Source organism: Isoptericola sp. NPDC055063 (genome assembly GCF_053608125.1).
In genome coordinates this window covers 249,032-305,576 of sequence record NZ_JBSGUW010000001.1, presented here as the reverse complement: position 1 = coordinate 305,576, position 56,545 = coordinate 249,032, and the positions used below count along the sequence as shown (strand labels likewise).

Here is a 56,545-nt window from a genome sequence, read left to right as displayed (position 1 = left end):
ACCCACCACGTCAGCGCGTCGAGCGTGCCGTCCTCCGGGTCGAGGCACGGCCGGAACGCGCGGAGCGTGCCGCGCAGCCGTCGCACGGCCACGCGCGCGTCGTGGACGGCCTCGGGAGCGTCGGGGCCCGACGCCGCGAGGCGCACGTCGTCGTGGCCGCGCAGGATCGTCTCCGCCTGGGTGCGGATCGCGTCCGTGAGCACCTCGCCGGCCGTGCGGGCCATGCTCGATCCTCGCCCGCGGGCCGGGCGCACGCCCGGGGCGGGGTCAGGCGCGGGCCGCCGTGAGCGCGAGGGTGAACCCCTGCTGCACGAAGCTGCCCCCGACGTCGTCGATCGCGGCCCCGAGCCCGTCCAGGACGGCGCGCAGCTGTTCCGCGGGCAGGCGCGTCGCGAGGCCGGTGGTGGGCACCCAGTCGAGCCACTCGTCGCGGGTGTACGTGCGCTGCCAGTCGAACCGGTGCTCGCGTGGGGCCTCGAACCGGCCGGTCGCCCGCACGCCGTCACCGGCGCGGGCCACCATGGGCGCGTAGCCGTCGATCGACGTCATCGTCCCCGCCGTCGCCATCGGCGACCCGGGCAGCACTCGCGCGTAGACGGCCGCGAATGCCGCCGCCAGGGCGGCCGGCGGGTCGCCGGCGTTCCAGAACACGCTCAGCTCCCCGCAGGGGCGCAGGACGTCGGCGGCGCGGTTCGCCCCCGCCTCCGGGTCCACCCAGTGCCACGTCTGGCCGGCGGTCACGGCGTCGAACGACCGTCCCGCCGGGTCCCACTCCTCGAACGGGGCGACCTCCACCTCCGTCCCGTCACGGCGCGCCACCTCGGCCATGCGGTCGTCGACGTCCACGCCGAGCACGTCGCACCCCGCGGCTCGCAGCTGCCGCGCGACGATCCCGGTGCCCACCCCGACGTCGAGCACGCGCGGCGTGCGCCCCGCCGGCGCGACCCGGGCCGCCGCCGAGGCCACCGCTGTGATCAGGGCGTCCGGATAGCGCGGGCGGGCTCGGTCGTAGCGGTCGGCGTCGACGCCGAACGACGAGGCGACCTGGCGGAGCTCCGCCGGGTCCGGGACACCGGGTGCTGTGGGGGTCATGCCGTCAGCCAAGACCCGGCCGTCGCGCGGGTCAACGATGTTCGCGCCCGGCGGACCCGCCGAGGTAGTCCGAAACCTGCCGAGGTAGTTCGAGATCCCGCGAGGTAGTTCGATTCCTGTCGAGGTAGTGGACTACCTCGGCGCGAACCGAACTACCTCGCGGGATCTCGAACTACCTCGGCGAGAGCTGGACTACTTCGCGGGGGTTCGGACTACCTCGCCGGGATGCGGACTACCTCGCGGGGAGGGCGGCCTTGGCGGCAAGGACGCGGCGCGCGGACGCGTCGACCTTCTTCGCGAACGCCGGGTCCTTGCGGGCCTTGGCCACGAGGGCGTCGGTCATCGCGGGCGCGACGGACGGGTCGGCGGACGCGAGCACCAGGTCCACGCCGGCGTCGACGGCCTCGACCGCGCGCCGGCCGGGCGACCAGCCCTGCACCTGGACCGCCGCGGACAGGTCGTCGGTCATGACGACGCCGTCGAAGCCGAGCCGGTCGCGCAGGAGGTCGCCGACGACGACGGGGGAGAACGCGGCGGGCGCGTCCGGGTCGATCTTGGTGTAGATGGCGGTGGACATCATCACGAACCGCGCGCCGGCGTCGATCCCCTGCGCGAAGACGCCGACGGACGGGTCGTCGTGGGTGGTGACGTCGTCGGTCACGTGGGTGGAGGTGTCCGTGTTCGACGTGACGCGCCCGAGACCCGGGAAGTGCTTGATCACGGTCTCGACGCCGGCCGCGCGCTGCCCCGCGCTGAACGCGTCCGCGGAGCGCACCACGCTCGTCGGCGTGAAGCCGTAGCTGCGGCCGAAGTAGCCGATGGGCGGGTTGTCCGCGGCGTCGGCCTCGTCGACCAGGTCCATCACGGGCGCGAGGTTGAGGTTCACGCCGGCGGCGGCGAGCTCGTCACCCCAGCCCCGCGCGCGCTTCTCGAGCGTGGCGGGCTTCCAGGTGGCCTGCTCCGTGGCCTTCGGCATCGTGGAGAACCCCGGCCCACGCAGCACCTGCACCAGGCCGCCCTCCTGGTCGGTCGCCACCAGCAGGGGGGTGCCGTGCGTGGAACGGGCCGAGACCAGCGCGGTGTACCGGTCGACGAGGTCGCGCGTGGCCTGGACGCCCGCGGTGCTGCGGCCGTGCAGGAAGAGGTTGCCCACGTGGTCGTCGCGGATCGCCTCGGCGCTCACCGCGGCCGGGTCGCTCACCGACACCCCCACCATGACCAGCTGGCCCACCTTCTGGCGCAGCGTCCAGCCGGCGAGCACGTCGTCCGGCTCCGCGGTGCCCTCCGTGGGCTTCGCCGACGACGAGGCGGTCGGCGTCGGACTCGGGGTGGCGGTCGGGGAAGGCGGCGGCGTCGGGGAGGGGGTGGGCGACGGGGCGCTGGTCGGGGACGCCGCGGACGACGACTCGGGAGCGGGCGCAGGCGACGGCTCGCCGACCGGGCCGGAGCAGCCGGCGGCGAGCGCTCCGGCGGCGAGCAGGGCGGCGACGGGCGCCGCCCCGCGCCGAGGGGTCACGCGCGTCGGGCAGGGGCACCGTCGCGGTGGGCGAGGGTGGCGAGCGCGTCCTGCCAGTGGGCCTGCGAGCTGCTCGCGTGCTGGGCCGTGTCGATGTTCTCCTGCCGCACGGACACCACCGTACCCGTCTCGTCCGGTTCGAGACCGATGCGAATCTCGTGGTAGTTGTCCGGGACGTCCGCAAGCTCCGCGAGCGGGGAGAAGTGCGTGAAGTGCAGCAGCCGCGGCCGGTCGACGGCGATCACCACGCCCTTGTCGGCGAACTGGCGCCCGAAGAAGTGCCCCTCGAAGGTCACCGGGCTGCCGGGCTGGAAGTCCGTCTCGATGTTCGCGCCCAGCATCCACCGCGCGCCCGGGTGCATGAGCTCCGCCCACACCCGCTCGGGCGGCTGGGTCACGTGGATCGACGCCTCCGCGACGTGCGGGTAGCGGTGCGAGGACGCGCTGCTGGGGCTGGTCGGGGTCGTCATCGTGGGGGGTTTCCTTCCGCCGGCTCCGGTAGGTCTCGACCCTATCCCCGAGGCTGAGCGGGTGCCCCGTCGCGGGCGAGCTCCCGCAGGAGACCGAGCACGTCGTCGACGGACTGCGCCGGGTCGGTCACGGGGGCCTGCACGTGCCGCACGACGCCCGCCGGGTCCACCAGGAGCGTGACCCGCTTGAGCCGGTCCGCGCCGCCCGCGCGGAACACGGGCAGCCGCAGGGCGGAGGCGGCGAGGCCGTCCTGGTCCGACGCGAGCAGGTAGGGCAGGTCCGCGTGCGCGGCGAACGCCGCCTGCTGCTCGGGGTGCTGGGTGCTCACGCCGAGCACCCGCGCGCCGGCGGCGTCGAGGTCGGCGTGCCGGCGGCCGTAGGTGACGCACTCGAGCGTGCAGCCGGCGGTGCCCGGGACGTCCCCCCAGCGTGGCGGGTACCCGTGGGTGCCGGGCGCGTACGCGCCGGGGAAGAAGAACAGCGCGGTCCAGCGGTCCGGGTCCACGAGGTGCACGGTGGAGCCGTCGTGGGCGGTGAGCGCGACGTCGGGCACCCGCGTGCCCTTCAGCGCCCGCGCCCGGGCGAGGTCGCCGTCGCCCAGGGCGCCGCTCAGCGTGCCGTCGCCCATGACGAACCGCGTGCCCCACTCCTGCAGGGCGAGCAGCACGGGCAGCAGGCCCTCGCCGCGCGCGGTGAGCCGGTAGTCGTGGCGGGGCGGGCGCTCGGAGTAGGGCACCTTCTCGAGCACGCCGTGCTCCACGAGCGACCCGAGCCGCTCCGTGAGCGCCCGGCGCGACAGGCCGAGCTCGCGGTCGAACCCCTCGAACCGGGCGACGCCGGCGGCGGCCTCGCGGACGATCAGCAGGCTCTGCCAGTCGCCGACGACGCCCAGGGACTGCGCGATGCCGCACGAGCTGTCGGCAAGGTCCTCGCGGCGCATGGTGGTCATCCTCTCGCCGGGCCGGGGTGCGCGTCCATCCCGCGTCGTGGTGTAAGTTCCAATTTGAAACTTACACCCGCACGGTGGTGTGAGCGGGCGTTTGGCCCTGTTCTCCCGGTGACCGAGGGCCAAACGCCCGCCCACAGCGGTCAGCCGGGACCCCGACGACGAGGAGGTGGCCGGTGGCCACGAGTGCACGGCCGTTCTGGACCTACTGGGCCGCGAGCACCACGAGCGGCGTCGGCACCGCCGTCACCGGCGTCGCGCTGCCGCTCACGGCGGTCACCGTGCTCGACGCCGGTCCCGTCGAGACCGGTGTGCTGGCCGCGTCGTCCTACCTCGCCTGGGGGGTGCTCGGGCTGCCCGCCGGCGCGATCGTGCACCGGCTCCCGCTGCGCGCCACGCAGGTCGTGGCCGACCTGGTCCGGGCCGCCGCGATCCTCGCCCTGCCGCTCGTGTGGTGGCTGGGCGAGCTCTCCCTGGTCCACCTCGTCCTCGCCGCGCTCGCCGTCAACGTGGCCGAGGTGTTCTTCTTCACCGCCAACACCACCTTCCTGCCCACGGTGGTGCCGCAGCACGAGCTGACCAGCCGCAACAGCCTCGTGTCCGGGACGCAGGCCGCCACGCAGCTCGGCGGCCCGTCGCTCGCGGGGCTCCTGGTGCAGGCCGTCGGCGCGGTGCCCGCGCTGCTGGTCGACGTCGCCTCCTACGTCGCGTCCGCGCTGCTGCTGCGGCGCCTGCCCGAGCGGCGCGAGCCCGCCCTCGGCGACGGCGAGACGCGCCCCGGCATGGGGCAGATGATCGCCGAGGGCTGGCGGTTCGTCGTGCGGCACCCCGTCATGGCGCCGGCCACCTGGTGGGCCTGCGCGGTGAACTTCGTGTGCGGCGTCCAGGCCGGCCTGTTCGCCCTCTACCTGGTGCGCGACCTCGACGCCCCGCCCGCGATGGTCGGTGTGCTGCTCGCCGCCGACGGCGTGGGCTCGCTGCTCGCCGCGGCCGCCACCCCATGGCTCGTGCGCCGGTTCGGGTCGGCGCGCGTGCTGCTGCTCGACGGGCTGGTCGGGTTCGCCGGCGCCCTGCTGATCCCGCTCGGCGCCGGGGCCCTCGGCTGGCTGTGCTTCGCCGTCGGGACGCTCGTGTTCGGCGCCTCCGTGGTGCCGGGCAGCGTCGTGACGCGCACCTACCGCCAGGTGGCGAGCCCGCCCGCGCTGCTGTCCCGCGTGATGGCGACCGTCCGGTTCGTGTCCTGGAGCATGATCCCGCTCGGTTCGCTCGCGGCCGGCGTGCTCGCCGCGCACGTGGGCAACCGGGCCGTGCTGCTCGGCTCCGCGTTCGTCATGCTGCTCGGCCCGCTCATCGTGGGCCTCAGCCCCGTGCGCCGGCTGCGGGACCTCGAGGACTTCGACGCCGCTCGGCCGGTCCCGTCGGAGGCCGCCCCGGCGTCGCGCTGACCGGTCAGGGCGGCAGGTTCCGGACTACCTTGCGGGGCTTCGGACTACCTGGCCGCGTCTCGGACTACCTCGCGGGGTTTCGGACTACCTCGGCGATCAGGGCAGGGCGTCGGCCGCTGCGGCGACGAAGGCGTCGACGGTCTCCGGCGCGGTGTCCCAGGCGCACATGAGCCGCACCTCGACGCGCCCGGGCGTCTCGCCGTCGGCCCAGTCGTAGAACCGGGCGACGGCGCGCAGGCGGTCGGCGGCGTCGCGGGGGAGGGTCGCGAAGACGGCGTTCGCCTCGGTGGGCCGCGTGACGCGCACGCCGTCGTCGTCCGACCCGGGCAGGGCCTCGAGCCCCGCCCGCAGCCGGGCCGCCATGGCGTTGGCCTGCGCGGCGTTGCGGTGCCACAGCGGCTCGTCGTCGCCCGCGTCACCGGGCTCCCCGAGCAGCGCGAGGAGCTGCGCGGAGACGAACCGCGTCTTGGACGCGAGCTGCATCGTCGCCTTGCGCAGGAACGGCACGGCGGCCTGCGCCGCCTCCCGGGCGCGGGCGGACGCGGCGTCCGGCGCGTCGTCGGGCCCGAGGACGAGGACGGCCTCGCCGAGCATGCCGCCGTTCTTCGCGGCGCCCAGGGACACGACGTCCACCCCGGCGTCGGTGGTCAGGGCCCGCAGCGAGCAGCCGAGCGCCGCCGCCGCGTTGGCCAGCCGGGAGCCGTCCACGTGCACGGCCATCCCCAGGTCGTGCGCGACGTGCGTCAGGGCGCGCAGGTCGTCGAGCGCGTACACGGTGCCCAGCTCGGTGGACTGCGTGAGGGACAGCACGGCGGGGTGCGCGCGGTGCACGTCGTCGCGCTGCCAGGCCCACCGGGCGACGTCGTCCGGCGTGATCCGGCCGTCCACGGACGGGCAGGCGAGCAGCTTGAGGCCGCCCACCCGCTCGGGCGCGCCGTTCTCGTCGGTGTTGACGTGCGCGACGTCGGACACGACGACGCCGCCCCAGCGCGGCGACAGCGCGGTGAGCGAGACGACGTTGGCCCCCGTGCCGTTGAGCACCGGGAACGCGAGCGCCCCCGCGCCGAACACCTCGCGCACGCGGGCGTCGAGGCGTGCCGTCCACGGGTCGTCGCCGTACGCGACGGCGTACCCGTCGTTCGCGGCCGCGACGGCGGCGAGGACATCCGGGTGCGCGGGCGCGTAGTTGTCGGAGGCGAACGGCGGCAGGGTGCGGGGGTCGGTCACGCGCCTCAGGGTACGACCGTCACCGGGGAGGCTCCCCGGCGTCGTCGGCCGGGAGGACGGGCACCGCGCCCGTCGACTCCCGCCACACGATCCGGTGGATCGGGGAGCCCGGGCCCGGGCGCGGCTCCCCGCGCACGGCGGCGACCAGCCGGCGCATCGCGGCGCGGCCGGCCTCCGGGAAGTCGACGTCGACGGTGGTGAGCGAGGGCATCATGAGGGCGCCCATCGCGAAGTTGTCCCAGCCCGTGACGACCAGGTCGCCCGGCACCGACCAACCGCGCTCCGCCGCGCCGCGCAGCACGCCCGCGGCGAGGACGTCGTTGGCCGCGACCACCGCGACGGGCGGCGTGTGCGCGGGGAGCTCGAGGATCGCGCGGCGGGCGGCGTCGCCGGACCACGTGCCACCGAGGACGCCGAGCGAGACCACGCCGGGGGTCGCGGGGTCCGCCGCCGCCCGCGCGACCGCGTCGAGGTAGACGTCCCGCCGCGCGCGGGCCGACGCGTACTGGTCGTTCCCCGCGACGTGCGCGAACCGGCGGTGGCCCGCGGCGACCAGCGTCTCGACGAGCACCCGGACGGTGCTGGCGTCGGCGAGGTCGCCGAGGGTGCGCATCTGCTCGTCGAACGTCGCCTCGGCGACGACGGGCGTGGCCCCCTCTCCGGGGGCGCCCGTCGCGTCGGACAGCACCTCCGGGAGCACGGGCACCAGCGTGAGGATCCCCTCGTACTGGCGGCTCGCGGCCAGGTCGCGCACGCGCTCCGAGCGGCGGGCCACCGTGTCGTCGTCGGTCTGCGTCTCCATGACGAAGCCCGCGGCCTCGGCCACCTCGCCCGCGCCGGCGAGGAGGCGGAGCTGGTTGTCGAGCGTCGCGCCGGTGATCACGGCGAGTCGGCCGGACCGACGCGTGCGCATCGAGCGGGCGGCGAGGTTGGGGCGGTAGCCGATCGACTCGGCCACCCGGAGCACGTGCTCGCGGGTGGCCGCCGAGATCGTGCCGCGACCGGTCAGCGCGTAGGAGACGGTCGCCTGCGACACCCCGGCGAGGCGCGCGACGTCGCGGCTGGTGGGTGGGGTCGGCACCGCCACAGTATGACCTCCCGGACCTTTCGCCCGTTCCTACCGCTTGACACGACCGCGGGTCGCGGCCACGCTGGGTGATCGATCACATGATACGTATCATGCACGACGTCAGCTCGTTCCATCGGAGGGACCATGCTCACCATCGGGATCGTCGGCACCGGCGGCATCGCCCGCGCCCACGTCGCCGGATATCAGCGTTTCGGCGACCAGTGCGAGATCGTCGCGCTGTGCGACCCGGCGCCCGGCCGGGCCGAGGCCATGCGTGCGGAGCTCGGGCTCGAGGGGGCCCGCGTCTACGAGGACGCCGCCCAGATGCTCGCCGCCGAGAACCTCGACCTCGTCAGCGTCGCGACGCCGCCGTCCACGCACGCCGAGCTGTCGATCGCGGCTCTCGAGGCCGGCGTCGACGTGCTCGTCGAGAAGCCCATGGCGCCGTCGCTCGAGGAGTGCGACGCCATGATCGCCGCCGCCGAGCGGAACGGGCGGCTGCTGTCCGTCGTCGCCCAGAACCGCTTCCGCGACGACATCGCCACCCTCAAGGAGGTGCTCGACTCCGGCCTCGCCGGGCCCGTGACGCATGCCCAGGTCAGCTCGGCCTGGTGGCGCGGCACCGAGTACTACGACCTGTGGTGGCGCGGCACGTGGGAGAGCGAGGGCGGCGGCTGCACGCTCAACCACGCCATCCACCACCTCGACATGACGCTGTGGATGCTGGGCTCGCCGCAGGCCGTCACGTCCGTGCTCACCAACGCGGCGCACGAGAACGCCGAGGTCGAGGACCTGTCCGTCAGCGTGCTGCAGTACGACCGGGCGCTCGCTGAGGTGACCGCGTCGGTGGTGAGCCACGGCGAGGAGCAGGCCATCGTCGTGCAGGGCCGGCACGCCCGCGTCTCGCAGCCGTGGAAGGTCGTGGCGGAGACCGCCAACCCCGCCGGCTTCCCCGACCGGCAGGGCGACCCCGAGCGGGTCGCCGCGATCGAGGCGGTGGCCGCGGCTCACCGCCCGCTGGAGCACACGGGCCATGCTGGGCAGATCGGCGACATGCTCGCCGCCGTGCGCGACCGTCGTCGCCCCGCCGTCACCGGCGAGGACGGCCGCCGCGCCATCGAGCTGGTGACCGCGATCTACGAGGCCGGCGTCGAGCGCCGCACCGTGGACCTGCCGCTGAGCGCCGACGACCCGTACTACCGCACCGGCACCCTCGTGGAGCGCGCCCCGCACTTCTTCTCCAAGACCGCGTCCGTGGGCGACCTGCCGGGCGAGATCATCGTGGGGGCCAAGGCATGAGCGCCGCCAGCGGTGCCGCCTACGCCCCGAACCCCGTGCCCGCCCCCGTCGTGGAGCCGGGCGAGTTCGTCTTCGCGGCGACCAGCCTCGACCACGGCCACGTGTACGGCATGTGCGACGGGCTGGCCGGCGCCGGCGGCACGCTCAAGTGGGTGTACGACCCCGACCCGGCCAAGGTCGACGTCATGCGCCGCAAGTTCCCCGACGTGCGGGTGGCGCGCAGCGAGGCGGAGATCCTCGACGACGCCGAGGTACGGCTCGTCGCGGGCGCCGCGGTGACGTCCGAGCGGGCGCCGCTCGGGCTGCGGGTCATGGAGGCGGGCAAGGACTACTTCACCGACAAGGCGCCCCTGACCACGCTGGACCAGCTCGCCGCCGCGCGCGAGGCCACGGCCCGCACCGGCCAGAAGTACGCCGTCTACTACTCCGAGCGGATCCACGTCGAGGCCGCCGTGCTGGCCGAGCAGCTCGTCGACCGCGGCGCCATCGGCCGGGTGCTGCAGGTCATCGGGCTGGGCCCGCACCGCCTGGGCACCGGACGCCCCGACTGGTTCTTCGAGAAGGAGAAGTACGGCGGCATCCTCTGCGACATCGGGAGCCACAACTTCGACCAGATGCTGCACTACGCGGGGGCGAAGGACGCCGAGGTCAGCCACGCGGCGATCGCGAACTACCACCACCCGGACCACCCCGAGCTGGACGACTTCGGCGAGGCCGGCATCGTCATGGACAACGGCGCCACCGGCTACCTGCGCGTCGACTGGTTCACGCCCGACGGGCTGAGCACCTGGGGCGACGGCCGCACGATCCTGCTCGGCACCGAGGGGTACATCGAGCTGCGCAAGTACGTGAACGTCGGCACCGGTGAGGGCGGCGGGCACGTGTTCCTCGTCGACGGCGAGGGCGAGCACCACCTCGTCGCGAACGGACAGGTCGGGTTCCCGTACTTCGGGCAGCTCATCCTCGACTGCCTCGAGCGCACCGAGAACGCGATGACGCAGGAGCACGCGTTCAAGGCCGCCGAGCTCAGCGTCCTCGCGCAGCAGCAGGCTCGGGTGCTCACGCCCTGATCCTGGGGAAGCGCCGGGGGCCGAGATCGGCTGGGGCTCGTGACCGAGCCCCAGCCGATCTCGTCACCCAGCGGCCGGATCAGTGTCAGTGGCCGTGACCGTGGCCGTACGACCTGGTCAGGTCGATCCGCACCAGGTGGCCGTCGGGCGGGGCGTCCTCGCCGGGCAGCGCGTTCGTGGTGGCCAGGAGGTCACCGTGGTCCCACTCGAGGCCGGCGGGCAGCGGCGTCTCGACGATGGTCCGGTGGCCGCCCCGGGTCACCTGCGTGACCTTCCCGCCGAACAGCTCCGCGACATAGACGTCCCCGGACGGCGAGACGGCGAGGTTCGTGGCGCTGAGGAGGTCGCCCGCGACCTTCCGCACCGAACCCGACCAGGGGTTCACGCGGTAGACCGCCGCCCGTGCGCCGAGGCTGTCGTCCTCCGGGCCGCCGGGCAAGGTGGTGACGTAGAGCTGACCCCACGGGCCGATCTCGACGTCGGTGGGGACGGGCTCGAACCAGTACGTCTCGCCGACGACGCAGTCCGGCAGGCCGAACATCGCCGCGGCCTCCGCGGTCACGACGGCCGGCTGGGCGGGCAGCACCGCCACGGTCCGGACCCGGCCCCGGTCGCTCACGGACAGGATCGCGTTCATGCCCGCGTCGGCGACGAACGTGGTGCCCCGGACCTGGGTGGTCGCGTACGGGTGGGAGTCCTGGATGCCCTCGTACCGGACCGGGATGCCGTCCGGCGGCGCCTGGTCCAGACAGGCCTGGTCGACGTCGCGGAACCCGTAGGTGACGTCGCCGTCCGGGTTGTTCGCGTTCTCGTAGGCGCGGATGTCGGCGAGCGTGCGCGCCGGGCCGGTCGGGTTGCCCTTCGCGTCGAGGCGCAGCGTCTTGATGCTCGACGCGACCGGGCCCGTCTCGTCGTCGATGAGGGTCTCGGTAAACGCGAGGCGACGGTCGCGGTAGGAGACCCCGCCGACCTCCTCGCCGTTCGCGGACCCGTAGAGGACGGTGGTGTCGCCGTGCTTGTCCACCTCGGTGAGCAGGCCGGCGAAGTTCTGGGTGACGTACGAGGTGCCCTTGGCGCCGACCGCGGCGCTGAGCGGGGTGACCAGGCCGGAGGCGATCTCCGTGACGGTCGGGGGCTTCGGTGCGGGCTTGCCGCCGTGGGCGGCGGCGGGGCTCGCGGCGAGCAACAGGGCCGTCGCTGCTGCGGCGGCCGCGGTGAGGGCGCGTCTCATGGGTGGCTCCAGGGCTCGACGGTGAGGTGGCACAGCACCTTCGAGCCTGCGATCGCCCCCGGGCGCTCGCAGCGTCAGCCGAGGGTGATATCGACCCAGACGAGCCGGTGGTCGCTCGACGGGAACGGGTACACGCCCGTGAGCCGCGACAGCGGGTCGGCCTGCGTGGGCCAGAACACCCCGGCGTCGCGCACCCGCAGGCCCTTCGAGGGCAGCACGTAGTCGGCCCGCAGGTTGCCGGGCGCGGAGTCGGAGAAGTCGGCGGTGTCGAGGGCCGGGTCGCCCCAGTGGGTCGCGTTGGCGCCGCCCTGCAGCGCGGCCGCCTCGACCGCGCCGGCCGACGTCGGCCGCGGGTCCGTGATGCGCGGGTGGTCGAGCAGCTGGTCGACGGCCGTGTTCACGGAGTCGCCGTCGAGCGGGTCGGCGTTCTGGTCGCCCACGATGACGAAGCGCTCGCCCGGCTTCAGGCCGCCGCGCCGGCCCTGGTCGTCGTCGATGTACCGGGACGTGACACCGGGCGTCACGTAGTCGGCCCAGAAGCGGATCTCGTCGTGGTTGCGGCGGCCGTTACGGTCCTCCGGGCCGTCGAACGTGGGCGGCGTCGGGTGCGCGGCGAGCACGTGCACCGTCCGCTTGCCGACGCGCACCGGCACGTCCCAGTGCGACTTGCTCGACAGCCGCACGACGTCCAGCTCGGCGGGGGAGTACCAGTCGTCCGGCTCCGGCGTCGCCGGGTCGTCGGGCAGGAGCGCGCCCGGCATGTCCTTCCACAGGAACTTCTGGAACGTGCGCACGTGCGACGTGTCGATCGGGTACTTCGACAGCACGACCATCCCGTACTGGCCCTCGAACTCCCCGAAGCCGAACGCGTCGTCGCCGCCGCCCACCCGGCCGTCGTTGTTGAGGTCGAAGCCGCTCGCGACCCCGGTGTTCGACGGCGCGGTGTACGCGTAGCGGTAGCGCACCGGGTCGGCGCCGCCCTGCGGCACCTCCAGGTAGTTCTCGCGGAACAGGTCCACGCTCGCGTGCGCGGCGTCGTAGTCGAACTCGTTGAGCAGCACCACGTCCGGGTCCGCGCGCTGGATGACCTCCGCGACCGTGCGCGCCTGCGCGTCGTCGCCCGTGGACAGGTCGGCCTGCAGCTCGCCCTCCGTCGCGCGGTTCAGCGACAGGTTGTAGGTCGCGACGCGCAGCGGCGTGCCCCCGTTCCCACCACCCCCGCCGTGCCCGTGGCCGGTGCCGCCGGCGCTCGCGGCCAGCGGCGTGACGGCGAGGCCCGCGCCGAGGGCGAGGGCGGCGGCCGCGGTGACGGTGCTGCGCGCGGGGGTGCGACGGCGAGAGGTCATGGGGCCACGGTAGGGAGTGGGGGGCGCCGGGGGAAGGGCGGCGCGGCGACCTGTGGATGAACGGCGGGTGCCGCCCTGGCTAGGGTCGGGAGCATGGGAGTCCTCTCCGCCCGCGGGCCCGCCGTCGTGCTCGAGACGGACCGGCTGCGGCTGCGCCCTTGGCGGGTCGAGGAGGCGCCGGTCCAGCGGCAGCTGTGGGCGGAGCGCGACCCCCGCGTCCCCGCGCACCGCCGGATCGACATCGCCGGGCGGCCCACCCTCGAGGACGTCGAGGCCTGGGTCCGCGACGGCGTACGGCCGCCCGGGCGCGGGCTGCTGGCCGTGGAGGTCGTGGCCACCGCGGAGGTCGTCGGGTACTGCGGCCTGATCGACGGCGACGCCGGCCCCGAGGACGAGCCGGAGCTCGCGTTCGAGCTGCTGCGCCGCACGTGGGGGCGCGGGTACGCGACCGAGGCGGCGCGGGCCGTCCTCGGCTGGGCGCGGGAGTCGGGCTGCCCCCGCGTGTGGGCCACGGTGCGGGACTGGAACGCCGCCTCGCTCCGGGTGCTGGCGAAGGTGGGCTTCGTCGAGAGCGGCCGCGTCGAGGCGGACGCCGCGCACGGCGACTCGCTGTACCTCGTGACCGACCTGGCGACCGGCCTTGGCGCGGACACGGACGGGTCGGCCTGACGCTGCCGGTGCGGCGGCGGGGAGCAGGGTGGGGGCATGACGCACACCTACCCGCACGGCGTCCCGAGCTGGATCGACCTGGAGGTGGCCGACGTCGACGCGGCACTCGCGTTCTACGGCGCGCTGTTCGGCTGGTCGTTCACCGAGAAGCTGCCGCCCGGCGCGCCGGGCCGCTACGTCGTCGCGTCGCTCGACGGCACGGACGCCACCGCCGTTGCCGCGTTCGCGACGCCGGACCCGGGGGCCCCCGCCGGCGGCCCCGTGGCCTGGAACACCTACCTCGCCGTGGACGACGCCGCCGCGGCGGCGGCGCGGATCACGGAGCTCGGCGGGCAGGTCGTGACGCCGCCCGAGCCCGTGGGGCCGCCGGGGTCGGTGGCCGGCACGATGGTCCGCTTCCGCGACCCGCAGGGCGCGCCCGGCCGGCTCTGGCAGGCGGGCACCCGCCCCGGCGCGCAGGTGGTGAACGCGCCCGGCACCTGGAACTTCAGCAACCTGCGCACGCCTGACGCCGACGCGGCGCTCGCGTTCTACGGCCCGCTGCTCGGCTGGGCGGTGGACCCGGAGCTCGCGATCGGCATGGCCCGCGTGCCCGGGTACGGCGACCACCTCGCCGCGACGTCCGACCCCGACATCTACGACCGGCAGGCCGGGTTCGCCCCGCCCGGGTTCGCCGACGCCGTCGCCGGGCTGGAACCCACGGACGGGCCCGCGCACTGGTCCATCGTGTTCGCCGTCGCCGACCGGGACGCCGCCGCCGAGGCCGCGCGGGCCGCCGGCGGCACCGTGGTCTCCACCGACGACAACGCGTGGGTCCGCGCGGTCACCGTGCGCGACCCGTTCGGCGCCGAGCTGGTGCTGTCCCAGTTCGCGCCGCAGGGGGCCTGACCGGGCCCCGGTGTCACGGGCGCGGCCTCAGGGACGGCGCGCCTGCACCCACATGACCGGCGTGTCCATGAACGTGGCGCGGTCCACCTCGCGCGCGTCGGCCAGCCCTGCGTCGGTCAGCAGCCGCTGGATGCCGCCGTCGGCGTTGTCCTCGCGGTGCTGGTTCACGCCGATCTCGTGGTGCCGGTGGCCGCCGCGCCCGTGCCCGCCGCCGTGGTCGTGCCCGCCGTGGTCGTGCCCGCCGTGGTCGTGGTCGGGCGCGTCGAGGTCGGCGATCGTGACGGTCCCGCCGGGGCGTAGCACGCGCACGAGCTCGGCGGCGAACTTCCGCTTCTCGTCGAGCGGCACGTGGTGCAGCGCGAGCGAGGACACGACGTGGTCGACGCTCCCGTCCGCGGCGGGAAGGCGGTCGGCGAACCCGCGCACCAGCGTGAGGGAGCCGCGCCGTCCGCCCCCGCGTCGTCCGATCCCGCGTCGTCCGATCCCGCGACGCCGCGCCTTGCGGGCCGCGCGTCGCAGCGCGGAGCCGTCCGGGTCGACGCCGGTCACGGCCGCGTCCGGCACCTCCCGCAGCACCGTGAGCGCCAGGTTGCCGGTGCCGCAGCCGACGTCGAGCACGTGCTGCCCGGGGGTGACGCCCGCCAGCGCGACCGTGCGGCGGTGCAGGCGCCCGGCGTGGCGCCACCAGCTCTGCATGTCGTACCAGGGCATCTTCCACGCGCTGCTCATGCCCGGCAGGTAGGCGCGGTCCGCCTCGTCCGGGCGCACGTCGTCGAACAGGCGGACGCCGTGCGCGTCCTCGGGGTGCTGGGTCACCTCGCCCACGCTAGTCGCGACGCCGGGACGCCGGGCCCCGAGGGGCGTGACACCACTCGGCGACATTCATGACACCAAACCCCTTGCGATGACACCACAGTGGTGTCATAGTGGAGTCATGGACCTGACCCGATACGCCGACGAGCTGCAGCGGCAGCTCGCCACCGCAGCCGCAGCAGGCGGAGACGAGGCGCGCGACCTCGCCGGCCGTCTCACCGCCCCGCTCGACGTCGCCGCGCGGCTCGTGCTCCTCGAGGCGCTGTCGGACGCGGCCGGGGAGATCTCCGCGGAGCTCGCCCCGGGCTCCGTCGACATCCGCCTCCGCGGCGGGTCGCCGGAGTTCGTCGTGACCGTCCCTCGCGCGCCGGCCGAGGCCGCCGCCCCGGCGCCCGCCGCCGAGGAGACGCCGCTCCCCGCCCCGGACGTCGAGGGCGGCGCCACCACCCGCACCACCCTCCGCCTGCCCGACCACCTGAAGTCCCAGGCCGAGGTCGCCGCCGCCCGCGACGGCGTCTCCGTCAACACGTGGCTCGTCCGCGCGGTCGCCGCCGCGCTCGAGCAGTCCACCGGACGTCCGGCCGCCCAGGCCCGTCCGCAGCAGCGCGGCTCCGGCCGCGTCACCGGCTGGGTGCGCTGACTCCACGCGACATCGCGCCGCACCGCCACCCGCCCCACCGACCAGCCTGACACCACACCGACACCACTGTTGGAGCTCCGTCATGCCCACTTACCCCGCCCCCCAGCCCGTCCCGGTCCTCGTGGACGTGCCCTTCGCCAACGTGCACGTCGTCGCCGGCGATCGTGACGACGTCGTCGTCACCGTGCTGCCCACCAACGCGAAGTCCGGCAGCACCCGCGCCGCCGAGCAGGTCCGCGTCGACCGGGACGGCGACGCCGTCTCGATCACCTACCCCGGCTCGTGGAAGCAGTACGTGCTCCCGTTCGCCGCCGGCACCGCCGACATCACCGTCGAGCTCCCCGAGGGGTCCTCGCTGAGCGGCAAGGCCGGCTCCCTCTACGCCGAGGGCGCGCTCGCCGTCGTCGACATGACGCTGTCCGCCGGGAACGCCCGCGTCGACGACGTCGAGCGACTCGACGTCAAGGTCTCCGCCGGCTCCGTGACCGCGGGCCGCGTCACCGGTTCGCTCGACGTCAAGGTGAGCGCCGGGTCCGTGTTCGTCGACGAGATCTCCGGCGACGGCGCGATCCGCGCGACCAACGGCACCACCACCGTCGGATCCGTCACCGGCACCCTCCAGGTGCTCGGGGCGCACGGCGACATCGCGGTGAGCCGCGTGCGCGGCACCCTCACCGCGAAGTCCGCGCACGCCGGCATCCGGGTGAACAACCTCGAGACCGGCGCCGTCACGCTCACCACCTCGTACGGCTCGATCGAGGTCGGGGTGCCCGAGGGCACCGCCGCCTTCCTCGACCTGGCGTCGGACAGCGGCTCCGTCCGCAACCAGCTGACCCCCACCGAGGGCCCGGTCGAGGACGAGGCCACCGCAGAGATCCACGCCAGCACCGGCTACGGCGACGTCGTCGTCCGCCGGCCGTGAACGACACAGGAAACGGAGCTCCGGACATGACCACTGCACAGACCCCCGATCCCGCCATCCGCGTGCGGGGCATCGAGAAGTCCTTCGGCGACCTGCACGTGCTGCGGGGGGTGGACCTCGACGTCGCGTCGGGCAGCATCTTCGCGCTGCTGGGCTCGAACGGCGCCGGCAAGACCACCCTCGTGCGGATCCTGTCGACCCTCCTCAAGGCCGACGCGGGCACCGCCGTCGTGCACGGGTTCGACGTCGCGGCCAAGCCCGGCGACGTGCGCGAGTCGATCAGCCTCACCGGCCAGTTCGCGGCCGTCGACGAGGTGCTCACCGGGCGCGAGAACCTCGTGCTCGTGGCCCGCCTGCGGCACCTGCCGCACCCGGGCGCGATCGCCGACGACCTGCTCGCGCGGTTCTCGCTCACCGAGGCGGGCGCCCGCCGGGCCGGCACGTACTCGGGCGGCATGCGCCGCCGCCTCGACATCGCGATGAGCCTCATCGGGAACCCGCCGATCATCTTCCTCGACGAGCCGACCACGGGCCTGGACCCACAGGCCCGCATCGAGGTGTGGCAGACCGTCAAGCAGCTCGCCAGCGGCGGCACCACAGTGCTGCTCACCACCCAGTACCTGGACGAGGCCGAGCAGCTCGCGGACCGGATCGCGATCCTCCACCAGGGCACGATCATCCAGAACGGCACGCTCGCCGAGCTCAAGCAGCTCCTCCCGCCCGCCGAGGTCGAGTACGTCGAGAAGCAGCCGTCCCTCGAGGACGTGTTCCTCACCCTCGTCGGCGCCACCCCCGCAGACCAGAGCACCGGAAAGGAATCCTGATGACCACCGCCGTCCTCAGCGACACCCGCGTCCTCACGGGCCGCTCGCTGCGCCACATCCTGCGCAGCCCCGACACGATCATCACCACCGCGGTGACGCCGATCGCGCTGATGCTGCTGTTCGTCTACGTCCTCGGCGGCGCCATCGACACGGGCTCCGACGAGTCGTACATCAACTACATGCTGCCCGGCATCCTGCTGATCACGATCGCGTCGGGCGTGGCCTACACGTCCTACCGGCTGTTCCTCGACATGCAGGGCGGCATCGTGGACCGCTTCCAGTCCATGCCGATCGCCCGGTCGAGCGTCCTGTGGGCGCACGTGCTCACGTCGGTCGTGGCGAACATCGTCTCCGTCGCGATCGTGGTGGGGGTGGCCCTGATCATGGGCTTCCGCACCGGGGCGTCGGTGGGGGCCTGGCTCGCCGTGGCCGGGATCCTCGTCATGTTCACCCTCGCCCTGACCTGGCTCGCCGTCCTCGCCGGCCTCTCGGCCAAGACCGTCGACGGCGCGAGCGCCTTCAGCTACCCGCTGATCTTCCTGCCGTTCATCAGCTCGGCCTTCGTGCCCACCGACACGATGCCGGCCCCGGTCGCCTGGTTCGCCGAGAACCAGCCGGTGACGTCGATCGTCGACACCGTGCGGGCCCTGTTCGCCGAGCAGCCCGTCGGCAGCGACATCTGGGTGGCGCTGGCCTGGCTCGTCGGCATCCTCGTCATCGGCTACGCCCTCGCCGTCGCCGCCTACCGGCGGCGCGTCGGCTGACCGTCCCGCCCACGACGTCGCACGGCCGAGCCCCGGTGGACCGCCACCGAGGCTCGGCCGTGCTCGTCGCTGCCGCCCTCGTCGCGCTCCGGCGGGACTACACCGAGGCCGCGGGGACGACGTCGGGCGCGGTGGTCCCTTGCGTGCTCTCCGGCATGGTCTCCTGCCCCCGGTCGCGCAGGGCGGCCGGGCGGTGCGGGTCGCCGACGAAGGCGGGGTACCGCACGAGGCCGGGCCGCTTCGCCTCCCAGGCCAGCTGCAGCACGGTGCTGCGGCAGACGAGCTCCTTGAGCCATGCTCCGGCGCGGGATCCCCGCCGGCCGCCCAGGACCGCGCGGACCGGGACGTCGCCGCGCCCGGCGAACTGGAAGAGCCCGTCGGCGCGGCCGAGGCTCAGGCACTGCCCGACGAAGCCGACGGTGGCCGGCCGCGGCTCCCGCCCGGCGATCCGGGCGAGCACCGTCTCGCCTGCCGCCGCGCCGAGCTGGCCCGCGGCCTGGCAGCTCATCCGGTAGGGCAGGCCCGACGGCGCGGCGGCGTCGCCGGCGGCGACGATGCGGTCGTCGTCCAGGCTGGTGAGCGACTCGTCGGTGCGCAGGCGGCCGGCGTCGTCGGTGCTCAGGCCGCTGCGGGCGGCGAGGCCCGCCGCGCGGAACCCCACGGTCCAGACGGTGACGTCGCTCGGCAGGTCGCGGCCGTCGGCGAGCCGCACGGCGCCCTCCGTCACCTCCGTCACCGTGGCGCCCACCCCCGCGACCACCTGCACTCCGAGTCGCGTGAGCGCGGCCGCGACCACCCGGCGGCCGTTCGGGTGCAGGTACGGGCCGAGGAGGTCGCCGCAGACCAGCGTCACCGCGCGGCCCTGCTCGGCCAGCTCCGACGCCGTCTCGATCCCCGACGGGCCCGCGCCCACCACCGTCACCCGCGCGGCTGGCCCGGCCGCCGCGAGGGCGGGGACCAGCCGGTCGGCCTCCTCCAGGCTCGTCAGGGGGTGGGCGTGCTCCGCGGCGCCCGGCACCGTCGGCGTCGCGCCGGTGCTGCCCGCCGCGTAGACCAGGTAGTCGTAGGCGAGCGTGCTGCCGTCAGCCAGCACGAGGCGGCGCCCGGGCGCGTCGATCCGGTCGACGGTGGCGACCTCCAACCGCACCCCGCCCGCCAGCACGTCCGCGTAGTCCACGACGGCGCCGTGGGTGCCCGCGGCCCGCTGGTGCAGGCGGATCCGCTCCACGAACTGCGGGCGTCGGTTGACCAGCGTCACCGTCACGTCGTCGCGCTTCGTCAGGCGGTTGGCCGCCGTCACGCCGGCGTACCCGCCGCCCACCACCACGATCTGCGTCCTGTGCGACATCTCGTCTCCTCGGTCGTCGTTCCTCATCCGTTCCTCACGGTGACGACGAGGCGAGGGGTGGAGGTGTGACTGCTCCGAGGGTGCGAGGGCGGGACGCGCGACGGCGTCCGGTCGCGGGTGCGACCGGACGCCGTCGGGTGATGCCTGAGCGGGTCAGGCGGTGGTGACCTCGATGCGCTGCGGCGTCGTGCCGGCGAAGACGCCGGCGACGGTGACCGTCAGGACGCCCGCGTCGTAGGACGCGCGGACGGCGTCGCCGTCCACGGCCTTCGGCAGGGTCACGACGCGGCGGAACTCGCCGAACCGGACCTCCGAGATGCGGCGGCCCTCGGACTCCTCCGAGCGCTGGTCCTTGCGCTCGCCGCGCACGACGAGCTTGCGCCCCTCGACCTCGACGGTGACGTCCTCGGCCGGGTCGACGCCCGGCAGGTCGAGGCGGGCGACGAGGTCCTCGCCGTCGCGGTACACGTCGGCCGCGGGCACGGGCCGCTCGGTCCGGGCGAGGTCGGTGGCGCGCGGGGTCCACAGGTCGCGGAGCCACGCGTCGGCGAACGGGGTGCGGGTCAGGGTGGTGGTCATGCTGTCCTCCTCCAGGTGGGTTGCTGCTGACCGGTTCAACTTGAGCGCCTCCGACTCAATTTCCGGGTTCGCCGACGGCGGACGGCGCCGACGCGGACCCCTTGCCCGGCGCTGCGGCCTTCGCCATGATCGTGCTGTCGCCTCGGCCTGCAATCGATTGCAGAGCGTGGCGCTGCCCCGGACCATCCATCACGACGACGACGAAGAGGTCACGACGTGCGACGAGAACCAGGTCAGAACTCCGCGAACCACTCCCCTCTGAGCCGGCGGCTCTTCCTCGGCGGCGTGGCCGCCGCCGGCGCCGGGGCGATCGCGTCACCCGCAGCGGTCGCCACGGCCGCCCCCGTGCCGGCGACCGCCGTGTCCGACGCCATGCCGACCGGCGCCGACGCGGCCGTCGTCGACGACTCCACCCGGCTCGTCGCCGAGTGGGCCGCCGCGCCGGGGGCGCACCCGCTCGTGCCGTTCGTCGCGCAGGCCGGGTATCGGCTCGGCGCGCGCCCGCGCCCGCTGCCCGTCGTCGCCAAGGTGACTGACTTCGGCGCGGTGGCCGACGGCGTCACCGACTGCGCGCCGGCCTTCGAGGCCGCGCTCCGCGCGGCCCACGAGCGCGGCGGCGGCACCGTCCTCGTCCCCGCGGGGACGTACCTGCTCGCCGCGCCCGTCTTCATGCACTGGTCCGGCGTGGTGCTGCGCGGGGACGGCCCCGCGGACACTGTGCTCCACTTCTCCCGCCCGCTCGACGACGGCTACCGGCGCGCGCGACAGTCGAACGGCAACAGCCGCTGGTCGTGGACCGGCGGGCAGGTGTGGTTCGTGGCGCCCGAGCGCAAGGCGCAGTCCGAGGCCGACGACTACGCAGGGCAGGAGGGCTGGCTGCCGGGCGAGACGCTCGCCACCGTGGCGTCGGCCGCGCGCGGCCAGCGGACGCTGCTCGTCTCCGACACGGGCGGTCTGCGTGCCGGGGACATGGTGCTGCTCGAGGTGGAGAACCGGCCCGACGCCCACTTCCTGCAGCACCTCGCCGGAGACGGTCCCGGCGCCCAGGTGTACGACTGGGCCACGAAGGCGCCCCAGCTGACCGCCGGCTCGGGCGGGCAGTACGTGCAGTACGCGGTCCCGTCCTGGCCGGTGCGGGTCGAGGCGGTGCTGGGGCCGCGCCTCGTGCAGCTCGCGCAACCGCTGCGGTACGACCTGCGGCCGGAGTGGCCCGCGCGGATCCGCGCGCTCGGGCCCACCGTGCACGACTCCGGCGTCGAGGCGCTCACCATCCGCAACGAGCTGCTGCCCATGACGCCGCACAACCAGCACCCCGGCTCGAACGGCGTGTGCTTCCAGGCGGTGCACGACTGCTGGGCCCGCGACGTCCGCGTGGAGAACTGCGACCTCGGCTTCGGGTTCACCGGCGCGAAGTCGAACACCGTCACGGGTGCCGTCGTGGCAGGTCGGACCACGCACCACGACGTCGCCTGCCGGATGCAGTCGCACGACAACCTGGTGGAGGACTTCGAGATCGAGAAGTTCACCGTGCCGCTGCCGTCCGGCTCCCAGCACCACGGGCTCAACGTCGAGGGGCTCTCGTCCGGCAACGTGTACCGGCGCGGCACGATGGCGCAGGGCACCTTCGACACCCACCGCGCCCTGCCGTACGAGAACGTCCGCACCGACATCTCGCTCGTGAACACCAACGCCGTCGGCGGTTCGCAGGCGTCCGGGCCGCTCTTCGGCGCGCGGTTCGCACACTGGAACGTGCGGATCGGCAACGACCGGTCGTACGCCGTCGCGATCGCCGACGTCGCGCCGCGCAGCATCAGCCTCGGCATCCAGGGCGTGCAGGGCACGGGCAGCGGGCTCGCGCGCGACTTCTCCGGCGACCTCGAGTCCCTGCTCCTGCAGCACGGCGAGGCGCCCGCGGTCACCGACCTCTACGCCGAGCAGCGGCGGCAGCTGAAGATCGGCGGCTGACCCTGCCGGCTGTCGCGTCGGCCCGGTGACGTAGTACCTGGTGACGGTTCCGGCGACGGAACCGTCGCCGGGTACTACGTCGCTGTGGTCTTGGGGGTCAGCAGGTGCTGTGGCCGTCGAGGTCGTCGCACACGAGGCGGGTGCGGGCTTCGGTGACGGTGGTGGGGGTGGTGGTGCTGGTGGTGGTGAGGGTGTCGGGGATGTCGGTCCAGGTGCTGGAGCCTTGGACGCGGAAGCCGCCTTGCCAGGTGGTGGTGAGGGTGACGGTGACGTCGGTGCGGTAGGCGTTGCCGTGTTCGTCCTCGTGGGTGCCGGGGTCGGTGCCGGGGGTGCCGAGGCGGGTGTAGGTGTGGCCGACCCAGGAGGTGTCCGGTAGCGGGTCGCCGGTGTGCCAGGGGTGTCCGGGGTCGGTGGTGACCAGGGTGGTGCCGTCGGCGGAGTGGGGGTCGTCGAAGTCCCAGGTGAACTCCGTGGGCTCGGCGCGGATGATCACGGGGACCGTGAGCAGGGTGACCTGGCTTTCCTGGGGTGCCGCGCTGGTGTAGGCGGGGTAGTGCACGTTGACGACCATGGGTGGGTTGCCCTGGAGCGTGGCCTTCGGGGTGGGGATCTTCATGGTGCGGAACTCGCGGCGGGCGGCGGCGGCGATGTCGGCGGGGGTGATGCATTGGCCGTCGTCGATCTTCTCGGGCTTGTCGTAGGTGCCGTCGTTCCGGACGCGTTGCACCCACAGCGGGGCGAGGGGGAATGTGTCGGGCGGGCAGTCGAGTTCCTGCCGGATGGCTCTGCGGTTCGCCGGGCACGCGCCGGGGGTGTGCGTGACGTCGTGGACGTACTCCGTGTTCGCGATGAGGAAGCAGGTCGTCTCGTCTGCGCGGATGTACTTGTCCCGTGGAGCGTCGGCATCGGCTTCATGCTTGCCGTTCGTGGGGTGCCGCAACCCATTGCCGACGGCGGCCGCGCCCATCGTGTCGGACTCGTCGCTATTGAAGCCGTGGATCTCCGGAGGCGGGAGAGGCGGATCGGTCTCTGTCGTCGGTGTGACGGTTGTCAGTGCGATGGCGAACGCCGCGACCGCGGCCGACGGGAACACGTCAGGACCCGGGGATGTCGCCGACACCGAGAACGACCCATCGGTTGTCCTGTCGTGTCATCTCGATGCGCGACTTCGCTCGGTTTGCACCTTCGCTGAAGACGACCTTGCCGTCCTTGTCGGTGAGTTCGACCGGCGCGACCTTGACTTCGACGTCGACGGGCCACACTCCCGTGGCAAGGTCCTGCTCGTATGTGTGAAGGACTTGGGCTCGAATCTCGCCGCCCTTCCATGCTTCTCCGCGATTTGCGATGCCTTGAGCCTGCTCGAGTCGGGCCGAGCAGCGATCGCAGCTCTTGAGTGACATCGCCTCCCACTCGGCGGTGTCGCCGGTCTTCATGATGTAGTCGTCGAGCTCGAGGAAGTACACCGCCGCAGCTTCGGCGCCGGCGGGGCCGTCGTCGTCCATCGCCTTGGGGCGTTCGGGGGCCTTGACGGTCGGCGTCGGGCTGGGCGTGGGGGACGCGGGCGTCTCCGGGCTGGCGCTCGTCTGCGTGGGTTCGGGCGACGGGTCGGCGGGCTGGTCCGAGTCGCAGCCGGCGACGAGGAGCGCGGCGGCCGCGGCGATGGAGGTGGCGGCGAGGATGGCCCGGTTGCGGGTCATGGGGGCTCCCTGTCGGCGGTGACGTCGCGCGTCACTGTAGGGCAAGACGACAGATGGTTGCCCGGGTGTCTGTGGATAACTCCGTCGCCGCAGGTGGCGGGCAGCGTCACGCCTCGGGCGGGCGCCAGCTCATCACCGGGCGCAGGGCTCGGGCGCTCAGCGACTCCGTCCAGCGGCCCAAGGCGCGGATCCCGGCGTCGCGGACGGCGGTCCCCACCGGCGAGGTCCACAGGGTGGGGGCGGCCATGCGCGCCGACATCCGCATCACCTGCCGGACGCGGGGCCGCCGCTCCGCGGACCAACGCTGCAGAGCCGTCGCGACGTCGTCCTCCTCCGACCGGACCCGCACCCCCAGCACGACGGCGTCCTCGAGCGCCTGGCAGCCGCCCTGACCGAGGTTGGGCAGCATGGCGTGGGCGGCGTCGCCGACGAGCGCGACCCGGCCGGTCGTGAGCGACGCGGGCGGCTCGGGCAGGTGGCGCAGCTCGTGCCGCAGCACGGAGGCGTCGTCGACGGACGCCAGGAGCGCGGGGATCGGCTCGTGCCAGCCGGCCAGGCGGTCGCGCAGCTCGCCCAGGTCGCGGGGGACGCCGACGGCGTCCGCCACCGACACGTACACGTAGACCCGGCCGTCGGCCAGCGGCATGACGCCCGCGACGATCCCGCGGCCCCAGACCTCCGACCCGACCACGCCGGGCAGCGGCGGCGTGACGAACCGCCACGCCGTCGACCCGCCCGACACGGGTGCCGGGGCGCTCGCCCACCAGCGCGTCCGCGTCGCCGAGCCGATGCCGTCGGCGGCGACGACGAGGTCGGCGTCGACGTCCAACGCTCCAGCGGGGCCGGACAGTGCGACCCGCGCGGGCCGCGACGTCGTGCCCGGGTCGACGACCTCGGCGCTCGTGCCGAGCCGCAGCGCGCCCGCGGGGAGGGCGTCCGCGAGCAGCCCGACCACCTGGGCCCGGTGCAGCATGAGGGTGCGGTCGCCGAACAGCGACGTCGGGGCCTCCGCCCGGCCGCGCATGAGCCAGCGTCCGTCGGGCCGCCGCAGGCCGAACTCTCCCTGCAGCGCGGCCAGGTCGCGCGTCGCGTCCCCGACGCCCAGCGCGTCCAGGGACCGCACCGCGTTGGGCGCGACGACGATCCCCGCGCCCACGGGGTCCAGCGACGTCGCGCGCTCCACGACGGTCACGTCCCATCCGCCGCGCGCCAGCGCCACGCCCGACGCGAGCCCGCCGATCCCGCCACCGACGACGACGGCCGTGCGCCCCACGTCAGCCCCGCAGCGGCGAGCCGACGACGGTGAAGTCGAAGCCCCCGAACTCGCCGGAGAGCAGCGGGCGCGCCGCCGCGATCGACGCCTGCACCTGCGGCAGCTGCAGCGACGCGCGGTGCGCCTCCGCCGACGTCCACAGCTCGGCGACGAACACGGTGTCCGGCTGGTCGTCACGCACCCCGACCTCGTAGAGCAGGCAGCCCGCGTCCGCGAGCTCCGCGCTGCGCTGCGTGAGGTGCGCGACCAGCTCGTCGCGCCTCCCGGGGGCCGTGCCGAGCGTCCCAACGTTCGCGTAGGTCATGGGTCGCGACGCTAGTCCCCGCCGCGGACACGGTTCTGGACGGACATCGGCCCACGGGTGCGCGACGCCACACGCCCACGCCGGAAGCCCGCCGTCGCCCGCGGCGTTGCCGCAGGCATGACGACGATCGAGGCGATGCCGGGTGCAGCCGACGCCGTCGTGGTCGGCGCGGGTCAGGCGGGCCTGTCCGCCGCCTACCACCTGCGGCGGCGCGGGTTCGTCCCCGCCGACGCGCCGGCGCCCGGGGTGCGTACCTTCCTGGTGCTCGACGCCGAGGACGGGCCCGGCGGGGCGTGGCGGCACCGGTGGCGGTCGCTGCGGATGAGCACGGTGAACGGCATCCACGACCTGCCCGGCATCGAGCAGCCCGACGTCGAGCCCGAGGCGGCGAGCGTGGACGTGCTGCCCGCCTACTTCGGGGACTACGAGCGCGAGCTCGACCTGCCCGTCGTGCGGCCGGTGCGCGTGCGCCGCGTCGAGGAGGCGGGCGACGGCGGCCTGCTCGTCCGCTGGGATGACGGACGGGAGGGCGGCGGTCGGGGCGGCACCGTCGTCGCGCGGGCGCTCATCAACGCGACGGGCACGTGGTCCAAGCCATTCTGGCCCGCCTACCCCGGGCAGGAGACGTTCCGCGGCCGCCAGCTCCACACCGCCGACTACGTCCGCGCGGAGGACTTCGCCGGGCAGCGCGTCGCCGTCGTCGGAGGCGGGATCTCTGCCGTCCAGCTGCTCGAGGAGGTCTCGCACGTCGCGCAGACCTTCTGGTTCACGCGGCGCGAGCCCGTGTGGCGCGACTCCTTCGAGCCCGAGGACGGCTCGCGCGCCGTGGCGATGGTCGCCGACCGCGTGCGCGAGGGGCTGCCGCCCCTGAGCGTCGTGTCCGTCACCGGCCTCATCAAGACGCCCACGCTGCTCGCCGCCGAGGCGCGCGGCGTGCTGCACCGCCGGCCGATGTTCACGCGCATCGCGCCCGACGGCGTCGTCCTGCCCGACGGCGAGCTGCTCCCCGTCGACGTCATCTTCTGGAACACCGGCTTCCGCGCCGCCCTCGACCACCTGCGCCCGCTGCACCTGCGCACCGCCGGCGGCGGCATCCGCATGGACGGCACGCAGGTGGACGGCGAACCGCGCGTGCACCTCATCGGCTACGGGCCGTCCGCGTCCACCGTCGGCGCCAACCGCGCCGGGCGCGACGCCGTGGTGCGGATCGTGCGCTACCTCGACGACGCCGCTTCGCCTGCGGCGCCGAACCTCTCGTAGCGCCACGCCAGGTGGTCGCGGTCGGGCCGGTCGGGGTGCCGCCGCGGCAGGGACAGCTGGCGCCCGTGCATCTCCTGCAGCCCGTGCTTGAGCATCGGCCCGTCGATCTCCTCCAGCAGTCGGAACGCGATGCGCACCTCGTAGTCCGGCGTCACGCCCAGCATGTTCTGGTCGTACGCGGCGTGGTGGATCTTGCAGAGCGCGAGGCCGTTGGTCACCGTCGGTGCGCCGAGCTCGTGCCCGTCCGGGACGATGTGCGCGGCGTCGAGCAGTGCGCCGTGCTTGAGCTCGCAGATCGCGCAACGGGTGTCGTACGCGACGAGCACGCGGGTGCGGAACGCCGGCTGGTGCAGGCGCTGCTTCGCGAGGCGGAGGGCGTACTCGCGCTGCGGCTGGGTGAGGTGGCGCGGGTCGCGCAGGAAGGTGAACGACTCGTCGAGCGCGATGAGGAACTGCCGGTTCTGTGGTTCGTCGTCCACCACGTACACCGGGAAGACCGGCGTGTAGATGTTCGGCATCTCCTTGCGGAAGAGGATCAGCGGCATCCCCGTCTCCATGGCATGGCGCAGCTTGGAGTTGTCGCCGGACCACGGGTCGCCCTTGCGGTAGGCGTAGTGCAGCAGGCCGTCGTCCGACTCCGTGTCGTCGTAGGGCCCGTTCGCGGCGCTCACGATCGAGAGCGTCGAGGCGAACGACGCCGGGTTGCGGATGCCCCGCGAGTAGTCGATGACGGGCAGCCTCTCGCCGTCGACATGGAAGTCGCGCAGCAGCTCCTCGCGGCGCAGGAAGCCGCCGTTGGCCTCCGCCCGCTCGCCGACCCACGCCATGATCTGCTTGCGCAGCGCCGCCTCCACCGCAGACTCCACCGGAGGAGCTCACCACCGGCGAGACGGGGCCGCAAGAGTTCGTCGGGGCACTCGCCCAGAAATCACCCGCGCGCCGGTCGTCAGTTCGTCCGCCGGCTGGGGAGATGCGGGCCGAGGTACCCGACGTAGATCTTCTCGTCCACAGCGATCGCGTCGTGGTAATGCAGTCGCGGCGACGTCATCCCCGATTGGGCGATGCGGAAGTGGGCGCCCATGAACACCTTGCGCCCCGGGCTGATCGTCGCGGGAACTGGCAACGTTCGGGGTTCCGAGTACTTGGCGGTCGACCGCACGCTGTCGGTTTCGTCCGGCGCATGACGCCCGGCAGGGAATCCGGGTGCTCCCTGTGGGGTGTTCCGCAGGTAGTGGTCGACCGAGCCACCGTTCCCATCAAGCCGCCAGGCTACGTAGCCGTCGAGGGCCTGCAGGGCCTTCCACGCCTGCTTCGCCCACCGGCCCAGGGGGTCCTGGGTGTCCAGGCCCGCCGCGGTGTCGCCATCACCGGTCCAGCAGACATGGCTGAGGCCGTCGATCATGTCCAGCAGGTCGACGAACGAATCGGGCGCCGTCTCCGGCTTCTCCTCGACCCGAAGTGGCTCCCATGCCTCCTTCGCCTGGTCGTGTGCCTGCATCCGCACACGTAGCGCCTGCACGAGCGCCAGCGACTCGTCGAGCGCCTCCGTGGTGGCCGCATGCTCTGCCTGCTCGTCCTCGAGCCGTCGCCCGGACTCGCGAACCTCATCTCGCAGCTCGGAGATCCGCGCTTGGAGGGCGTCGCTCTCGGCCCGCATCCGCTGCCGAAGCTCACGCAGTGAGGCGACCTCCTGGGCGGCCCTTCCGAGGTCGAGCACCGCGTCCACCGTGATCGACGTGGACCCGAAGACTTCCTCGAGCACGACGGAAAGCGCGGCGGCGACCCCGGCGTCCTGGACCTCGGACGGGGCCGCCGGCGCGGTGGACGGCTCAACGTCTACCGGGAGCTCCGCCCGGAGCATGTCTGCAGAGGGTGTCCGCGTGGGTACTTCGTCGACGGCCGGTCCGGCGGGTGCCACGGCCCGCTTCGGGCGCTCACGACGGACCCTGGCCTGCTCCAGGAAGTCGTCCTCGGCCTGGTGCAGGAGACGCTCCTCGACCCGCAGCGCCTGCGTGGGAAGTGGTTGCGCCAAGGTGACGTCCCGCGCGCGCTGCCCGAGGATGCGCACGACGCGAGGGCCCGCGTCGTTGACGATGCGAGAGGTCGTCAGCGTCCTGTGCCGGCGGGCATCGATCTCATCGCCGAAGTCCACTCCCCTGGCGAAGGTCCGAAGGGTGCCCGGGTGTACGGCGTGGGTCTCACCGACCCGACGAGAGAACTCAGCGGTCGCCTCTGGATCGAGAAGGTAGCCGGCCGCGATGCCCGTGGTTTCCTTGAGTAGATCGCTCGCCAGTCGATGCCACGGTTGCAGGGGCAGGCTCTCGTCACTGCCGGCCACGAACACCGGTCCGCGGCGGTCGTCGTCCTCGATCGCCGCGACGAGAGCCGGGACGTCATCGGCTCCGATCGTGTGGGCGCGGGGCGAGAGCCGCGCACCGCCGTCGCGTGCTTCCAGCACCCCCAGCAGATCGCGCGCCAGGCGTGGAACCTTGGCGTTCCTGCCGTCAGGGCTGTCGATGTCGACCCAGAGCCAGGCGGCGTGCTTGCGCGACCCGGGTTGGTGCGCGATCACCTGGGTGAGCCAGGTGCCTCCACTCCCGTTCTTCTCACGAAGTTGGAAGAGAGTGGACTGTGAGCCGTCTTGCTCAGTGATCTCGGTGAGCACGGCCTCGACGCCCGCACCGATGGTCGACACCGTCCCGGGCAGGACCTGATCGGCGTCGTACTTCTTGCTCTTCAGCCATGCGAAGAGCTGGGACCGCGTCGCGTCCAGGACATCCTGCCCGTCGACCGTGAAGTAGGAGCGGTAGCTCAGCAATGCATCCTCCGTGTCCGCGTCGACCTGCGGGCAGTTCACCACGAGGCGCCGACACGAGCATGTCGGATGTGAACGTCGGAGCGTCGACATTCCTCAGATTCACCCGGTGTCACGCCCCGTGCTGTCACTGCCCTCTGGGATGCTTCGCCGGAGCACGGGTGATGGGGTGGGCGTGGCACCCGGACCGGTGCCGACGGCACGAGGAGAACGCAGCATGGGACAGGTCGACACGGCGACGGGCGCGCGTACGGACGCAAGCAAGGACGGACCCACCGACAAGGAGCGGCAGGTCCGCGGGCTGGACGCCCTGGGGCGGGCGCTGCGACCGGTGGTCGACGAGCGGATGTCGGCGGCGGCGCACGGCCGCCCGTGGGTGGAGCTGTACGAGGCGAAGGAGTCGGCGCGCCTGGGCCGCCCGTACCGCGCGGACGCGGGCGACCCGCGGCTGCTGCTGCGCGTGCTGCGGTACGAGCGCGGCGTCTTCACCGAGGTCGACGCGTCGCAGCGCGCCTGGATCGACGAGCTCATCCAGGCGTCCAACCGGGCCGCCCACTCCACCACCGTGACCGGCGCGCAGGTGGATCGCGCCCTCGACACGACGGCGCTCCTCGCGGAGTCGCTCGGCCTGGACGACGTCGTCGAGCAGGTCACCGCGCTCGCCGCGCTCGGCGCCGCGCCCGACACCTCGCCCGTCGCTCCGCCCGTCAACTCCCCGGACGCCGCCGCCGCGCCGCCCGCGGCCGCCCCCGCGGACGACGTCGTCCCCGCGGCCGACGCCGCGGTCCCGTCCCCGGCACCCGCGGTCCGGGTGCCGCTCGAGACGCCGCCGCCGCGGGGCATCCGCGTGCTGACCGCGCGGGTGGGAGACCTCGACGTCGTGGTGCAGTTCCGCGAGGCGGTCAACTACGCCCTGGTGCACAACCGCGTGTCGGTGGTCGCGGGCGTCACCGTGACGCACCGGGGCACGACGGCGGTGCCCGGCGTCGTCCTCACGCTGACGATCGACCCGGTGGCCCCGCTCGGCGACCTCGCGGTGGCGGCCCCGCTGGTCATCGACGTCGGCGCGGTGGCGCCCGGCGCGCGGGTCGACGTCCCCGCCCAGCAGCGGGCGTGGCGGCTGAGCCCCGAGCCGTTCGTCGCGCTCGACGAGGCGGTGACGGTTGGCCTGCACCTCACGGTCGCGACCCCGGGCACCGTGCCGGTCCGCGACTCCGCCGACGTGCGCCTGCTCACCGCCGACGAATGGTGGGCCGTCAGCATCCCGGAGAGCCTGGCGGCGTTCGTGCGCCCCAACGACCCCGCCGTCGTCACGCTGCTCGGCGAGGCGAGCGAGTTGCTCGCGGCGCGCACGGGGTCGCCTTCGCTCGAGGGCTACCAGTCGGGCGCCGACCGGGTGCACCAGATCGCCGAGGCCGTCTACGACGCGCTCGCCGCTCGCCGCATCACGTACGTGGAGGCGCCGTCGTCGTTCGAGGGCACCGGGCAGCGCATCCGCACGCACGCCGCCGTCCTCGAGGAGCGGCGCGGCACCTGCCTCGACCTGGCCTGCACGTACGCGGCCGCGCTGGAGCAGGCGGGGTTGCACCCGGTGCTCGTCGTCGTCGACGGCCACGCGTTCACCGGCTACCTCACGGAGGAGAGCGAGCTGCCGTCGGTCACGGTGACGGAGCCGGCCGCGATCGTCACGGTGGCGGACTCCGACCTGTTCGACGCCGTCGAGACGACGGCGGTGTGCGCCTCCGAGGCGCCCCGCGGCTTCGACGAGGCGCGCGGCGCCGTACGGCACTGGTGGCGGGCGGACCTCGACCAGGTGTCCCACCTGTTCGACGTGCACGCCGCGCACCGGTATGTGCGGCCGCTGCCCGCGATCCGCACTGAGGGCGGCGTGCGGATCGTCGAGGTGGTCAGGGAGACGGTGGCCGCGCCGCTGCGCCGCGTCCCCGCGACGGCGGCGCACCCGGACCACGCCACCGGCACGCCCGTGCCGCCGCGCGTGGAGCGCTGGCAGCGGTCGCTGCTCGACATGACGTACGTGAACCCGCTCCTCAAGCTCAAGGATGCCTCCAGCCTGCCCGTGCACGTGCCCGCTGGCGGGCTGGCCCGGCTCGAGGACACCGTGTCTGCCGACCAGGACCTCACCCTCGCTCCGCACGACGAGCTCGCCGAGATCCACCGCGCCCAGGGCGCCCGCACCGCCGCCGACGTCGACCCCAGGGCGCTGCTGCGCATCCTCGACGAGGAACGCACGCTGTTCGTCGCGATCGGGCAGAAGCAGTACACGAACCGGCTGCGCACGCTCCAGCGCAAGGCGCGCGCGAGCCTCGAGGAGACCGGCACCGACACCCTCTACCTCACCCTCGGCACCCTGGAGTGGCAGGAGCCGAACGGCAAGGAGGGCCGCGCGCCCCTGTTCCTGCTGCCCGTCCGCCTCGTCGGCGGCCGGGGTGGCACGTCCTTCTCCCTCGAGCGCGACGACACCCGCACGATGGAGCCCAACTACTGCCTCGTGGAGAAGCTGCGCGTCGCGTGGGGGCTCGAGCTCCCCGAGCTGACCGACCCGGGCGAGGACGAGTCCGGCATCGACGTCGCCGGCGCGCTCGCGTCCGTGCGCACCACCCTGCTGCGCGCGAAGGCGACCACCTTCCACGTCGAGGAGACGGCGCGGCTCGCGCTGCTGCAGTTCTCCACCCTGGAGATGTGGCGCGACCTGCGGCAGAACTGGTCCCGCTTCGTCACGCGCCCCGCCGTCGAGCACCTGGTGCACACCCCCGGCCGGCCGTACGTCGACGGCATCGAGCCGCCCGAGGCCGAGCCGTCCACCGAGGCCAGCACCTACCTGCCGATCCCCGCCGACGGGTCCCAGATCGAGGCCGTGCGCTGGGCCGCCGCGGGCAAGTCGTTCATCCTCGAGGGCCCTCCCGGCACCGGGAAGTCGCAGACCATCACCAACCTGATCGCCCACTGCCTGGCCGAGGGCAAGAAGGTGCTCTTCGTCGCCGAGAAGCAGGCGGCGCTCGAAGTGGTGAAGAAGCGGCTCGACGGCGTCGGGCTCGGCGAGCTCAGCCTCGACCTGCACGGGAGGAACCAGACCGTCACGGCGGTGCGCCAGCGGATCGGCGCGGCCCTCGACCTGCAGTCCGCCGGGTCGCCCACCTGGGATGCGCTGCGCGCGAGCTACCGCACCCTCACGGAGTCCCTCGCCCGCTACCCGGGCCAGCTGCACGAGGTGGGTCCCGTCGACATGTCGGCGTGGCAGGCCCGCCAGATCCTCCTCGAGCACGAGGAGGCCACCGCCGGCACCGCCGCACGCGAGGTCGACGTGCCGCAGTCCGTCGTCATGGGGCAGGTGGCGCTCGCGGACGTGTACGACGGCGCGCGCGACCTCGGCACGGCCCTCCTCGACCTGGGTGTGGTCCCCGACCGCGCGCCCTGGCGGCTCGCCGGTCCGCCCGGGCCCGGTGCGCTCGACCGAGCCGCCGTCGGGCGCGCGCTCGCCGAGCTCACGGCGGCCGACGACGCCGTCGCGGACCCTCGGGTCCGCGCCATCACGATGCACGCCGCGACCGCACCCGAGATCGACGCCGTCGCCGCGTGGCTCGACACTGCCCGGCAGGGCACGGGCCGCGCCACTGCGGAGGCCGCGCGGCTCGTGACGCCGGCGTGGCGGGAGCAGGCGGCACGGCTGCGGGCCGACGTCGAGGCGTTCCGCGCCGCGCAGACGCCCCGGCTGCGGGGGTTCCTGCCCGGAGTCCTGGCCGCCGACCTGGACGGCGCGCTCGCCCTCGCGCGGGAGGCCGACGGGCGTCTGTTCGGCCGCAAGAAGCGGCGCCTCGCCGTCCTCGGGGGGCTCACGGCGGTGCTCCCGCCGGGAGTCGATGTGCGGTCCGCGCCGCCGTTCCCGGTCAAGGAGCTCACCGCCATCCTGCAGGACCTGGCGGCGCTGCGCTCCGAGGTCCGGGACATCGCGCAGCGCGCCGCGGCGGTGCCCGGCACGGGCGTCCCGCCCGCGTGGAACCCGCTCGACGACGCGCAGGCCGCGGCCCTGCTCCGGGTGCTGTACGGGCTGGAGGTCGCGGCGCACCTGCGCGCCATGCTCGGCGCGGCGGGTGGGGACCCCACCGCCGCGCGCGACGCCGCCGACGCCGCCACGGGCGAGCTGCTGCGCGACGCCGCGGCCGGGGGAGTCCCCGACGGGGCGGCCGTGCGCCGGCTGGGCGCGGCGTGGGCGACGTTCGTCGGCGTCCTCGGTGCCGCCCCCGACGACCTCGCCCGCTGGTTCGCGGGCCGCCCGCGCGGCGAGGCGATGGCGCAGGACCTGCCGCGCTGGACCGCCGACGCCGCGGGCGGCGCGTTCATCGCGCTGCAGCGCTGGGTCCGGGTGCGTTCCGCGCTCGCTCGGCTCGAGGGCCTCGGCGTGAGCCTCACCGACCACGTGCGCGGCGGGGCGCTGCGCGGGCCCGACGTCGAGAACCAGGTGCGCCTCGGCGTGGCGCACGCCGTCCTCGACGAACGGTTCGACTCCACCGGACTGTCAGGGTTCGACGACGCCGAACGCGACCGGCTCGTGGACCGCTTCCTGGCGACGGGCGACGACGTCCGGGAGCGGATGGCGGCCGAGCTGTCGGCCCGGATCGTGCGCGCCCGCACGTTCGACCCGAACGCGCGGGTCGGCTCGGTCGCCGAGCTGCGGCAACAGCTCGGTCGGCGCCGTGGCGGGCTCACGGTGCGCCAGTTGATGCACCGGTACGGCTCCCTGATCACCGAGATCACGCCCTGCTTCCTCATGAGCCCCACCTCGGTGGCCCGGTTCCTGCCCGCCGACGCGATCGACTTCGACGTCGTCGTCTTCGACGAGGCGTCCCAGATCCGCGTCCCGGAGGCGATCGGGGCGATGGGCCGCGGACGGTCCGTCGTCATCGTCGGCGACTCCAAGCAGATGCCGCCCACGTCGATGTTCGGCCCCGCCGCCCCGGACGATGACGACGACCTCCCGTCGGACGACGGACTGCCCGTGCCGACCGACCTCGAGTCGATCCTGTCCGAGGGAGTGGAGTCGCGACTGCCGCGCCTGCTGCTCAGCTGGCACTACCGCTCCCGGGACGAGGCGCTAATCGCGTTCTCCAACAGCCACTACTACGAGGGCCGGCTCTCCAGCTTCCCGGCGCCGCCGCCCCGTCCGGACCGTGTCCCCGCCCTCGCGCTGCGCCGCGTCGACGGTGTGTGGGAGGGCGGCGGTCGTGGGGCGGCCCGGGTCAACCGGGCCGAGGCGTCCGCCGTCGTCGCCGAGGTGCACGACCTCCTCGCCGCCGACCACGACCGCAGCCTCGGGGTCGTCACGTTCAACACGCAGCAGCGCGAGCTGATCCTCAACCTGCTCGAGGACGTGCGCACCACCGACCCGCTGGTCGAGGCCGCCCTCACCCGCGAGGAGGAGCCGCTGTTCGTCAAGAACCTCGAGAACGTGCAGGGCGACGAGCGGGACGTCGTGCTGTTCACCCTCGCGTTCGCCGCCGACGCGCGCGGCCAGGTGCCGCTCAACTGGGGGCCGCTCAGCCGGGCCGGCGGCGAGCGGCGGCTCAACGTCGCGGTCACGCGCGCCAAGGAGAAGGTCGTCGTGTTCTGCTCGTTCGAGCCGCACCAGCTCGACCTCACGGCGTCGACCTCCACCGGCCTCGCGGACCTCAAGGACTACCTCCTCGCCGCGCGCGACGGCGTCGAGTCGGCCGGCCTGCGGCGCGCCGGCGCCCGGGACCGCCACCTCGACGACGTCGCCGCCACGCTCCGCGCCGCCGGGCTCGAGGTGCGCACCGGCGTCGGGCTGTCCGACTTCACCGTCGACCTCGCGGTGCGCGCCGAGCCGGGGCTGGCCTGGGTGGCGGTCATGCTCGACGGGCCCGTGTGGGCGGCCCGGAGCAGCGTCGGGGACCGGGAGGGCCTGCCGACCGCCGTGCTCACCGGCCGCATGGGCTGGTCGCGCGTGGAGCGGATCTGGCTGCCCACGTGGGCGCGCGACCGCGAACCGGTGGTCGCCGCCGTCGTCGCCGCGGCCGCCGGGGCGCCGCCCGCCGGGCAGGAACCGACGCGCCCCGGGGCCAGTGGCGTGCACGCCCACGGCGCGCATCTCGCGCCGCCTGTCGGACCGCCGGCCGGGGCCTCGCCGCCCGCCGCCACCGCGGCCGTTCCCCCCGCGCTCGTCGATCCCGCGTCTGCCGATCCTGCGCTCGTCGCTCCTGCGGGGAGTGCGAGAGAGCCGGTGCCCGTGCGGTCGGTGCCCACGGCGCCGGTCGCCACGCCGGTCGCGAGGCCGGTCGCTGCGCCGTCCGAGGGGCCGTCAGCGACACCGTCGGCCACGTTCCGCCCCGCAGACGCGAAGGCGCGGCACGACGCCCTGCTGCTGGACGACGACGGCGCCCGAGCCCGCGCCCGGGTCCGGGCGGAGATCGCCGACGTCGTGCGGGTCGAGGGGCCGGTCCTGGCGGACCGGCTCGCGCGGGTCGTCGCGGCGCGGTTCGGGCTGACCCGGCTGCGGGAGTCGCGGCGCGTGCAGCTCGTCGGGCTGGTGCCGCGCGGGCTGGCGCGCGAGGCCGCCAACGGGGACGTCGTGGTCTGGCCCGACGGCGTGGATCCGGCCGCCTATGACATGGTCCGCGCGCCGGAGCAGGGCGCGAAGCGCGACATCGCCGACGTCCCCTACCCGGAGCTGCGGAACGCGATGGTCGCGGTGGTGCGGGCCGCGCACGGCGTGTCCGCCGCCGACGCGTTGCGCGAGACCGCGCGCACGTTCGGCGTCGTCCGCCTCGGTGCGCAGGTGCGCGACCGGCTGGAGGGGGTTCTCGCCGCCGCCGTCCGCGAGGGCGTGCTCGCCGAGCGCGGCGGGCGGGTCGTCGCGGTGTGACCGTCCCCGCCGCGCCACGGGGCGTGGGTCAGCGGCTGGGCTCTTGGGCGAGGAGGTCGGCCACGCGTCGCGCGACCTCCGGGATGTTGACGGACAGGATCGCCCACAGCAGCTCGGTGTCGACGACGTCGTACCCGTGCGCGATGACGTTGCGCGCGTCCTTGATCCGGCGCAGCTCGAGGTCGGGGTGGGCGTCGACGAACGCGCGGTCGTCGCGGTCGATGCGGCTCACGCACTCGCCGAGCCGGATGAGGAGGTCCTCGGCGGCGTAGCGCAGCATCTCGTCGGCGTCGTAGGCGTCCTTGCCGCGGTCGACCAGGCGCTCCACCGTGGCGGCATGGTCGACGAGGTCGCCCAGCCACCGTCGTGTGCGGGCGTTCACAGGGGGACGGCCTCGGCGAGGACGTCCTGGTGCTTGGCGCGCAGGCCGCGCTCGGTGACGACGTCGACGTGGACGCCGAGCAGCTCGGACAACTCCCGCGGGGTGGACACGAAGCGCCAGGCGTTCCGAGGGTCGACGTCGACGAGGAGGTCGATGTCGCTCGCGGGGGTGTCGTCGCCGCGCGCCACCGAGCCGAACACCCGCGGGTTCACGCCGCCGTTGCGGCTGATGATCGTCAGCACCTCGTCTCGCTTCTCGCGAAGCCGGTCGGACGGTCGGACCATCGCGCCGCGAATGCGCTCGATCATCGCCGGGGACACCGGCCGTTTGCCGGACTCGTACGCAGACAGGTTGGACGGCGCGATGCCGGCGAGCTCCGCCAGGCGTGCCTGCGTGAGCCCGGCCCGCTCTCGTTCGGCGCGGAGGTTCGTCATGTCCACAAGTTATCAGTGATATGCCGGCCGGGGCGGAGATGCCACGGCTCGACGTCGTCGTGCGGCGACCCTGCCGGCGTGGCCCGACACGGGCGGCGCGATACTGACGTGATGGCGACGACGGCGAACCCGGTGGAGCGGCTACGGCTGCGGCTGGGTGAGGCTCTGTTCCAGAAGGTCGCGGGCGACGACGCGCATGCGTCGCGCGACCGGATCCACCTGACGCCGGGGCCGCGGTGGTTCGCGCCGGACAGCCCGATCGGGAGGGTGCACGCGGACGCGTCGATGTTCGTGGGCGGGCTACGGGCGCTGCTGCTGCAGTCGCTGCACCCGCTGGCGATGGCGGGCGTGGCGGGCCACTCGGGCTACCGCGGCGACCCGTGGGGACGGCTGGAGCGGACGGCCACGTTCATCGCGACCACGACGTTCGGCACGGCCGACGACGCGCAGTCGACGATCGACAGGATCCGGTCGGTGCACGACCGGGTGCGGGGCAAGGCGCCCGACGGCCGCCCGTACCGCGCGGGCGACCCGCACCTGCTGACCTGGGTGCACGCCGCGGAGGCGGACTCGTTCCTCACCGCGCACCAGCGCTTCGGGGAGCGGCCGCTCACCGGCAGTGAAGCCGACGAGTACGTGGCGCAGGCGGCGCGGGTCGCGCGGGCGCTGGGCGCCGTCGTCGTGCCGGAGACGGTGGCCGACCTGCGCGCGACCATCGAGGCGTACCGACCGGAGCTGGAGGCGTCGCCCGCCGCGGTGGACACGGTGCGGTTCCTGCTGAGCGAGCCGCCCCTGCCGCGCGCCGCGCGGCCGCCGTATGCGCTGCTGGCGGCGGGCGCGGTCTCGACCCTGCCCGGCTGGGTGCGCGACGAGCTCGGCGTCGACTCCTGGTTCCGGCGCGCCCTCGGCGGGCCGGCGGGCTCGCTCGCCACCCGTGCGGTGCGGTGGGGGATGGGCACCTCCGAGCGGACCCGCGCCTACCCGCGGGCGGGCCTCCCGGCGACCGCGCCCGGCTGACGCGACGGATAGGCTGGATCGAAGCGCTTCGACACTTCGGGGGAACAGGTATGACGACAGGCCTCGCACGGCTCACGGACGAGCTGGGGCTGCTGTACGGAGGCGACTACAACCCGGAGCAGTGGGACCCCGCGGTGTGGCGGGAGGACGTCGCGCTGATGCGGCAGGCGGGGGTCAACCTCGTCACCGTCGGGGTCTTCAGCTGGTCGCACCTCGAGCCGCGGCCGGGGGAGTACCGCTTCGGCTGGCTGGACGAGGTGCTCGACCTCCTGCGCGACGCCGGCATCGCCGTCGACCTCGCCACCCCGGTCGCGTCGCCGCCGCCGTGGCTGGGCCTCCGGCACCCGGAGTCGCTCCCGACGACGGCCGACGGCACCGTGCTGAGCTACGGGTCGCGCAACCAGTTCTGCCCGTCGTCCGACGCCTACCGGTCCGCGGCGACCGCGATCGCCGAGCAGGTGGCCGCCCGCTACGCCGGGCACCCCGCCGTCCGGATGTGGCACGCGGGCAACGAGTACGGCCAGGTCTGCTTCTGCGACCGCTGCGCCGACCGGTTCCGCGACTGGCTGCGCGCCCGGTACGGCACGCTCGACGCGCTCAACGCGGCCTGGGCCACCACCGTCTGGTCGCAGGAGTACGGCGACTGGGCCGAGGTCCTGCCGCCGCGGGTCGCGCCGTACCACCGCAACCCGTCGCAGGAGCTCGACTTCCGCCGCTTCTCCTCCGACCTGCTGCTCGACCTCTACCGCGAGCAGAAGGCGGCGGTGCGGCGGCACGACCCGGACCGCCCCGTGACGACCAACCTCATGGGCTTCTTCGGCGGCGTCGACCCGCACGCCTGGCGCGGCGACCTCGACGTGATCGCCGACGACGCGTACCCCGACCCGGCGTCGCCCGACGCCCCGGCCGACGCGGCGCTCGTCAACCACCTGGCCCGCGGCCTCGCGGGCGGGGCACCGTGGCTGCGCATGGAGCAGGCGGCGAGTGCCGTGAGCTGGCGCGAGCACAACCTCACGAAGTCGCCCGCCCGGCTCCGGGCCGAGGTGCTGCAGGCGGCCGCGCACGGCTGCGACGGCGCCCTGTTCTTCCAGTGGCGCCAGGCGCGCTCCGGCCCCGAGCGCTTCCACTCGGCGATGCTGCCCCTCGCCGGGCCGGACACCGCGGTGCACGACGGCGTGCGGCGCCTCGGCGCCGAGCTGCGCGCGCTGCGCAGCCTCGCCGGGCAGCCCGTCCACCGCCGGGTCGCGCTCCTGTGGGACTGGCCGTCGTGGTGGGCGGCCACGCAGGTCGCACTGCCGACCGCGCGGCTCGACCCGCTCGCCACCCTGCAGGCGTGGCACCGCGCGCTGTGGCGGCTCGGGGTGGTCGCGGACGTCGTCGCGCCCGGCGACCCGCTGGAGGACTACGACGTGGTGCTCGCGCCGGCGCTCGCGGTGCTGGAGCAGGACGCCGCGGACCGGCTCGACGCCTACGTCACAGCGGGCGGCCACCTCGTGTGGGGGCCTTTCGGCGGGATCGCGGACGGTCTCGGCCACCTGCACGCCGGGCGGACGCCCGCGCCGCTGCGGCACGTGCTCGGCGTCTCGGCTGAGGAGTGGGTGCCGCTGCCCGACGGCGGCAGCGCCGTCGCGTGGTCCGAGGAGCGCTTCGGCGGCCTGCGCGGCACCGCCGCGGTGCTCGGCGAGCGCACCCGCTCCGACGGCGCCGCCGTGCTCGCCACCTACGACGACGGTCCGCTGGCCGGGAGCGTCGCCGTCGCGCAGCACGCCCACGGCGCGGGCGGGGCCTGGTACGTCGGGGCGGACCTCACCGGCGAGCACGGCGGCCTCGACACCGTGCTGCGGGCGGCGCTCGACGCCGCCGGCGTCCCGTACGGGGGCCAGGAGCCCGACGTCGAGACGGTGTGGCGGGGCGGCACCCTGGTCGCGATCAACCGCGCGGCCCGCTCCGCGGAGCTCGACCTCGCCGCGGCGCTCGCCGCCGGCCCGGAGCACGTGCGCGACGCGACCACCCTCGTCGACCTGCTCACCGGCGCCCGGCACGAGCTCGTGGCCGGCCCCGCCGACACGCCCGGCGCCGGGGCCACCCTGCCGCTCGCGCCCGACGACGTGGTGGTCCTGGCAGCGACCTGACCGCTGTCGTCCTGGACGCCGTGCCGGACGTGCAGGACCGGCTCGTGGCGCGGACGTCGTGACCGGGCGGGCGGGTCAGGCCCCGACGTCGCCGTCGACGTAGGACCAGCGCCCGCCCTCGCGGACGAAGCGGCTCACCTCGTGCAGGCGGCCGCGCGCGCCGGTGGCGGCGGACCGGTACTGGGCGACGAACTCGACCTCGCCGCCGTCGTCGAACGGCCCGCCCGCGTGGGTGGCGAGCACCACCAGGCGCCGCCACTCCTGGTCGTCGTCGAGCTCCAGCGACGACGGCCGGGTGCGCGGGTGCCACGTGGCGCGCAGGTACGCGGCGTCGCCGACGGCGAACGCGCTGTACCGCGAGCGCATCAGCGCCTCCGCGGTGGGGGCGGGGCGCTCGCCGCGGTGCAGCGGGCCGCAGCACGCGCCGTAGGTGTCGCCGGAGCCGCAGGGGCAGCGGTCGTCGTCGTGCACGGGACCTCCTCAGTGCGCGCCGGGCAGGCGCGGGTTGAAGCGTTCCTCGGCGAGCGCGACGAGCAGGGCGAGCGCGACGACGACGGCGCTCGCGAGCGGCACGACGCGCACGTCCACGGCCGCGACGAGCGCCGCGCCCAGGCCGGAGCCGGCCGCGATGCCCACGTTGAACATGGACGACGAGATCGCCACCCCCATGTTGGTGGAGCCGGGGGACACCAGCATCACGCGGTGCGACAGCGCGGGCGGCACGCACGAGAACGACAGGCCGAACAGCGCCAGCGACGCGACCGCGGCCACGGGCTGCTCGCCGAACGCCCACAGCGACACCAGCGCGACCGTCAGCACGGCGAGCGCCACGAGCAGCACCGCCACGGGCCGCGCGTCGATGAACCGCCCGACGATGATCGCGCCCACCACGCCGGCCGCGCCCTGCAGCAGGAGCAGGCGCGGCATGTCGGCCTGCACGAAGCCGGTGACGTCGATGAAGTACTGCGTGACGAACGTGATGACGCCGAACGCGCCGGTCAGCACCAGCCCCGTCGTAACCATCTGGAACCCGAACCGGCGCGCGCTCGGGTGCGGCGAACGGCTGGCGCCGCCCTCGGCCGGGGCGAGCGTGGGGAACAGCGCGAGGACGACGAACGTCACGACCAGCGACAGCGCCGCGACGGCCGCGAACGTCCACCGCCACGACGTGTTCTCGCCGAGCCAGGTGCCCGCGGGCACGCCGAGCACCGGCGCCAGCGAGTTGCCCAGCGCCAGGCGGGCCATCACCTTGCCGCGCACGACCGGCCGGAACAGTCCCGTCGTCGCCGGCACCACCGCCACCCAGAACAGCGCCTGCGCCGTCGCCGTCACGAGCCGCGCCACCAGGAGCTGCTCGTAGCTGGGGGCGAGCGCCGCCCACAGCGTCGCGACGGACGCGACGCCCGCGCACGCGGACAGCACCCAGCGGCGCGGGACCCGCCGCGCCCAGTGCGCCAGCGGCACGGTCGTGATCAGCACCACCAGGGCGTACCCGGTGACGAGGAGGCCGATCTCGGAGGTCGAGCGGCCCAGGTCGGGGGCCATGAGCGTGAGCAGGCCGGACGGCAGCGACTCGACGGTGACGAACAGGAACGTCGACAGCGCCATCGCGACCAGGATGATCGTGGCGCGACGCTCGTCGACGGGAGGCGTGATGGCGGACGCCTGCGCGGGGGGAAGGTTCTCTGTCATGGGGATCGAAACGATCCTAGGCGCGAGTTGTCAGGGCCAGGTGCATCGGAACGTGCTCCTCGCCCTGACAGCTCACGCCGGTGGGGTTGCGGCAGGTCGTGGGGTTCCCGATTCTCGGAGGGTGCCCACGCTTCCCGAGGTGCTGACGGACGCCGCCGGGGCGCTCTACGCGCTCGAGCCGGGCGACTTCGTCCCCGCGCGCGACGCGCGCGCGGCCGCCCTGCGCGCCGACGGCGAGGACGAGGCGGCGGACCGGGTGAAGCGGCTGCGCAAGCCGTCGACGGCGGCGTGGGTGGTGAACCTCCTGGCGCGCGCGGACGCCGAGCAGGTGGAGCAGGTCGTCGAGCTCGGCGCGGCGTTCCGCGCAGCGCAGGACGACCTCGACGGCCCCCGCCTGCGCGAGCTCACCCGGCAGCGGCGGCAGCTCGTCGCGGCCGTCGCCGCCCGGGCGCGCGCGCTCGCCGTCGAGGCTGGCACGGCGGTGTCCGGCGCGGTCCTCGCCCAGGTCGAGTCCACGCTCACCGCCGCGATGATCGACCCGGACGCCGGACGCGCGGTGCGCAGCGGCCTGTTGGTGGGCCCCCTCCAGGCCACCGGCATCGGGCGCGCCGACGTCGCCTCCGCCGTCGCCGTCCCCGACGCGCTCGGCATCGCGCCCGTCGACGACGACGCCCCGGCGCGGCACCTGCACGTCGTGCCCGACCTGCCCGGAGCCGCGAGGAAGCGCGGCCGCACGACGGCGGACGCGGCCGACGACGCCGCCCGCCGCGAGGCGCGCGAACAGGCCCAGCAGGAGCTCGCCGACGCCGAGGACGACGTCGCCGCCGCCCGCGACGCCGGCAGCACCGCCGCCGCGGAGGTGGGGCGCATCGAGGCCGTGGCCCACCGCACCGACGCCGAGCGCGACGCCGTCCGCCGTCGTCTCGCCGAGCTGGAGGAGGAGGCCGCCGCCGTCGACGCAGAGCTGCGCGGCGCCGTCGTCGCCCGCCAGCGCGCCGAGCGCACCCTCGCCGACGCCACCCGCCGCCGCGACGAGGCCGCCGCCCGCCTGCACGATCTCTGACCTGTCAGGGTGAGCGCGGGGCATGCCGCGCGCTCACCCTGACAGCTCGCGTGATCTCCGGTCAGTCGGCGGCGAGGGTGGCCGCGACGGGCGCGAGCAGCCGCCCGTCGTGGTCGAACATCGCCTGGTTCTCCCACGCGTTGCCGGAGGCCGGGTCGGCGGGGTCCCAGCCGTTGCCCTCGACGGACGTCCAGGCCGGCTCCCAGTAGACGGCGCCGAGGCCGCGGCCGCCGGGGGCGGCGGAGACCGTGTCCTGCACGGCGCGGAACGCCGCCGCCTGGCCCTGCGGCGTCGCGGGGTACCCGGCCACGAGCTGGTCGGGAGAGGAGATGACGTTCTGCCAGGCCGGAGCGTCGTCGTCGAGCGTGAACGGGTACGCGGTCTCGACCACCATGACGTCGCGGTCGTAGCGGGCGGACAGGGTGCTGACGGCGCCCTGCAGGTCGGCGAGCGAGCCGTGCCAGTAGCCGTAGTAGCTCAGCCCGACGACGTCGAACGGGACGTCACGGGCGACGGCCTCGTCGAACCACCAGGTGAGCCCGCCGATGCCGTTGTTGATGTTGGTCAGGTGCAGGATCGTCCGCGTCGACGGCGAGACGGCCTTCACCGCGTCGTGCCCGGCGGTGAGGAACCCGGCGAGGGCGTCCCACTGCGCCCCGGCGACGCCGTCGTCGGGGTCGACGTCCCACGTCTGGCCGTACGGCCACAGCATGCCGGGGTTGATCTCGTTGCCCACCTGCGCGTACGCGACGTCGACGCCCGCGTCGACGAGGGCAGTCATCACGTCGCGGGTGTGCGCGGCGAGCCGGTCGGTCATGTCGGTGATGCTCGACCCCGCCCACGCGGCCGGCACGCCCTGCTGGCCGGGATCGGTCCACCGGTCGGAGTAGTGGAAGTCGATCATGACGTCCATGCCCGCGGCCTGGACGCGCTTCGCGGTGGCGACGACGTGCATCACCTCGTTGTAGCCGTCGGCCGGGTCCACCCACACCTTGAGGCGGCCGAGGTTCATGCCGTGGTCGGCGAGGATCTCCACCGCGTCGCCGGGCGTGCCGTCGACGTCGGCGTACGTGGCGCCGTGGTCCTCGTTCTTCGCCAGGCCGGAGAGGTCGCCGCCGCGCACGTCGTGGGTCACCCGGCCGCGCTCGACGGTGACGTCGTCGACGCTCGCCCACGCGCCGCCCGCGCCGTCCGACGTCGCGACCGCGAGCGTGCAGTCGCCGCCGCGGCTCTTCGCGGAGACGGCGACGCGCACCCACGCGTCGTCCTGGAGCGTCTGCGGCAGCGTGGTGGTGCCGGACGTGCCGTCCGTGCAGGTCAGGGACAGCGTCGAGGTGTCCAGCCCGCCGGACTTCACCCAGGCGCTCGCCGTCCACCAGCCGTTGTCGACGCGGCCGAGGCGCTGCGACGTCGTGACCTCGTACGGCGCGTCCGACCAGTGCGTCAGCCGGTCGCCGGTGCGGCCCCCGGCCTCCGCCTTCGCGGCGGCGGCGTCGCCGGTGACGGACCAGCCGTCCAGGCCGGCGTCGAACCCCCGCGTTCTCCGGCTCGACGGCGGACCGGCCGCCGGGCGCGGCTCCCGCGGGTGCGGCGAGGGCGGCCGCCAGGGCGGCGGCCAGCAGGCTCGTGGTGATCGTGCGGGTGCGGTGCGACATCATCGTCCTTTCGCGTCGGGCGAGCTGTCAGGACCACGGCCACGTATTCGTGCTCCTGGCCCTGACAACTCCTTGCGGTGGTGAGTTGTCAGGACCAGGGGCACAAGAAAGTGCGTGTGGCCCTGACAACTCGCGGGTCAGAGCGGGGTGCGCAGCACGCGGGCCCCGCCGGCGGGCACGACGACGGTGCCGGCGACGTCCTCGCCCGTGAGCAGGTCGTGGCTACCGGTCGCGACGTCGGGCAGCTTGGCGTCGGCGTCGGCGTGGTTGATCGCGACCGTGAAGACGGCGTCCGCCCCGTGCCGTCGCACGACCTCGAGCTCGGCCGGCAGGCCGGCCGGCGCGATCCCGGCGTCGTCGTACACGCGCGCCATGAGGGGCGCCAGCCCGTCGACGTCCAGCCGCGTCGAGACGTACCAGCCGGTGCCCGCGCCGAGGGCGTTCCGGGTGACCGCCGCGGCGCCGGGCCGCGGGCCGCCGTCGTACGTGGCGACGACCTGCGCGCCGTCGAGCGAGAGGTCGTCGGCCCACACATCGCCCGTCAGCGTGCCGTCGGACAGCCCGACGACGCCCAGCGACTCGCCCTCGCGCAGCGGCAGGAACTCCTCGACCGTGAGCCCCAGCGCGCGGCGCAGCGGCGCGCCGTACCCGCCCTCGTGCACGCGGTCGTGCTCGTCGACGACGGCGCTGAAGTAGCTGACCAGCAGGGTGCCGCCGCCCTCGACGTACCGCGTGAGGTTGTCGGCCGCGGCCGCCGTGAGCAGGTACGACGCCGGCGCGACGACGAGGCGGTAGCCGGACAGGTCCTGCTCCGGGTGCGCCATGTCGACCGTGAGGCCGTCGCGCCACAGCCGGTCGTAGAACGCCTCGGTGCGCTCGCGGTGCGACGCGTCCACGCTGGGCCGCCATTCGAGGTCCTGCGCCCAGTGGGACTCGTAGTCCCACAGCAGCGCGACGTCGGCCCGCACGCGCGAGCCCTGCACCTCGCCGAGGCGGCCGAGCTCGGCCCCGAGCTCGCACACCTCGCGGAACACGCGGCTGCCCGTGCCGGCGTGGGGGAGCATCGCCGAGTGGAACTTCTCCGCGCCGCTGCGCGAGGCTCGCCACTGGAAGAACAGGATCCCGTCCGCGCCGCGGCCCAGGTGCGACAGGGCGTTGCGGCGCTCCTCGCCGGGGCGCTTGGCCACGTTGCGGGGCTGCCAGTTCACGGCCGAGCTGGAGTGCTCCAGCAGGAGCCACGGCTTGCCGCCGGCGACCGACCGCGTGAGGTCGGCGGCCATCGCCAGGCCCACGTGGCCGCGGGGGTCGGCGGCGGTGAGGTAGTGGTCGTCGGAGACGACGTCGACCTCGCGCGCCCACGCCCACAGGTCGGTCGACGGGCAGGCCGTCGCCATGAAGTTGGTGGTGATCGGCACGTCGGAGTGGGAGCGGATCGCGTCGCGCTCGGCCACGAAGCACTCGCGCAGCATCGCGTCGGTGAAGCGGGCGTAGTCGAGGCGCATGGCCGGGTTGGCCACGGTGGGCGTGGCCGACGGCGCGACGACGTGCTCCCACTCGCCGTAGACCTGGCCCCAGAACCGGGTGCCCCAGGCCGCGTTGAGCGCGTCGAGGGTGCCGTACCGGGCCCGCAGCCACAGGCGCCAGGCGCGCTGGGCGTGGTCGGAGTAGTCGTCGGAGACCGGTGCGCCGTACTCGTTGTGCACGTGCCACAGCACGACGGCGGGGTGCCGCCCGTAGCGCTCGGCGAGCGCGCCCGCGATGCGGGTGGCGGCGCGGCGGTACGCGGGGGAGGACGGCGCGGCGGCGCCGCGGGAGCCGAACTCCAGCACGGTGCCCTCGCGCGTCACGACGCGCGAGTCCGGGTAGGTGCGGAAGAACCACGAGGGCGGCGACGCGGTGGGCGTGCCGAGGTCGACGCGGATGCCGTTCGCGTGCAGCAGGTCGAGCAGCCGGTCGAGCCAGCCGAGGTCGAGCTCGCCCTCCCGCGGCTCGAGCAGGGCCCAGCTCCAGATGCCGACGCTCACCAGGTTGACGCCCGCCTGCCGCATGAGGTCGACGTCCTGCGCCCACGTCTCCTCCGGCCACTGCTCGGGGTTGTAGTCGCCGCCGTAGCAGATCTCGTCGACCCCGGGCAGCCAGCCCTCGAAGTCGGGGCCGGGGCGGAAGGGGGCGGGCCGGGCCCCGGTGGCCGCGTCGGAGACCGTGGCCTCGAAGGACGGGGCGCCGTGGGGCGTGGCGTCGGGCATGGGTGGCGCTCCTCGCGTCGATGCTGTGCGCGGTCACAGGCGTCGTGGCCGCGCAACGACTAGGTAACACCACGAAACCCGAAGTTGACAATCGCTCACGGCGTCCGGCTACTGTGACCGTGCACAGCCACACTGTCGTGAGTCGCCCGGTCTCCTGCCCGACGCGGCGGTGCGATGGTCCTTGACGAGGAGGAGTCATGCGCCTGTCCACAGGCACCCGGATCGCGGCCCTCGCCGCTGCCACCGCGCTGGTCGCGTCCGCCTGCTCCGGCGGCGGTGACGACGCCGGCTCGGACGGCGCGTCGGCCACGGGTCCCGTCGAGCTCACGTTCTGGACGTGGACCCCCAACATGGAGAAGGTCGTCGACCTCTGGAACGCCGACCACCCCGACATCACCGTCACGGTGAACAAGCAGGACGGCGGGGACCCGGCGGTCACCAAGCTGCTCACCGCGATCAAGGCCGGCTCGGGCGCGCCCGACATCATGCAGGCCGAGTACCAGAAGATCCCGCAGCTCGTGTCCTCGGACGCGCTCGCGGACCTCTCCGGCTCTCTCGGCGAGGACGTCGCCGACCACTTCGCCGACGGCGTCTGGAACGCCGTCACGCTCGGGTCGGACGCCGTCTACGCGGTGCCGCAGGACTCCGGGCCCATGCAGTTCTACTACCGGGCCGACATCTTCGAGAAGCTCGGCATCGACGTCCCCACCACCTGGGACGAGTACGCGGACGCCGCACGGAAGGTGCACGAGGCCGACCCGAAGGCCTACCTCGGCACGTTCTCCGCGAACGACGCCGGCTGGTTCGCCGGGCTCACCCAGCAGGCGGGCGCGTCCTGGTACGGGATCGACGGCGACGCCTGGTCCGTGGACATCGACTCCGACGCCACGACCAAGGTCGCCGAGTACTGGGGCGGCCTGGTCGAGGAGGGCGCCATCGACAACAAGCCGATGTACACCCCCGAGTGGAACGCCGGCCTCAACGACGGCACCCAGGTGGGCTGGCTGTCCGCGATCTGGGCCCCGGGGGTCCTCGAGGGCAACGCCGCCGACACGGCCGGGAAGTGGAAGATGGCGCCCATGCCCCAGTGGGACGCGGCCTCGCCCGCGACCGGCGCCTGGGGCGGCTCGGCGACCGCCGTGACGTCGCAGTCGACGCACCCGGAGCAGGCCGCCGAGTTCATCACGTGGCTCAACACCGACCCGGAGGCCGTGCAGGCGCTCGTCGACGAGACCGGGATCTATCCGGCCGACGTCCCCGCGAGCAGCACCGTGCTCACCGACCCGCCGGAGTTCTTCTCGAACCAGCCGGACTTCTACGGGATCGCGGCGCAGACGGCGCAGACCGTGCAGCCGTTCACGTACGGGCCGAACATCAACGTCGCCTACTCCGCGTACAACGACGAGTTCGCGAAGGCGACCAAGGCCAAGAAGGCCGGCGCGTTCGTCGACGCCGTCGGCGCGATGCAGAAGGTCACGCTCGACGACCTGAAGAACCAGGGCTTCACCGTCGACGAGTGACGCCGCGGGCCGCCCGGGCCGGTCTCAGCACCCCGGGCGGCCCACGCGTTCGCTCCGTCCCGTACCCACCCGGTCCCGCATCCACCCGGTCCCGCACCCACCCGGTCCCGCACCCACCCGGTCCCGCACCCACGAGGGAAAGCAGAGATGACCACGTCCACCGTCGCGCCGCCGGGCGGCCGCACCGCACCGCCGCCGGTCCGCACCACCGGCCCGAGCACGTCCGGCCGCCGCCGGCTCGCGCCGTGGGGTTTCCTCGCGCCGGCGATCGTGCTGTTCGTCCTCTTCCTCGCGCTGCCGATCGGGTACGCCGTGTACCTGTCGTTCCGCACGGAGAAGGTGAGCGGGCTGGGGCTGGGATCCGGCTCGCGCACCGAGGTGTGGGCGGGGCTGTCCAACTACGCGTCCGCGCTGGGCGACCCGGAGTTCCTCGCGTCCGTCGGCCGCGTCGCGCTGTACGGCGTGCTCGTCGTGCCCACGATGCTCGGCCTGGCGCTGCTGTTCGCGCTGCTGCTCGACTCCCGCCGGGCGCGGGCGCGCACGTTCTCGCGGACGTCGATCTTCCTGCCGTACGCGGTGCCCGCGGTGATCTCGTCGCTGCTGTGGGGCTTCCTCTACCTGCCCGGCGTCAGTCCGTTCTACGACCTGTTCGACGCGCTCGGCTGGGACGTGCCTTCGCTGTTCGAGGGCGACCTGGTGATGTTCGCCGTCGCGAACATCGCGGTCTGGGGCGGCACCGGCTTCAACATGATCGTCATCTACACGGCGCTCAAGGCGGTGCCGTCGGAGCTGTACGAGGCCGCCGAGCTCGACGGCGCGTCGCAGGTGGCGGTGGCGTGGCGGATCAAGATCCCGATCGTCACGCCGTCGATCATCATGACCGCCGTCTTCTCGATGATCGCGACGCTCCAGGTGTTCGCCGAGCCCACCACGCTGCGGCCGCTGAGCAACTCGATCTCGACCACCTGGACCCCGCTGATGAAGGTCTACCGCGACGCGTTCACGCGCGGCGACCTGTACTCGGCCGCCGCGACGTCGGTGATCATCGCCGCCGCGACCTTCGTGCTCTCGTTCGGCTTCCTGCGGCTCGTGCAGGCCCGCGCCTTCGGCCAGGAGAAGTGACATGACGACGCTGACCAGCCCGCTGTCCGCCGGCACGCCCGCGGCGCCCGACGCGCGACGCCGCTCCGGCAGCACGCGCCGCACCTGGCGCGGCGCCGGCGCGCGCCCCTCGCCGGTGGCCACGGCCGTGCTGCTGCTGGGCGCCCTGTACTGCCTGCTGCCCGTCGTGTGGGTGGTGGTGGCCTCGACGAAGTCAGGGTCCGAGCTGTTCTCCACCTTCACGTTCGCGCCCTCCTCCCACCTCGCCGAGAACGTCGCCGACCTCGCCGCCTACCGCGACGGCCTCTTCTGGCGCTGGATGCTCAACACCGCCCTGTACGCGGGGGTGGGGGCCGTGCTGTCCACCCTGGTGTCGGCCATGGCCGGGTACGGCCTCGCGAAATACTCCTTCGCCGGCAAGAACGCCGTCTTCAACGTGCTGCTGGCCGGGGTGCTGGTGCCCGCCATCGTGCTCGCCATCCCGCAGTACCTGCTGCTGGCCGAGCTCCACCTCACCAACACCTACTGGTCGGTGCTGCTGCCCAGCATCATCAGCCCGTACGGCATCTACCTGGCCCGGATCTACGCGGCCGCCGCCGTGCCCGACGAGGTGGTCGAGGCCGCCCGCACCGACGGCGCGAGCGAGTCGCGCACCTTCTTCCAGGTGGCGGTGCCCATGCTCGTGCCCGGCCTGGTGACGGTGTTCCTGTTCCAGTTCGTCGCGATCTGGAACAACTTCATGCTGCCGTACATCATGCTCGGCGACGACAAGCTCTTCCCGATCACCGTCGGCCTGTCCGGCCTGCTCAACCAGGGCGCCAGCCAGCCCGCCATGTACACCCTGGTGATCACGGGCGCGCTGCTGTCGATCCTCCCGCTCGTGGCGCTGTTCTTCGCCCTGCAGCGGTTCTGGCAGGTGGACCTCGCCGCCGGCGCGGTGAAGTCGTGACCGATCGTCCTCGGCCGGCGCGGGCCGGCGCGGCTCGGCCGAGCTCGGCTCGGCCAGATTCGGCTCGGCCAGACTCGATGCGGGCAGGTTCGACGCGGGCGAGGTCGACACAGGTCAATACACTCACCGACGTGGAGGGAACGGGTGGGCACGGGGCCGACGACGGCAGGGCGAAGCGCCCCACGATCCGCGACGTCGCGGCCGTGGCGGGGGTCTCGCGCGGCACCGTCTCGCGGGTCATCAACGGCGGGCACTGGGTGTCCCCCGACGCGCGCACCGCGGTGGAGGAGGCGATCCGCACCACCGGTTACCGCGCCAACCCGCACGCGCGCTCCCTGGTGACGGGGCGGGCCAACTCGGTCGCGTTCCTCCTCACCGAGGAGCAGCACCTGCTGTTCGAGGACCCCAACTTCTCCCTGCTGCTGCGCGGCGCCACCCACGCCGCCGCCGAGCGGGAGATGCCCATGGTGCTGCTCGTCGCCGGCACGCCGGAGGAGCGGCGCCGCGTGGCCCAGTACCTGGAGGCCGGCCACGTGGACGGGGTGCTGCTGATCAGCTCCCACCGGGGCAACCCGATGATGGGGGAGCTGCTGCGGCACGAGATCCCCACCGTGGCGTGCGGCGTCCCGCTCGGCTACGAGGGGAAGGTCGGCTACGTCGCCGCCGACGACCGCTCCGGCGGCCGCACCATGACGCAGCACCTGTGGGACTCGGGCCGGCGGCGCATCGCCACCATCACCGGCCCCTTGGACACCCCGGGCGGCGTGCTGCGGCTGGAGGGCTACCGCGACGTGCTCGGTGACGCCTACGACCCCGAGCTCGTCGCGCACGGCGACTACTCCCGGGAGAGCGGCCGCCTCGCGATGGCGGAGCTCCTCGAGCGCCGGCCCGACGTCGACGCCGTGTTCGTGCACTCCGACCTCATGGCCGCCGGGGCGCTCGTCGCGCTGCAGGCCGCCGGGCGTTCCGTACCCGACGAGGTCGCCGTCGGCGGATTCGACGACTCCGGCGTCGCCGCCCAGCTGCACCCGCCGCTGACCACGATGCGCCAGCCGTACGAGCGCATCAGCGCCGAGATGGTGCGACTGCTGCTCGAGGTGGTCGACGGCCAGGAGCCCGCTGCGATCACGCTGCCCACCTCGCTCGTGGTGCGCGAGTCGGCCTGAGCCCCGCGCGCACGGTGACGCGGCCATCCTCCCGGGTCCGTCCGGGCTCACGGGTCGTTCCTCCGGGCGCACCGGTCAGTCCCACCAGGCGCGGTACCAGGGGTCGCCGTCGGCCTCCTCCGCCACCGCGGACCAGGGATCGGGACGTCCGGGCCCCCACCACGGGGTGATCTCGTCGGGCGGCGCGTGCATGTCGTCCACGCCGAGGGCGACCAGCGTCGCCATGACGTCGGTGCACTCGCACCCGTCCTCGTGCCGGCGGTCGATCCGCAGGGCACGGTCGGCGCGCAGCAGCACCGCGGTCACGGTGATCCGCTCGTCGCAGCGCAGCGGGCCCACGACGTACCCCTGCGCGCGCACGCGGTCCGGGTGCCGCACGACCGCTCGGAGCACCGCGCCCAACGTGGGGCCGAGGTTCTGCCGTTCCGTGGCGAGCTCCTCCTCGTCCAGGCGGTCGAGGAGGCCGGCCGCGGTGCGGGCGTCGAGCTCCGCGAACGGGTAGTACCCCGGCGCCGCGTTCGGCGCGAGGACGGGCTGGAGCAGCACGTCGAGGCCGTCGTCCAGCAGCCGGCCGTGCCTGCCGGAGCAGCCGACGCCCGGGCCGTCGTCGTGCGGTGCGCCCGGCCGGGTGGCCTGGTCCCGCTCGCGGGTCCACGCGGTGCTCAGGTCGACGAGGTCGGGCGGCGTGAACCGCGCCGCGGGCCACGCGGCCCATTCGGGCGGCCCGGCGTGCGGCCCGGGGGTCGGGCCCGGCGTGGGTGGGGTGGGGGGCAGCGTCGTCACGGGCACGGCGGGCTCCTTCGGTCGGGTGGGCCGCCCGGCCGGGCGTCCGACGTCGAGCCTGGCGCCGGGCCGCCGGCCGTGAGGGGTGACGACGGCGATCTGTGGACGGACCGAGCCTGGGGGCAGCCTCGTGGCCCCGGAACGGTGCGGCGGCGTCGTGCCTGGTCACGGTCGATGATTTTCGGGCTGGTGCAGTGTCTGACCCACAGCACAGGATGGACCCACACCAGCCGGCCACGGAGGCCCCACCATGAGCGAGCTCACCACCCACACCCTGGACGTGCCCGGCGCCGTCCTCACCTACGACGTCCGGCTGCCGGCGCAGCCCGGCGGGAACCGCCCGGTCTTCGTGCTCGGCTCGCCGATGGCGGCGTCCGGCTTCGAGCAGCTCGCCGATCTGCTCGACGACCGCGCCGTCATCACGTACGACCCGCGCGGCACCGAGCGCAGCACGCTCGCCGCCGACGGCGAGGTCTCCGTGGAGATCCACGCCGACGACTTCCACCGGGTGCTGCAGGCGGCGCGCGCGCTGGTCGGCGACGGACCGGTCGACGTGTTCGCGTCCAGCGGCGGCGCCGTCAACGTGCTGTCGTGGATCGCCCGGCACCCCGACGAGCTCGCCACGGTCGTCGCGCACGAGCCCCCGCTCTGGGACCTGCTCGAGGATCGCGACCTGCAGCGCCGGGCCACGCAGGACATCGTCGAGACGTACCAGCGCGACGGGTTCGGGCCGGCGATGGCGAAGTTCATCCAGCTCTCCATGCAGGACGCGCCGCTGACCGACGACTACTTCTCCCAGCCCGCTCCCGACCCGGCCATGTTCGGCATGCCGACCGAGGACGACGGGTCGCGCGACGACCTCCTGCTGAACGGCAACATGAAGTCGTTGCCCTGGTTCTCGCCGGACCTCGACGCGCTGCGCGCCACCACCGTGCGGCTCGTCCCGGCGGTCGGCGAGGCGGGTCCCGGCACGATGCCGCGTCGAGGCGGCGAGGCACTGGCCGCGGAGCTCGGCCTGGACGTCGTCGTCTTCCCCGGCGACCACGGCGGCTTCACCGTGAACGAGTGGTCGCCGAACAACGACCCGGCGGCGTTCGCGGCCCGCCTGCGCGAGGTGCTGGCGGGCTGAGCGCCGGTCAGACCCGGACGCCGGCGTCCCGGCCGATCCGTTCCAGCCCCGCGATGCCCGCGGGGGCGTGCTCGAGGTACCGGGCCACTGCGGCGCGCACCTCGGGCCGCCCCGCGGCCTCCGGCGGCACCCGGGCAGGGTTGAGCGGGACGGAGTGGGCCCACGCGGCGACGTCCGGGTCGGCCATGAACGTCGCGGCCGACCGGGCTCCGCGGCCCTGGAACGCGGCCCAGTCGTCCGGGGTGTTCCAGAACGGGGTCGGCAGGCACAACCGGTTCTTCTCCGCGTCCGGCCGGTCGCGGCGGGTGGCCTCGACATAGCCGACGAGGGCCCCGCAGAACGGCGGGAAGCCCGCGCGCACGGGCTGCAGCGTGAGGTGCTCGCCCCAGATCGGCACGGCGGGGCGCTGCCGCAGGCCGTGCGCCGCGCAGTGCACCACGACCGCGTCCCGGGGCACGGTGACCTCGCCGTCGTCGAGCACCAGCCGACCGGGCGTGGCCCGGCGCAGGTGGCCCTGTCGCACGACGTGCTCCACCGACCGCAGCAGGTCGAGCTCCCAGCGACCCAGCGTCGGGGTGCGCGCCATGCTCGGCACCACCGTCGGGTCGATCCGCGTCATGATCCCCGCGTCCTCGAGGCGCAGGAAGAGGTCGTCGGCCGAGGTGGCGTCGGCGGCCACGGCCATGAGGGTGGCCGCCATGCCGAGGAAGACCACCGGGTCCGGCTGGATCACGGCGCGGTCGAACATCCACGGCTCGCGCGGGCGCACCCAGTGGATCGCGCCCGGGTCCACGCCGTGACCGAGCAGCCAGACGACGGTGTCCGTCGCCGTCTTGCCCGATCCGACGACGACGAACGCGGCGGCGTCGTCGGCGACGTCCGGCACGCTGCCGGCGGGCACGACGTGCACGCCGTCGTCGACGGCGAAGGGGGGCGGGGTGAGGGCGGGGATCGTCGGCGAGAGGTAGCGCGCGTCCACGACTCGGCGGCGCACCCGGACCTCGACCTCCCGGCCGGTGGCGAGGTCGAGGACCTGCCCGTCGCGGTACTCGTGGCCGCCGAGCAGCTCCACGCGCCCGGTCGGCAGCAACCGCTCCGCGAGCACCGTGGCGTAGTAGGCGCAGATCTCCGCGCCGGTGGCGCGCTCGTGCAGCCCGCGCTCCGGCCCGGACTCCTGCACGCGGCCGGTGCCGAGGAGCGTGGACGCGACGCCGTACAGCTGCGACGCCTGGTGGAGCCGCACGAACGGGTAGGCGTCGACCCAGTGCCCGCCCGGGGCCGTACGACGGTCGACGAGCGTCGTGCGCGCGGTCGGGTCGTGGTCGACCAGCGCGTCGACGAACGCCATCCCGGCCGCCCCGGCGCCGACGACCAGGTAGTCGGTCTCGACCGAGCGGGCCATGCTTCCAGTGACCCACCGGGCGGGGTGCCGGTCAACGCCCGCCGGGGGTGATCTCCGCCCACCGGCACACCTCTTGCGGTTGACGCGACGTCAATCTCTACGGTCGAGGCATGAACCGCTCCATCCAGGACGTGGCCCGCCTCGCGGGCGTCAGCAGCCGCACCCTGCGGCACTACGACCAGATCGGCCTGCTGCCGCCGTCGGGGACCGGGGCCGGCGGGCTGCGCCACTACGACGCGGCCGCCGTCGTGCGGCTGCAGCGCATCCTGCTGCTGCGCGATCTCGGCCTGCCCCTGACCGACATCGGCCGGGTGCTCGACGAGCAGGCGGACGAGGCCCGCGCCCTGCGTCGCCACCTCGGCCAGCTGCGCGCCGAGCAGGACCGCCTGTCGAGGCAGATCGCGTCCGTGGAGCGGACCGTGACCGCGATCGAGAAGGGAGAACAGCTCATGGCCGAGGACATGCTCGACGGCTTCGACCACACGCAGCACGAGGAGGAGGTGACCGAGCGCTGGGGTGCCGACGCGTACGCGACGAGCGACGCGTGGTGGCGCGGGCTCGGCGCCGAGAAGCAGAAGGAGTGGCAGGCGCGCACGAAGGAGCTCTCCGCGGCGTGGACCGAGGCGGCGAGCCGCGGCGTCGACCCGACGTCCGAGGAGGCGCAGGCGCTCGCCGCCCGGCACGCCGCCTGGCTCGGCGGCATCCCGGGCACGCCCGGCGCCGAGCGGGGGCGCCCGACGAAGGAGTACGTCGTCGGGCTGGCCGAGATGTACGTGGCCGACCCCAGGTTCGCGAAGAACTACGGCGGCACCGAGGGCGCGACGTTCGTGCGCGACGCCCTCGTCGCCTACGCGGACCGCGAGCTCTGACCCACCCTGCGAGTTGTCAGGGCCACGAGCGGGTATACGTGCGCGTGGTCCTGACAACTTTGCGGGTGGGAGGATGCCCCGGTGAGCGACGACTGGGCGGCGCAGCGCACGGAGGCGGCGCGCGTGCAGGCGGAGCGCCTGCGCGCGCGGCAGGACGCCGAGCACGGGCAGGCCGAGGCGCTGCTGCAGGAGTTCGTCCGCGCGGCGGCCGACAGCGGGCTGGAACCCGAGAACCTGCAGGTCAAGGGCTACGGCGGCCGCGGGACGGCGCGCACGTCGCTGCGCGGCTGGTACCTGCGCCAGGACCGCACCGCCGGCGTCACGACCGACGGCACCTTCTACGTGCTCACCGCCCCGCTGACGCTGGTCGACCGGGTGCGGGGCGCGCGGATCGAGCCGGAGCGGCCGCCGCTGGTGCTCGGCGCGGGCGGCAAGGACGGCAGCTCCATCGACCTCGTCGACGCGCTCGAACGGCTGCTCCCCGGCTGGCGGGGCACGTCGACGTAGCGGAGGGGTGGGCGTTCTCGCCAAGAGCAAAAACCACCCCCCCGCCCCCCATGCCGCATTCCCCCCCCGCCCCCCGAAACCCCACACCCCACCAACACGAAGGGTTCCCCCCACCCCCCCCCCTCCC

48 protein-coding genes (1 of these 48 only partly in view) are annotated in these 56,545 nt (G+C 74.3%); 22 read left to right on the top strand and 26 right to left on the bottom strand.

Features of this window, described 5'->3' with window-relative positions; all coding sequences use genetic code 11:
• From ACWF41_RS01365 to ACWF41_RS01345, 5 genes are all read right to left on the bottom strand, one after another.
• Positions 1-224, bottom strand: the 5' portion of a protein-coding gene (locus ACWF41_RS01365) for a CHAD domain-containing protein (protein WP_380326107.1). 676 nt of this gene lie to the left of the window's left edge; only the first 224 of its 900 coding nucleotides appear in the window; the start codon lies at positions 222-224; the stop codon falls past the left edge of the window.
• 43 nt (positions 225-267) lie between these two features.
• Complete coding sequence (locus ACWF41_RS01360) at positions 268-1,092, bottom strand: methyltransferase domain-containing protein (protein ID WP_380326104.1); 825 nt, start codon at positions 1,090-1,092, stop codon at positions 268-270.
• Between the two features lie 232 nt (positions 1,093-1,324).
• Positions 1,325-2,608: a glycoside hydrolase family 3 N-terminal domain-containing protein gene (locus tag ACWF41_RS01355; RefSeq protein ID WP_380325383.1), complete on the bottom strand. Its 1,284-nt coding sequence runs from the start codon at positions 2,606-2,608 to the stop codon at positions 1,325-1,327.
• Positions 2,605-3,078: an SRPBCC family protein gene (locus ACWF41_RS01350; protein ID WP_380325386.1), complete on the bottom strand. Its 474-nt coding sequence runs from the start codon at positions 3,076-3,078 to the stop codon at positions 2,605-2,607. Before ACWF41_RS01350 ends, ACWF41_RS01355 begins: the two co-directional genes overlap by 4 nt.
• A gap of 41 nt (positions 3,079-3,119) precedes the next feature.
• Positions 3,120-4,019, bottom strand: coding sequence for a winged helix-turn-helix transcriptional regulator (locus tag ACWF41_RS01345; RefSeq protein ID WP_380325389.1), 900 nt, complete (start codon positions 4,017-4,019; stop codon positions 3,120-3,122).
• Between the two features lie 182 nt (positions 4,020-4,201).
• Here ACWF41_RS01345 and ACWF41_RS01340 point away from each other — a divergent pair, with 182 nt between their 5' ends.
• A complete protein-coding gene (locus ACWF41_RS01340) occupies positions 4,202-5,470 on the top strand; it encodes an MFS transporter (protein WP_380325392.1) in 1,269 nt (422 codons plus the stop codon).
• Between the two features lie 96 nt (positions 5,471-5,566).
• Here ACWF41_RS01340 and ACWF41_RS01335 read toward each other — a convergent pair whose 3' ends face one another.
• Together ACWF41_RS01335 and ACWF41_RS01330 are read right to left on the bottom strand one after the other, a co-directional pair.
• The gene (locus ACWF41_RS01335; protein WP_380325395.1) at positions 5,567-6,697 is read right to left on the bottom strand and encodes a threonine aldolase family protein; all 1,131 of its coding nucleotides are present in this window, start codon (positions 6,695-6,697) and stop codon (positions 5,567-5,569) included.
• Between the two features lie 19 nt (positions 6,698-6,716).
• Entirely contained in the window at positions 6,717-7,778 is a 1,062-nt protein-coding gene (locus ACWF41_RS01330) for a LacI family DNA-binding transcriptional regulator (RefSeq protein WP_380325397.1), read from the bottom strand.
• 132 nt (positions 7,779-7,910) lie between these two features.
• Between ACWF41_RS01330 and ACWF41_RS01325 the strand changes: the two genes are divergently transcribed.
• On the top strand, positions 7,911-9,065 hold the full coding sequence (locus tag ACWF41_RS01325; protein ID WP_380325400.1) for a Gfo/Idh/MocA family protein: 1,155 nt from the start codon (positions 7,911-7,913) through the stop codon (positions 9,063-9,065).
• Positions 9,062-10,135 (top strand): Gfo/Idh/MocA family protein, encoded by a 1,074-nt coding sequence (locus ACWF41_RS01320; protein WP_380325403.1) that lies wholly within the window; start codon positions 9,062-9,064, stop codon positions 10,133-10,135. The genes ACWF41_RS01325 and ACWF41_RS01320 overlap by 4 nt, the downstream gene beginning before the upstream one ends.
• An 85-nt stretch (positions 10,136-10,220) precedes the next feature.
• Here ACWF41_RS01320 and ACWF41_RS01315 read toward each other — a convergent pair whose 3' ends face one another.
• Together ACWF41_RS01315 and ACWF41_RS01310 are read right to left on the bottom strand one after the other, a co-directional pair.
• A complete protein-coding gene (locus ACWF41_RS01315) occupies positions 10,221-11,366 on the bottom strand; it encodes a ScyD/ScyE family protein (protein ID WP_380325202.1) in 1,146 nt (381 codons plus the stop codon).
• 74 nt (positions 11,367-11,440) lie between these two features.
• Positions 11,441-12,712: an endonuclease/exonuclease/phosphatase family protein gene (locus ACWF41_RS01310; protein WP_380325205.1), complete on the bottom strand. Its 1,272-nt coding sequence runs from the start codon at positions 12,710-12,712 to the stop codon at positions 11,441-11,443.
• A gap of 93 nt (positions 12,713-12,805) precedes the next feature.
• Here ACWF41_RS01310 and ACWF41_RS01305 point away from each other — a divergent pair, with 93 nt between their 5' ends.
• Both ACWF41_RS01305 and ACWF41_RS01300 read left to right on the top strand, forming a co-directional pair.
• Positions 12,806-13,381, top strand: a complete 576-nt coding sequence (locus tag ACWF41_RS01305; protein WP_380325208.1) for a GNAT family N-acetyltransferase — start codon at positions 12,806-12,808, stop codon at positions 13,379-13,381.
• Positions 13,382-13,417: 36 nt separating this feature from the next.
• Positions 13,418-14,269, top strand: coding sequence for a VOC family protein (locus ACWF41_RS01300; protein WP_380325211.1), 852 nt, complete (start codon positions 13,418-13,420; stop codon positions 14,267-14,269).
• Positions 14,270-14,296: 27 nt separating this feature from the next.
• Here ACWF41_RS01300 and ACWF41_RS01295 read toward each other — a convergent pair whose 3' ends face one another.
• On the bottom strand, positions 14,297-15,085 hold the full coding sequence (locus ACWF41_RS01295) for a class I SAM-dependent methyltransferase (RefSeq protein ID WP_380325214.1): 789 nt from the start codon (positions 15,083-15,085) through the stop codon (positions 14,297-14,299).
• 118 nt (positions 15,086-15,203) lie between these two features.
• On the opposite strand from ACWF41_RS01295, the gene ACWF41_RS01290 reads away from it, so the two are divergent.
• The 4 genes from ACWF41_RS01290 to ACWF41_RS01275 all read left to right on the top strand — a co-directional run bounded on the left by ACWF41_RS01290 (position 15,204) and on the right by ACWF41_RS01275 (position 18,232).
• A complete protein-coding gene (locus tag ACWF41_RS01290; protein WP_380325217.1) occupies positions 15,204-15,722 on the top strand; it encodes a toxin-antitoxin system HicB family antitoxin in 519 nt (172 codons plus the stop codon).
• An 82-nt stretch (positions 15,723-15,804) separates the two neighbouring features.
• Entirely contained in the window at positions 15,805-16,644 is an 840-nt protein-coding gene (locus ACWF41_RS01285; protein WP_380325220.1) for a DUF4097 family beta strand repeat-containing protein, read from the top strand.
• 26 nt (positions 16,645-16,670) lie between these two features.
• Positions 16,671-17,468, top strand: a complete 798-nt coding sequence (locus ACWF41_RS01280) for an ABC transporter ATP-binding protein (protein ID WP_380325223.1) — start codon at positions 16,671-16,673, stop codon at positions 17,466-17,468.
• Positions 17,468-18,232: an ABC transporter permease gene (locus tag ACWF41_RS01275; protein WP_380325226.1), complete on the top strand. Its 765-nt coding sequence runs from the start codon at positions 17,468-17,470 to the stop codon at positions 18,230-18,232. The genes ACWF41_RS01280 and ACWF41_RS01275 overlap by 1 nt, the downstream gene beginning before the upstream one ends.
• A 97-nt stretch (positions 18,233-18,329) precedes the next feature.
• On the opposite strand, the gene ACWF41_RS01270 is transcribed toward ACWF41_RS01275, so the two are convergent.
• Together ACWF41_RS01270 and ACWF41_RS01265 are read right to left on the bottom strand one after the other, a co-directional pair.
• Complete coding sequence (locus ACWF41_RS01270) at positions 18,330-19,580, bottom strand: NAD(P)/FAD-dependent oxidoreductase (protein ID WP_380325229.1); 1,251 nt, start codon at positions 19,578-19,580, stop codon at positions 18,330-18,332.
• Between the two features lie 153 nt (positions 19,581-19,733).
• Positions 19,734-20,159 carry an Hsp20/alpha crystallin family protein gene (locus tag ACWF41_RS01265; RefSeq protein ID WP_380316765.1) on the bottom strand — a complete coding sequence of 142 codons (426 nt, stop codon included), beginning with the start codon at positions 20,157-20,159 and terminating at the stop codon, positions 19,734-19,736.
• 216 nt (positions 20,160-20,375) lie between these two features.
• Between ACWF41_RS01265 and ACWF41_RS01260 the strand changes: the two genes are divergently transcribed.
• On the top strand, positions 20,376-22,124 hold the full coding sequence (locus tag ACWF41_RS01260) for a glycosyl hydrolase family 28-related protein (RefSeq protein ID WP_380316762.1): 1,749 nt from the start codon (positions 20,376-20,378) through the stop codon (positions 22,122-22,124).
• A gap of 97 nt (positions 22,125-22,221) precedes the next feature.
• On the opposite strand, the gene ACWF41_RS01255 is transcribed toward ACWF41_RS01260, so the two are convergent.
• The 4 genes from ACWF41_RS01255 to ACWF41_RS01240 form a co-directional block, all read right to left on the bottom strand.
• Positions 22,222-23,217, bottom strand: coding sequence for a hypothetical protein (locus ACWF41_RS01255; protein ID WP_380317731.1), 996 nt, complete (start codon positions 23,215-23,217; stop codon positions 22,222-22,224).
• 1 nt (position 23,218) lies between these two features.
• Positions 23,219-23,821, bottom strand: a complete 603-nt coding sequence (locus ACWF41_RS01250; RefSeq protein ID WP_380317734.1) for a DUF6318 family protein — start codon at positions 23,819-23,821, stop codon at positions 23,219-23,221.
• A gap of 106 nt (positions 23,822-23,927) precedes the next feature.
• Positions 23,928-25,094, bottom strand: a complete 1,167-nt coding sequence (locus tag ACWF41_RS01245; RefSeq protein WP_380317737.1) for an FAD-dependent monooxygenase — start codon at positions 25,092-25,094, stop codon at positions 23,928-23,930.
• A gap of 1 nt (position 25,095) precedes the next feature.
• Positions 25,096-25,398 carry a putative quinol monooxygenase gene (locus tag ACWF41_RS01240; RefSeq protein ID WP_380317740.1) on the bottom strand — a complete coding sequence of 101 codons (303 nt, stop codon included), beginning with the start codon at positions 25,396-25,398 and terminating at the stop codon, positions 25,096-25,098.
• A 117-nt stretch (positions 25,399-25,515) separates the two neighbouring features.
• Here ACWF41_RS01240 and ACWF41_RS01235 point away from each other — a divergent pair, with 117 nt between their 5' ends.
• The gene (locus ACWF41_RS01235) at positions 25,516-26,658 is read left to right on the top strand and encodes an FAD-dependent oxidoreductase (RefSeq protein WP_380317743.1); all 1,143 of its coding nucleotides are present in this window, start codon (positions 25,516-25,518) and stop codon (positions 26,656-26,658) included.
• Here the strand turns inward: ACWF41_RS01235 and ACWF41_RS01230 are convergent.
• Positions 26,613-27,524 (bottom strand): HNH endonuclease, encoded by a 912-nt coding sequence (locus tag ACWF41_RS01230; protein WP_380317746.1) that lies wholly within the window; start codon positions 27,522-27,524, stop codon positions 26,613-26,615. The genes ACWF41_RS01235 and ACWF41_RS01230 overlap by 46 nt on opposite strands.
• 80 nt (positions 27,525-27,604) lie before the next feature.
• Positions 27,605-29,476: a hypothetical protein gene (locus ACWF41_RS01225; RefSeq protein ID WP_380317749.1), complete on the bottom strand. Its 1,872-nt coding sequence runs from the start codon at positions 29,474-29,476 to the stop codon at positions 27,605-27,607.
• A 214-nt stretch (positions 29,477-29,690) separates the two neighbouring features.
• Between ACWF41_RS01225 and ACWF41_RS01220 the strand changes: the two genes are divergently transcribed.
• Positions 29,691-36,371 (top strand): DUF3320 domain-containing protein, encoded by a 6,681-nt coding sequence (locus ACWF41_RS01220; protein ID WP_380317752.1) that lies wholly within the window; start codon positions 29,691-29,693, stop codon positions 36,369-36,371.
• Positions 36,372-36,399: 28 nt separating this feature from the next.
• Here ACWF41_RS01220 and ACWF41_RS01215 read toward each other — a convergent pair whose 3' ends face one another.
• Positions 36,400-36,753 carry a HepT-like ribonuclease domain-containing protein gene (locus ACWF41_RS01215; protein WP_380317755.1) on the bottom strand — a complete coding sequence of 118 codons (354 nt, stop codon included), beginning with the start codon at positions 36,751-36,753 and terminating at the stop codon, positions 36,400-36,402.
• On the bottom strand, positions 36,750-37,187 hold the full coding sequence (locus ACWF41_RS01210) for a helix-turn-helix domain-containing protein (protein WP_380317758.1): 438 nt from the start codon (positions 37,185-37,187) through the stop codon (positions 36,750-36,752). The genes ACWF41_RS01215 and ACWF41_RS01210 overlap by 4 nt, the downstream gene beginning before the upstream one ends.
• A 111-nt stretch (positions 37,188-37,298) precedes the next feature.
• Between ACWF41_RS01210 and ACWF41_RS01205 the strand changes: the two genes are divergently transcribed.
• Both ACWF41_RS01205 and ACWF41_RS01200 read left to right on the top strand, forming a co-directional pair.
• Positions 37,299-38,204: an oxygenase MpaB family protein gene (locus ACWF41_RS01205; RefSeq protein WP_380317761.1), complete on the top strand. Its 906-nt coding sequence runs from the start codon at positions 37,299-37,301 to the stop codon at positions 38,202-38,204.
• Positions 38,205-38,254: 50 nt separating this feature from the next.
• Positions 38,255-40,336 carry a beta-galactosidase gene (locus tag ACWF41_RS01200; RefSeq protein ID WP_380317764.1) on the top strand — a complete coding sequence of 694 codons (2,082 nt, stop codon included), beginning with the start codon at positions 38,255-38,257 and terminating at the stop codon, positions 40,334-40,336.
• Positions 40,337-40,411: 75 nt separating this feature from the next.
• Here the strand turns inward: ACWF41_RS01200 and ACWF41_RS01195 are convergent, their stop codons facing one another.
• Together ACWF41_RS01195 and ACWF41_RS01190 are read right to left on the bottom strand one after the other, a co-directional pair.
• Positions 40,412-40,807: a YchJ family protein gene (locus ACWF41_RS01195; RefSeq protein ID WP_380317766.1), complete on the bottom strand. Its 396-nt coding sequence runs from the start codon at positions 40,805-40,807 to the stop codon at positions 40,412-40,414.
• 9 nt (positions 40,808-40,816) lie between these two features.
• Entirely contained in the window at positions 40,817-42,028 is a 1,212-nt protein-coding gene (locus ACWF41_RS01190) for an MFS transporter (RefSeq protein WP_380317769.1), read from the bottom strand.
• A gap of 121 nt (positions 42,029-42,149) precedes the next feature.
• Here ACWF41_RS01190 and ACWF41_RS01185 point away from each other — a divergent pair, with 121 nt between their 5' ends.
• On the top strand, positions 42,150-43,091 hold the full coding sequence (locus ACWF41_RS01185) for a hypothetical protein (protein WP_380317772.1): 942 nt from the start codon (positions 42,150-42,152) through the stop codon (positions 43,089-43,091).
• Positions 43,092-43,152: 61 nt separating this feature from the next.
• Here ACWF41_RS01185 and ACWF41_RS01180 read toward each other — a convergent pair whose 3' ends face one another.
• Together ACWF41_RS01180 and ACWF41_RS01175 are read right to left on the bottom strand one after the other, a co-directional pair.
• A complete protein-coding gene (locus ACWF41_RS01180; protein ID WP_380317775.1) occupies positions 43,153-44,448 on the bottom strand; it encodes a glycoside hydrolase family 53 protein in 1,296 nt (431 codons plus the stop codon).
• 435 nt (positions 44,449-44,883) lie between these two features.
• Entirely contained in the window at positions 44,884-46,992 is a 2,109-nt protein-coding gene (locus ACWF41_RS01175; protein WP_380317778.1) for a beta-galactosidase, read from the bottom strand.
• Between the two features lie 197 nt (positions 46,993-47,189).
• Between ACWF41_RS01175 and ACWF41_RS01170 the strand changes: the two genes are divergently transcribed.
• From ACWF41_RS01170 to ACWF41_RS01155, 4 genes are all read left to right on the top strand, one after another.
• Positions 47,190-48,512 (top strand): ABC transporter substrate-binding protein, encoded by a 1,323-nt coding sequence (locus tag ACWF41_RS01170; RefSeq protein ID WP_380317781.1) that lies wholly within the window; start codon positions 47,190-47,192, stop codon positions 48,510-48,512.
• A 147-nt stretch (positions 48,513-48,659) separates the two neighbouring features.
• Positions 48,660-49,634 (top strand): carbohydrate ABC transporter permease, encoded by a 975-nt coding sequence (locus ACWF41_RS01165; protein WP_380317784.1) that lies wholly within the window; start codon positions 48,660-48,662, stop codon positions 49,632-49,634.
• 1 nt (position 49,635) lies between these two features.
• Positions 49,636-50,562, top strand: coding sequence for a carbohydrate ABC transporter permease (locus ACWF41_RS01160; protein WP_380317787.1), 927 nt, complete (start codon positions 49,636-49,638; stop codon positions 50,560-50,562).
• Between the two features lie 131 nt (positions 50,563-50,693).
• Positions 50,694-51,728 (top strand): LacI family DNA-binding transcriptional regulator, encoded by a 1,035-nt coding sequence (locus ACWF41_RS01155; protein ID WP_380317790.1) that lies wholly within the window; start codon positions 50,694-50,696, stop codon positions 51,726-51,728.
• A 75-nt stretch (positions 51,729-51,803) separates the two neighbouring features.
• Here the strand turns inward: ACWF41_RS01155 and ACWF41_RS01150 are convergent, their stop codons facing one another.
• Positions 51,804-52,517, bottom strand: coding sequence for a hypothetical protein (locus tag ACWF41_RS01150; protein WP_380317792.1), 714 nt, complete (start codon positions 52,515-52,517; stop codon positions 51,804-51,806).
• A gap of 244 nt (positions 52,518-52,761) precedes the next feature.
• Between ACWF41_RS01150 and ACWF41_RS01145 the strand changes: the two genes are divergently transcribed.
• Complete coding sequence (locus ACWF41_RS01145; protein WP_380317795.1) at positions 52,762-53,640, top strand: alpha/beta fold hydrolase; 879 nt, start codon at positions 52,762-52,764, stop codon at positions 53,638-53,640.
• A gap of 7 nt (positions 53,641-53,647) precedes the next feature.
• Here ACWF41_RS01145 and ACWF41_RS01140 read toward each other — a convergent pair whose 3' ends face one another.
• Positions 53,648-55,042, bottom strand: coding sequence for a pyridine nucleotide-disulfide oxidoreductase (locus ACWF41_RS01140; RefSeq protein WP_380317798.1), 1,395 nt, complete (start codon positions 55,040-55,042; stop codon positions 53,648-53,650).
• A gap of 110 nt (positions 55,043-55,152) precedes the next feature.
• Here ACWF41_RS01140 and ACWF41_RS01135 point away from each other — a divergent pair, with 110 nt between their 5' ends.
• Both ACWF41_RS01135 and ACWF41_RS01130 read left to right on the top strand, forming a co-directional pair.
• Entirely contained in the window at positions 55,153-55,911 is a 759-nt protein-coding gene (locus tag ACWF41_RS01135) for a MerR family transcriptional regulator (RefSeq protein WP_380317801.1), read from the top strand.
• 81 nt (positions 55,912-55,992) lie between these two features.
• Positions 55,993-56,418 (top strand): hypothetical protein, encoded by a 426-nt coding sequence (locus tag ACWF41_RS01130; protein WP_380317804.1) that lies wholly within the window; start codon positions 55,993-55,995, stop codon positions 56,416-56,418.
• The last annotated feature ends 127 nt before the right edge of the window (positions 56,419-56,545 follow it).

Excerpts from the sequence above, each read along its gene's own strand:
- ACWF41_RS01360 (WP_380326104.1), bottom strand. The coding sequence starts at position 1,092 with ATGACCCCCACAGCACCCGGTGTCCCGGACCCGGCGGAGCTCCGCCAG.
- ACWF41_RS01350 (WP_380325386.1), bottom strand. The coding sequence starts at position 3,078 with ATGACGACCCCGACCAGCCCCAGCAGCGCGTCCTCGCACCGCTACCCG.
- ACWF41_RS01345 (WP_380325389.1), bottom strand. The coding sequence starts at position 4,019 with ATGCGCCGCGAGGACCTTGCCGACAGCTCGTGCGGCATCGCGCAGTCC.
- ACWF41_RS01325 (WP_380325400.1), top strand. The coding sequence starts at position 7,911 with ATGCTCACCATCGGGATCGTCGGCACCGGCGGCATCGCCCGCGCCCAC.
- ACWF41_RS01320 (WP_380325403.1), top strand. The coding sequence starts at position 9,062 with ATGAGCGCCGCCAGCGGTGCCGCCTACGCCCCGAACCCCGTGCCCGCC.
- ACWF41_RS01315 (WP_380325202.1), bottom strand. The coding sequence starts at position 11,366 with ATGAGACGCGCCCTCACCGCGGCCGCCGCAGCAGCGACGGCCCTGTTG.
- ACWF41_RS01310 (WP_380325205.1), bottom strand. The coding sequence starts at position 12,712 with ATGACCTCTCGCCGTCGCACCCCCGCGCGCAGCACCGTCACCGCGGCC.
- ACWF41_RS01305 (WP_380325208.1), top strand. The coding sequence starts at position 12,806 with ATGGGAGTCCTCTCCGCCCGCGGGCCCGCCGTCGTGCTCGAGACGGAC.
- ACWF41_RS01300 (WP_380325211.1), top strand. The coding sequence starts at position 13,418 with ATGACGCACACCTACCCGCACGGCGTCCCGAGCTGGATCGACCTGGAG.
- ACWF41_RS01290 (WP_380325217.1), top strand. The coding sequence starts at position 15,204 with ATGGACCTGACCCGATACGCCGACGAGCTGCAGCGGCAGCTCGCCACC.
- ACWF41_RS01285 (WP_380325220.1), top strand. The coding sequence starts at position 15,805 with ATGCCCACTTACCCCGCCCCCCAGCCCGTCCCGGTCCTCGTGGACGTG.
- ACWF41_RS01280 (WP_380325223.1), top strand. The coding sequence starts at position 16,671 with ATGACCACTGCACAGACCCCCGATCCCGCCATCCGCGTGCGGGGCATC.
- ACWF41_RS01275 (WP_380325226.1), top strand. The coding sequence starts at position 17,468 with ATGACCACCGCCGTCCTCAGCGACACCCGCGTCCTCACGGGCCGCTCG.
- ACWF41_RS01270 (WP_380325229.1), bottom strand. The coding sequence starts at position 19,580 with ATGTCGCACAGGACGCAGATCGTGGTGGTGGGCGGCGGGTACGCCGGC.
- ACWF41_RS01265 (WP_380316765.1), bottom strand. The coding sequence starts at position 20,159 with ATGACCACCACCCTGACCCGCACCCCGTTCGCCGACGCGTGGCTCCGC.
- ACWF41_RS01250 (WP_380317734.1), bottom strand. The coding sequence starts at position 23,821 with ATGACCCGCAACCGGGCCATCCTCGCCGCCACCTCCATCGCCGCGGCC.
- ACWF41_RS01240 (WP_380317740.1), bottom strand. The coding sequence starts at position 25,398 with ATGACCTACGCGAACGTTGGGACGCTCGGCACGGCCCCCGGGAGGCGC.
- ACWF41_RS01235 (WP_380317743.1), top strand. The coding sequence starts at position 25,516 with ATGACGACGATCGAGGCGATGCCGGGTGCAGCCGACGCCGTCGTGGTC.
- ACWF41_RS01220 (WP_380317752.1), top strand. The coding sequence starts at position 29,691 with ATGGGACAGGTCGACACGGCGACGGGCGCGCGTACGGACGCAAGCAAG.
- ACWF41_RS01210 (WP_380317758.1), bottom strand. The coding sequence starts at position 37,187 with ATGACGAACCTCCGCGCCGAACGAGAGCGGGCCGGGCTCACGCAGGCA.
- ACWF41_RS01205 (WP_380317761.1), top strand. The coding sequence starts at position 37,299 with ATGGCGACGACGGCGAACCCGGTGGAGCGGCTACGGCTGCGGCTGGGT.
- ACWF41_RS01200 (WP_380317764.1), top strand. The coding sequence starts at position 38,255 with ATGACGACAGGCCTCGCACGGCTCACGGACGAGCTGGGGCTGCTGTAC.
- ACWF41_RS01190 (WP_380317769.1), bottom strand. The coding sequence starts at position 42,028 with ATGACAGAGAACCTTCCCCCCGCGCAGGCGTCCGCCATCACGCCTCCC.
- ACWF41_RS01175 (WP_380317778.1), bottom strand. The coding sequence starts at position 46,992 with ATGCCCGACGCCACGCCCCACGGCGCCCCGTCCTTCGAGGCCACGGTC.
- ACWF41_RS01170 (WP_380317781.1), top strand. The coding sequence starts at position 47,190 with ATGCGCCTGTCCACAGGCACCCGGATCGCGGCCCTCGCCGCTGCCACC.
- ACWF41_RS01165 (WP_380317784.1), top strand. The coding sequence starts at position 48,660 with ATGACCACGTCCACCGTCGCGCCGCCGGGCGGCCGCACCGCACCGCCG.
- ACWF41_RS01160 (WP_380317787.1), top strand. The coding sequence starts at position 49,636 with ATGACGACGCTGACCAGCCCGCTGTCCGCCGGCACGCCCGCGGCGCCC.
- ACWF41_RS01145 (WP_380317795.1), top strand. The coding sequence starts at position 52,762 with ATGAGCGAGCTCACCACCCACACCCTGGACGTGCCCGGCGCCGTCCTC.
- ACWF41_RS01140 (WP_380317798.1), bottom strand. The coding sequence starts at position 55,042 with ATGGCCCGCTCGGTCGAGACCGACTACCTGGTCGTCGGCGCCGGGGCG.
- ACWF41_RS01135 (WP_380317801.1), top strand. The coding sequence starts at position 55,153 with ATGAACCGCTCCATCCAGGACGTGGCCCGCCTCGCGGGCGTCAGCAGC.